The following is a 56,051-nucleotide window of genomic DNA, read 5'->3' as shown; positions in this document are numbered from 1 at the left end:
ACGTCCCCCTTCACCGCCGATCAGGGTGATTTGGACGCCGCTGACATCGCCCAGGCGGGGATCGGTTAACAGGTCTTCGGAGCGACTGCCGTCGGCCGGCGTCCAGGCGTTGACGCCCAGCGCGCCCAGTTTGGCGGCCGTGGTCCGGCCAATGGCCGCGACCCTGGGCGGCCAGCGAATCGGCTGCGGCAAATCGGCAAAAGGTGCCACGGCATTGACGCTGGTGAACACCCACAGCGCGGCGTCAGCGTGCGCCGCGATGGCCTGCGACAAGGCCTCGTCGCGGAGCATCGTCTCGATACGCAGCATCGGCAGCGCGACCGGGTCGGCGCCGTCGCGCGCCAGCGCCGCCATCAGGCTGTCGCCCTGGCCCGCCGGGCGGGTATTGATGATGCGCCGGCCCTTCAGCGGCGAGTCGTCGGCCTTACTCATGCGCGGTCTCGTGTGCGAGTCGCAGCCGGGCGGCGGCCAGCGCGTCGCGATAGGCATCGCGCGCGGCGTTGGCGGGACAGTGCTGCGCCGCCTCGGCACGGGCCTCGACGATCATCAGCCGAACCTGCTGGTCGGTGTAGCGAAACTCGTGACCGCGAGGCGACAGCCCGTATACCGCCGTGGCCATCCGCAACGTCTGGATGCGTGAGCCGGCGCGGTCGCATTGACGGGCAAACAGGTCGACCCACTCGGCGGGCACCGTCAAACCCTTGTCGGCGGCCGGCGCGACCACCCGCGTTGCCAGCAGTTCGCGCGTCAGTCGCTGGCCGTCGGCCACGCGCGTGTCGTCGTAGTGCACCTGTCCGGCCTGGTCCACCCATTTGTAGACGGCCGACGCAACCGCAGCCGGCGTGATGCCCATTGCGGCGAGCACCAGCACAAGCCAGCGCACCGTCATGGGGTGACTGCGGCATCGCCACAGGCCCGGCTCACGCGCATCTCGGCGCGGGCCAGCAGTTGCTCGCGTTGCGCGCCATCCATCGTTCGCTCCACGCCCAGGCTGTCGGTTTCAACAATCTGGTTAGCCCCCCGGTAGGCGTCGTACTGCGCCTGCGCCTGCTCGCAACTTTGCTCGGTGGGCGGCAGCTCGGTGACCGGCAGTTCGGTCGGGTCAACGGCTGACGCCGCGCCCGCAGGCGCGTCGGCGCCGCGGCGCGGCACCGCTTCAGCGCTGCGCGGCGCGGTCGTGGCATCGCCGTAATGGACGCGGCCCTGCGCATCCACCCAACGGTAAATCGCCGCATCCGCCGAGACCGCCGACAGCGGCAGCACGCACAACAGCATCAGCGCCCCGCAGCGGCGCCCGCCCAGCCCGAAACCCATGACCGAAATCGACATGCCTTGAGGATAGCCGTTCACCGACCTCGGCGGAAATTGAGCGGCGCGCAAGAGGCCCGCGTCGACCGTGTGATGTGGGCCGCTCATGCCCCTGGCACTGGCCCACGGCAACAGGGCGCGCACCCTAAACTGCGGCCATGATCCGTTTCCTTCTGCTGGTCGTCGTGCTCGCGCTGGCGTGGACGGGGTGGCTGCACCACCGTGCGACGCAGGCGGTTGCACAACAGGTCACTGCATTGCGGCCGTATGCGCTGCTGCGCCATCAGACGCTGCGCGCCTGGCCTGGGCAGCCGGTCACCCTGCAAGGCGTCACGCTGGAGCCGGTCGGCGGCTGGCGTGATGGCCTCGGTCTGCCGGTGGGCTACCGGCTGAGCGCGCAAAGGCTGTATTTGGGCGATGCCGATGCCGCCACAGGCGAGCGCCGAATTGTCATGGATGGTTTGCAGATCCCGGTCGACGGCCTCCCGGCTACGCTGGACCAGATGCTGCGGCGCGCCGGGATCACGCAGCTCGACGGCGCGCTGACGATACAGGCGAGACCCCCGCTGGACGGGCTGCCATGGCAATGGGGGCTTGACTGGCAGGTGCTGGACGGGCTGGCCGTCGAGCTGACCGCGCGCTTTCATGCCGGGCCTGAATTTCCAGCATTCACGCTGGCCGGGATGACCTTGGTCGACGCCACGCTGGCGGTCTATGACAGCGGGGTGTTGTCGCGCCTGCAGCAGGGCGCGGCGCTGGCCGCGCGGCGTCCGGTGGACACTTGGGCCGACACCACGCTGGAGCAATTGCAGGCCATGGCCGGTGACAGCGGGTGGGCGCTGCCGACCGAACTGACCCCGACGCTGCACACGCTGATGCGCGTGCCACAGTCGTTTATCGTCGCGGTGGAACCGCCGGCGCCGGTACGGCTCGACCCAATCAACCTCTATGCGCCTGGCGACCGCTGGGCACTGCTCGGCGTCAGCGCAGGGCTTTCGCCCCAGCCCGACGCGTCACGTTAAACGGCTTCGATACCGGCCTCACCGGTACGGATGCGGATGGTCTGCTCCAGGTCGTAAACAAATACCTTGCCGTCGCCGATCTGGCCGGTGCGCGCCGCCTTGCTGATGGCCTCAATGGCCGGGTCGAGCTGGTCGGGCGCCAGCGCCACTTCAAGTTTGATTTTGGGCAGCAGGTCCACGACATATTCCGCACCACGGTAAAGCTCGGTGTGACCCTTCTGCCGACCGAAACCCCGCACCTCGGTCACCGTCATCCCCTGCACGCCCAGGTCGGCAAGCGCCTCACGGACAGCGTCAAGTTTGAACGGCTTAATGATGGCGACGAGCATTTTCACGGGACGCGCTCCAACTCAAAAAAAGAGAAGCGGCAGTGTAGCGCTGACCGCGCCACTGCCGCTGACCGGGTCCTGCAGACGCAAAAAAGGGCGGGTCTTTCGACCCGCCCCAATTCCACCCGCCGGAGGAGAACCGGCGGTGTGTTGCCATGACGCGTGTGTGAAAACCTCAGCCCTGTTTGAACTCGGGATAGGCTTCCATGCCGCATTCAGCAAGGTCGATACCCTCGTGTTCTTCTTCCTCGGAGACCCGCAAGCCGATGATGGCCTTGATGATCAAGCCGATGACGATGGTCAAACCGAAGGTCCAGGCGAAGATCGCGGCAATGCCCACCAACTGACCGGTCGCCGTGGCGCCGTCGTTGGACAGCAGCACTGCGAGCACGCCCCAGATACCGACCGTGCCGTGCACCGAGATGGCACCGACCGGGTCATCGAGCTTCAGCTTGTCGAGGGCCAGGATCGAGAAGAACACCAGCACGCCACCGGCCGCGCCGATCAGAGTCGCCAGACCCGACGACGGTGACAGCGGATCTGCGGTGATTGCCACCAGACCGGCCAAGGCGCCGTTGATCGCCATGGTCAAGTCAGCCTTGCCGAAGCGCAGCTTCGCCATGATCAACGCAGCCAGCAAACCGCCGCTGGCAGCCATGTTGGTGTTGACGAACACCTTGGCGACGTTGTTGGCCGAATCGACGCTGGCGACTGCCAGCTCCGAACCGCCGTTGAAGCCGAACCAGCCCATCCACAGGATGAACATGCCCAGCGCGGCGAGCGGCAGGTTCGCACCCGGAATCGGATGAACCTTGCCATCGGCTGCGTACTTGCCCTTGCGGGGTCCGATCAGAATCACCAGTGCCAGTGCCGCAGCCGCACCGCAGAGGTGCACGATGCCCGAACCCGCGTAGTCGGAGTAGCCGAAGGTTTCACCCAAGAAACCGCCGCCCCAGCTCCACATGCCCTGGATCGGGTAGATGAAGCCGGTCATCACCACCGCGAAGGCGAGGAAGGAAAACAGCTTCATACGCTCGGCGACCGCACCCGAGACGATGGACATGGCGGTGGCCACGAACACCACCTGGAAGAAGAAGTCCGACAGCCCAGAGTAATAAGGCGCGTCTTCACCACCGGCGTTGACCACGTCGGCGGCGTTGTCTTCCATCGACAGCATGAAATCGAACCCGGGCAGATACATTCCGGCTTCGGTGTACATGAAGTTGTAGCCGATCAACAGATACATGACGCAGGCGGTCGCAAACAGCGCGACGTTCTTGGTCAGAATTTCAACAGTGTTCTTGGAACGGACCAGCCCGGCCTCCAGCATCGAGAAGCCCGCCGCCATCCACATCACGAACGCGCCGGCCACCAGGAAGTAAAAGGTGTCGAGTGCGTAAGCCAGTTCGGCCGTGGAAATACCGGCGGCCGCTTCAGCCACCTCCGTCATGACCTCTGCTTCCTGCGCAGAGACTCCGAAGGCGGCCCCCGCCCCAGCGGCCAGCATCAGCCATTTGAATACAGAACGATTCATCGTGTTCTCTCCTTGGATATCAAAGTGCGTCGTCGCCGGTTTCGCCGGTACGAATGCGAATGGCCTGCTCGATGGCGGTGACGAAAATCTTGCCGTCGCCGATCTTCCCGGTGTGCGCCGCCTTGGTGATGGCGTCGATGGCGGTTTCCACCTTGTCGTCATCAACGCCGACTTCCACCTTGACCTTCGGCAGAAAATCAACGACGTACTCCGCCCCGCGATACAGCTCTGTGTGTCCCTTTTGCCGACCAAAACCTTTCACTTCGGTAACCGTAATCCCGGCGACCCCGATGTCCGAGAGCGCTTCACGCACCTCGTCCAGCTTGAAAGGCTTGATGATGGCTGCGATCAATTTCATCGAAATCACTCCTGGTAGCGATGTTGTTGGTTGAGATCCAGGCAGCCTGTTCCCGGATTCCGCAGGGTGACAAGCAGGGACCGTGCCAAACGGCCGAAAACCGTGATCCAGCGCACAGCACCCGGCCCGCGCTAAACTTTGCAAATGCTCGACCCTCGCTCTCTGGATGCGCTTGCTGACCGCCTCGCCCAGGCCTTGCCGCCGGGCATGAGCCAATTGCGGCGTGAATTGCAGGACAACTTCCGCGTCATGCTCGGCGCCCACCTCGACAAGCTCGACCTGGTCACCCGCGAACGCTTTGACGTGCAAGCCGAGCTGCTGGCCCGTACCCAGGCCCGCCTGAAAGCGCTGGAAGCCCGACTCTCTGCGCTGGAACAGCACGCGCCGCAGCGGCGCTAACCGCCGCTCATGAGTCTTGCCACCGTCCGGGCCCGCGCGCAGAACGGCTTGGTGGCAGAAGAAGTGCGGGTCGAAGTGCATCTGGGCAATGGCCTGCCGGCGCTGAACATCGTCGGCCTGCCCGAGGCGGCGGTTCGCGAAGCCAAAGACCGGGTGCGTGCGGCGCTGACCGTCAGCGGTTTCAGCTTTCCGCAGCAGCGCATCACCATCAACCTGGCCCCCGCCGACCTGCCCAAGCACGGCGGGCGTTTCGACTTGCCCATGGCGCTGGGCATTCTGCTGGCGCAGCAGGCCCTGCCGGCCGGCTGCCTTGACGACTTCGAAGTGCTGGGCGAATTGTCGCTGTCGGGTGAAATTCGCGCCGTGCAGGGCGCACTCCCCGCCGCCCTGCAGACCACCCGACACCGGCGCGGCCTGGTTCTGCCCGCGGAAAACCTCGCGGAGGCCCAGCTTTGCCGAGCGGCACGCTTGCACCCGATGCACCATTTAAGTGCACTGGTCGCGGCGCTCCATCAGGGTGCATTGCCGTGTGAACCGGCCCCACCCCCATCGCCACCCGCGGCTGCGCGTGACCAGCCCGACCTTGCCGACGTGCGCGGCCAGCATCAGGCCAAACGTGCGCTGGAAATTGCTGCAGCCGGCGGGCATTCGATGCGACTGGTTGGCCCGCCCGGCGCCGGCAAATCCATGCTTGCCGCAAGGCTTCCGGGGCTGTTGCCGCCGCTGAGCGAGGCCGAGGCGCTGGAGGTCGCCAGCATCCGCTCCATCAGCCACGAAGGCTTTGACGCCAGCCTATGGGGGCTGCGGCCTTACCGGTCACCGCACCACACCGCGTCCGGCGTGGCGTTGGTGGGCGGTGGCGCGCAGCCGCGCCCCGGGGAAATCACCCTGGCGCATCACGGCGTGCTGTTTCTCGACGAACTTCCGGAGTTTCCGCGTGCCGTCCTCGACGTACTGCGTGAGCCGCTGGAATCCGGCCACATCGACATTGCCCGCGCGGCGCGGCAGACGCGCTTTCCGGCGAGGTTTCAACTGATTGCAGCAATGAACCCCTGCCCTTGCGGGCATCTCGGTGACCCCAAAGGACAGTGTCGCTGCACGCCCGACCAGGTGAGCCGCTACCAGGGTCGGTTGTCGGGCCCGTTTCTGGATCGCATTGACCTGCACGTTGGCGTGCCGAGGGTCGATGAAAGCGCCTTGCTGGGGCCGGGTCGTGACGCCGGGGCCGAGCGCACCGAAATGGTGCGCGCCCGGGTCATGGACGCCCGCACCCGGCAGATTGCGCGACAACACAAACCCAACGCCGCGTTGCACGCCGGTGAACTGGACACCCACGCCGCCCTCGACGCGGCCGGTCAAACCCTACTGCAGCAGGCCATGACCCGCCTTGGTCTGAGCGCCCGTGGGCTGCACCGGGTGATCAGGGTGGCGCGCACCATTGCCGACCTCGCGGGCGAGACGCACGTCACGACACCGCATCTCGCCGAAGCGCTGCGCTACCGCGCCCCCTGAGCCTGAAAGCCCAACAAAAAAGCCGCCCGAAGGCGGCTTTGCGTAGCAACTGCAGACCAGTGAATCGTTACAGATCGAAGCCGTAGCTGCCGCTGATGACCAACTTCGGATCGTCATCGTCGATATCGGTGGCAACCAGACCAAAGCCCATGCCGAACCCGTTTTCTAGCGCAGCAGATACGCCGATGTTGTATTCGATGTAGCCATCGCCATCGGGGGTGAACGCTTCGTTCCCTTCACCATCATGTAATGCAACCATCGCGTCAAAAGACATCAATTCCGACAGCGGCAGGCTCAGAGCACCCGAGATGCCATAGGCGCCGTCAGCATCAGTCCCATCAGGATTCACTGCACCGAAGTAATCACCAAACGCCACGTAAGCGCCCAGGGTAAACGGGCCGAAGCCGAGGCTTCCGTATGTTTCGATGGTGTTGAGTGACGGGTCCTGAGGGCCCGGCTCATCTTCTTCGGCATACCAGTAGTAAATCGCACCGATGTCGTAGGAAACGCTTCCAGCCTCACCGCCAAAACCGGCGTAAACATCGACTTCTGCACCGCTACCGGTGGCACTGGCGAAGTTGATCGTTGAGGCCCACGTGCCGACGTAAAAGCCGGAGTCTGCTGCGTAATCGAGACCACCCTGAACGGCTGCGCCATTGCTCTGCGCGAAGCCGCGGAACATGTATTCCGACACCACGCCCACATTCCCCGAAAGCTGTGCCAAGGCAGAGCCCGAAAACGTTGCGGTGCTCACCGCTGCAGCCACAGCCAAATGCTTGAAATTCATCAATTACTCTCCTGAAACGTCTTGAGGTTGTTCCCGTCGATCTTGTGATGCGCGGGTCCCGGTTGAAGAAAAGCAATCTGCGTGCCAACTGAAAGCGAGCGAAGTCTGTCACAAAAATATGTCACAAAAAAGCCGGGCGCTGCCCGGCTTTTGGATGCGCCGCTTGGGCGGCTTAGAACAGCTCGGCGAGGCTGAACTGGTAGTTGATGCCCAACACCAACTCACCCACTGACGGGCCGTCGGCCACGGCAAAGCCATTGGCGAGGATCGCGTCTTCGTCGCGGTCGGAGTAACGTGCGGCGGCGTAGGCCTCCAACCCGGCGAACACGTCGTAGAACACCCCGAGTGACAGGCTCTGGCCTTCAAACGGCACGTTTTCGACATAGCCCAGCGATGCGGCCAGCCGGGTTCGGTCATTAAGGCTCAAGGTGCCGCTCAAAAAGTAATAGTCGCGATCGGGCGCGCCTTCAATCTCCAGTGGCTCCCAAGAGGCGCCCAGGCCCCACACCTCAGTCGCGTATCCGCCGTAAACGCGGGTTGCCTTGGTTGCGTTGGGCAATCCGGCGTTGAAGTTGGCGCTGGGCGTGCCGTTCACCGTAGAACGGATATCGAGATACTGCACCCCGAACAGAATGCCGTCGGCCGCGTACTCAACGCCCACGCCGAAATCTTCCTGCCCGCCATCGCCGCCATCATCGTCGCCAAAAATGATGGCCGCGTTGCCGGTCAGATTGGCAATGGTGGGCGACTTGTACGCCACCTGATCGGCGACCAGTCCCTGGTCCACCGTGTCGGAGGTCAGTGCCGAAAGGCCAAAGCCCGGCCCCAGCACCGGCGCACCGGCATTGCCGAACGGCGTGCCGGTGATGGTCCCCACACCGGTGTTGTAGAACGGGTCCAGCTGTTGCCCGGCCCGCTTGTAAGCGGTTTCGAGCTGCCCCAATGCCAGGCTGCCGAACGGCGAGCCGACGCTCAGGTAAGCCTGCCGGGTGTCGTCGCTACCGTTGGTGGTGTTACCGGCGTCGATGCCCAACTCGTAAACACCGGTGACGCTGATGTCGCCTTCGGCGCCGCTCAGCGCAACGCCCAGGTGGCTGTTGTTGCTGCTGAACTCGGTGTCATCGGCGCCGTCTTGAACATCGGAATGCCCCACCGAGTAGCGCAGGTCGCCATAGAGGCGGGCCCCGACTTCAACGGCCACCGCCTGCATCGAGAACATCGCCAAAACACTGCCTGCCGCGATGAATCGCGTTGAACGCATCATTGATTCTCCTGGGAATGTGAAGGTGCTAAAGCGCCGACCCGGCTCGGCTCGGCGCCTGCTGCATTGCAGCGAGAAAAGACACAACGGATTCTTGCACCGAATGGATGAGCGCAACGACTGACAGATGCACGTCCGTCGCCCGGTTGGGGATCACGCGGCACAAGTCGCACCAACTCGGTGCATCAGTGACCCTATATCACCGTCGTTCGCAGGGCCTCGATCCGCTGTGCATCAAGATCACGTGCACTTGATCGGTGCATCACCCGTGCATCGCCCACAAAAAAGGCGCCTGAGCAGCGCCTTGTTTGCGGCGACGACCGGGTCAGATCGACACGTCAGCGTCTTCCAGCAACGCTTTGACGGCGTCACGCACTTCGTCGTCGCTGAGGCTGGAATCTCCGCCGCGCGCCGGCATCGCGTTGTAGCCCTCGATGGAGTGCTTGACCAGGGTGTCGAGGCCCTTCTCGTCGAAGCGTTGCGCCCAGGCGGCGTTGTCGCCAGACTTTGGCGCATCGAGCACGCCGGCGTTGTGGCAGGCGCCGCAAACGCGCTCGACCACCTGGGCGCCGGTGTAGGGCTCACGTGAAGTCTCGGTCTCTGCGCTGGCCTGCACCAGCATCTCGGGGTCGGTGACCACTTTGCCGATCGGCGCGAGACGCTCTTTCATCAGTGCCGTCTGACCTTCATCGTCGCGAATGTCGCCGCTGGCAAACAGGCCGGCCGCAACGATACAAATCACAAAAATGACGCCCAGCCCGCCCATCACCTTGCTGAAGTTGGCCATGAAGATCTTGTCTGGGTTCTGACCGTCTTGAGGTTTGTTGCCCACCGGCTGCTCCAACACTGATTTGAGGAATACGGGGGCGAGAGTTTACCCGAGCCGGTGGCTCGCGCCCACTGATTTGCGCGCGAACGCTTCTAGGCCCGACCGAATGCCTGCCGCCAATCGGCCAATCGCTGCGTACGGGCGGCGGCGAGGGCATCCGAAATCGCCGGGCCGCGCAGGCCGTCGGTCATGACATCACGCGCCTGCACGGCCTCGGCTTGGGCACGTGCGGCCTGCCAGAACGCCGTGTGGGCCCGGCGTCGGACCCCCTGCGCCAGCACCGCATCGACCGCGAGCACCCGATCAAACAGCGTCGAGCGGCGAAACGCGGACATACCTTCCAGCCGCCGCAGTAGCGCATCGGGCGCGAGGGCCTCGCCGTGGTGAAGGTCGTCAGCAGACGCCACGAACGTGGCCACCAGGGTGCTGATGTCGTTGGGCACCCGTAGTTGCTGACAAACCGCGTCCCACTTCACTGGAGTCAATTGGGCCGCCGCCGGCGCCATCCATGCCGCGGCCCGCACCACCGGGTCGGCGTGGTCAGCCGTGGCCTGATCCACCGCCGCCAGCGACAAGGGCAACGCCGTCGTCGACAGCCAGCCGAACCAGTCGGCCAAGCCGCCGACGGCGTCCAGCGTGGTGAAAAAAACACTGGGGGCCGGGCTCTCATTGATGGCACGCACGGTCTCCTGCCAGACCCGCTCGGCGGACAACTCACGCAGCGCGCCCGTTGCCACCAGTTGCCGGCACAGCGCCAATGTTTCATCGGCGACGCGAAACCCAAGGGGCGCAAAGCGCGCCGCAAACCGCGCCAACCGCAGCACCCGCAGCGGGTCTTCGCTGAAGGCCGGCGACACGTGTCGCAACCAGCGATTTTCGATGTCACGCGCGCCGCCATGAGGGTCGATCAGGGCGCCCGATTCGTCCTCGGCAATGGCATTGACAGTGAGGTCGCGACGAATCAGGTCGTCCTCTAGCGTGACCTCGGGCGACGCGTGCACCACAAAGCCCTGATGCCCCGCCCCGCTCTTGCGTTCAGTGCGCGCCAGCGCATGCTCTTCCTTGGTCTGCGGGTGCAGGAACACCGGAAAGTCGCGCCCGACCTGGGTAAACCCCGCCGCACGCATCTGCTCCGGGGTACTGCCGACCACCACCCAATCGCGCTCGTGCGGGGTCAGGCCAAGCAGGCCATCGCGCACCGCACCACCAACCAGGTAGCGTTTCACCGTGCGCCGGGCCGCACCACCGGGCGCATCGCCACGCCCGCGCGCTGCGCCTCACCGCTGCCCAACCACGCATACACGGCCTGGTGCCAGAGCAGCTTGCCGATGTAGTTGCGGGTTTCGTTGTAGGGCACGTTTTCCATCCAAATGTCGGCGTCCTTTGGCGTGTCGGGCAGCCAGCGATCCACCGCCCCGGCGCCGGCGTTGTAGGACGCAATCGCCGGCATCCATTGGCCGTCAAAGCGCTTGAAACGCTCGGCCAGATAGCGCGAACCCAGGGCGACGTTACGCGCCGGCTGGTACAGCGCCTCGACATCGGGACGCGGCAGGTCGTGACGCTGGGCGACACCGCGTGCGGTGGGCAGCAGCAACTGCATCAGACCGTAAGCGTTGGCGTGCGAGCGGGCGCGCGGCTCGTAAAGGCTCTCCTGACGGATCAGACCGTAGATTAGCGGCGCCGGCAGGCCGCTGTCGGCGGCGGCGCGCGCCACCAGCGCGTCGTAGGGTCGCGGATAGAGGCGCACGAAGTCGTCAAAAATACGTGCCGCAGTGGATGAGGCCACGCCGTTCACCCACCAGCCCTGGGCAAACGCGAACTGTGAGAGTTGGTCATAGGTCGGCATGTCGCGACCGGCGAAAAAGGCGAACCATTCGAGGTTGAAGCGCGGCCGCAGGTCCAGCGCGTGCAGCTCGCGCATCCGCGCGATGGCCGGGTCCTGGTCGAACGCCGTCTGCACCGCGGGGTTAGGCGGCGCGCCTGGCTGCGGCTGCGGCAGCATCGCCACATCAAGGCGCTCGGCGGCAAGCAGTGCATAGACATTGTTGGCCGTCAGCAAGCGCTGGTAATCACCGCGTGCGGCCGCCAAGCCCTGTAATTTTTCGGTGACTCGCGCCCGCCAGTAGCGCCAGCGCGGCTCGGCGGCGAGTGCGTCGGGAAACACCGCCAGCCAGCGATCAGCCTGCTCGAACGCGCCGGCCCAAAGCGCCGCGCGCACCCGCCACTCATGCACACGGTCGTCGTCCGAGCCAAACCCGGCACGACGGAACGCGTCGAGCGCCGCCTCATCGCGCCGCCACGAGAGACGCAGGCCCACGGCATTCCAGACCGCGGCACGCTGGCCGTCGCTGAGTCCGTCCAGTTCGGCGAGGCGCGGCGCCATGCGCTGCGCAGCGTTGATGTCGGCGGCCGCCCAACGGTTCCAGCCGCTGATCAGGTCGTCCCACGGCAGTGGCGACGGGGGCGCGTCGAGCAGCGCGGGTATCGCGCTGGCCGGCGCCGAGCGCAAGGCCAGGCGCTGCGCATATGGGTCGCGCCGTTGGTCCGGCAACTGCCGGAGCAGGAAGCGCGACAGACCGAACTCGTTGCCCGCCAAAGCCAGTTCGAAGCGCTCGATCACCAGTGCGTCTGGACGTCCGCCCCGGGCCTGCAGCCATTCGAACGGCCGGTCACAGGCGTCGGGCATCGAGCGCCCGGTCTTGAACGCCGCCTGGATCTGCGGCACCAGCACGGCCGGGTCCTGCCCGGTTTCGAGGCCGGCGCGCAGCCGTTGGCATTGCAGGTCGGTGAAACTCACGTCGGCCGGCACCTCGGCCCAAACCTGCGCCCAGGCCTGCCGCCGCACCAGGCTGCGCCACCACTCGCGCGCCAGATCACGGTTCTCGACATGTTGCGGGTGCGCAGCCCGGAACGCCGGCCACGCCTGATCGGCTTCTGGGTTGTTGCGAGCGATCAGCCGACGCACCGCAGCCGCGTCCAGATACGGCGCGAGGCTGTAACGCTGCAGGGCCTCGGAGCGCGGCGGGTTCTCGCCCTTTTCGATCGCCGCCAGCACCTCGATGAATTCTTCACGCAGCGAATCCGGGTTCGCCATCGCCAGCGCGGGCAGGCAGGTGCCCAGGCCCAACAGGGCCGGCAGGGTCCACCGGGTCATGGACTTTATTCGGGTCATCGCAGCGTCCAACTCCACATCAATCTGGCGTTTCAGTAGTCTACGGGCCCGTTTCCCGGCCCGTGCCGCCCCCCAGGACGTTTCATGCGATTGATCACATGTTTATCGACCTGCTGATCTTCGCCGCCACTGGGGTGGTGGCGGGCGTGATGGCCGGCCTGTTCGGCGTCGGCGGTGGCCTGACCATCGTGCCGATTCTCGCCGTGGTGATGCCCCGGCTCGGGGTGCCCACCGAGGTCGTCATGCAGGTGGCCATCGGCACTTCGTTGGGCGTGATCGGTTTTACCAGCCTGTCGTCGGCCCGCGCCCACCAGCGGCGGGGCAGCGTCAACTGGCGCGTGCTGTCGAGTCTGGCGCCGGGCCTGATGCTGGGCGCCGTGATTGGCGCACAGGTCGCCGACCTGCTGAGCGGCGCGGCCTTGCGCAATATTGTCGGCTTCGGCGCGCTGGCGATTGCCGCGCAGATGGCGCTGGTCACGCCCAAGCCGGTGGCCGCCGATGCCAAGCCGCCATCACGCGCCGAGCTGGGCATTGCCGGCACCGTCATCGGCGCGGCGGCGGCGTTGATCGGCATCGGCGGCGGTTCGCTGAACGTGCCCTACCTCAACCTGCGTGGTGTGCCGATTCACCAGGCGGTCGGCACCTCGGCCGCGGCCGGCATTCCCATTGCCTGGGCCGGGGCGCTGGGCTTTGTCTGGGCCGGCTGGGGCACGGTCGGCGTGCCGGCGCCGGCACTGGGCTATCTGTCGCTGCCGGCGCTGGCGGGCATCGGTGTGTTCAGCGTGCTCACCGCACCCATCGGCGTCCGCTTGGCGCATGCCGCCTCGCCGCAAACGCTGAAACGCGCCTTCGCGCTGCTGCTGGTCGGCATCGGCCTGTATCTGCTTCTGGGGCAACACTGACCGGATGTGACGCAAGCCTTTGCGTCGAAAGGCTCAGGTCATCTACGCCCCTCGCCGTCGGTTGCGGCCGCTGCTAGCATCCTGAAAACCTGAAGGGACGCGACATGACCGGGGCATTTCAAGGTGCGACATTGGGGGGCATCGGGATCGCGACTTGCGCTCTGTTGCTGTCAGGCTGCGCCACGTCCGCCGACCGCAGCGGTGCGGGTATTCCGTCACCGTTTTACAGCCAGGGCATCGGGCAGGTGTCACCGGTATCGCAAAGCTTTCCGGTGACCGACTCAACGTCGACCTACGGCGGTCAGCCACGCCCCCGTTTCGCCAACGAAATTCCGCCGCCGGCGGCCATCCCGCCAGGATTTCGCAAGCCCACCGCCGCCAGTGCCGAAGAGCAGCGCACCGCCGAGCGCTTGGCACGCGAGCATCGCAGCGCACCGCAGCAATGGCAGCTTCCCGCGCAGCAGCGTGATGCGAGGCCAGCGGCCGCGCCAGTGCAGCAGCCGATGGTGATGCCAGCCAGCAACGCGCCGGTGTTCAGCACCACCGTCCAGGATTCGGGCATGGCGCCCGGCGCCTATGAGCAGGGCATTCCGCCGATGCCGCAAGCGTCGCCCGGCGACTGCTACGCGCTGGTCCGCAGGCCCGAGCAGTACCGCAACGTGCAGCAGACCTACGTGGTCCGTCCGGCCAGCGAGCAAGTGCAGGTGGTGCCAGCCCGCTATCAGACCCTGAATGAATCGGTGGTCACGCAGGAGGGCTACGAACGCCTTGAGGTGGTGCCGCCCACCTTCCGCACCGTGACCGAACAGGTTGAGGTGCGCCCGCCGACAACGCGCTACGTGACCACCGAGCCGCAGTACGACACGGTCACCGAGCGTGTGCTCGAACGCCCCGCACGCCAGGTTTGGAGGCCAGGCCGAGGGCCGCTGGAGCGTATCGACCACGCCACCGGCCAGATCTTCTGCCTGGTTGAAGAACCGGCTGTTTACAAGAGCATCACGCGGCGCGTGCAGACCCGCCCGGCGGAGTCGCGCGAGGTGCAGGTGCCGGGCGAATACCGCAGCATCACCCGCCGGATCGTTGACCAGCCCGCCCAGGTGCGCCGCGTCAGCGTGCCGGCCCAGGTGTCCAACATGCAGGTGCAGCGCATGGTCGAGCCCGCGCGCGTCAACCGTGTTCCGGTGCCCGAGCAACTGGCCACGGTCACGGTGCGCGAACTGACCCACCCGTCGTCACTCGAATGGCGCTCGGTGATCTGCGAGACCAACATGACGCCCGGCCTGTTGCAGCGCGTGCAGCAGGCGCTCAAGTCGCAGGGCTTCGACCCGGGTCCGATTGACGGCATCCTCGGGCGCCGCACACTCAGCGCCCTGAATGATTTCCAGCGGTCGCGCGGCCTGCCGGTCGACAGTTACCTGAATGTCGAGTCGGTCCAGGCCCTTGGGGTCCGCAACACGATTTGAGTCATTGAATCGGCTCGTACACGCGTGCTGCCGATTCAATAGGCGTCGAAGGCGTTGCGAATACGCTCGACGCGGGCGCGGTTGAGCCCCAGGTCGCTGGGACGCTTGCCAGCAAAAAAACTTGTTGAACATTTGGGGGGCTCCTCTCGCACGATCACGCCAGCGCGACGGTTCAGCGGCCACCATGGTGTCAATCAACCCGTGTCGGCCGGGGCGAGAGGTCTTTCAGTTGCCCTGCTGCGGCGCGTCCGGTAAGAACCGCACACCCTGAATACGGCAGGCCAGCAGCGTGTCACGCAGCAGGGTGATGGCCTTGAAACGCGGGAAGGTTCGCCGCCACACCAGCGCGATCTGACGCTCCGGCGCCGGTGGCTTGAACGGGCGGGCCACCAGCCCGCCGTCGTCCGGTCGGTTCTTCACCGAGGCTTCGGGCAGCACGGTGATGCCCAGCCCGCTGACCACCATGTGGCGAATGGTTTCCAGCGAGCTGCCGGTCTGCGGTCGCGGGCCCTGGGCGTCGGGCTCGACACATTTCGGACAGGCCTCGATCACCTGGTCGCGAAAACAATGCCCCGGCCCCAGCAGCAGCAGCGGGTGATGCGCGAGTTGCGCGGCCGGGATCTCGATCTTGTCGGCCAGCGCATGATCGGGCGGCATCATCACCACAAACGATTCGTCGTACACCGGCCACGCACTGAGGCCGTTGAGGTCGATGGGCAGCGCCAGCAGCGCGACGTCAATTTCGTTGTCGCGCAGTTGGTCGAGCAGGATGCCGGTGTAGTTTTCCTCGATCACCAACGGCATGTTGGGTGCCGCCTTGCGCAGCGCCGGCACCAGCTGCGGCAGCATGTAAGGGCCGACGGTGTAGATCGCGCCGATGCGCAGCGCGCCCGAGAGCTCGTCGCCGCCTTCCTTGGCGATGTCTTCGACGCGCCGCGCCTCGGCCAACACGCGTCGCGCCTGCTCAATGATGCGCGCACCCACCGGCGTTGGTCGGGCTTCGCCACGGTTGCGTTCGAACAGAATCACGCCGAACTCGTCTTCCAGCTTTTTCAGCGCCACCGACAGGGTGGGCTGGCTGACGAACGAGCGCTCGGCGGCACGCCCAAAGTGGCGCTCTTTGTCGAGGTTTACCAGATAGCGGAGTTCGGTCAGGGTCACGGGGCAGAACGTGGCAGAAACGCCTCTGGAGTATGCCTCAGCACCAGTCGCGCGGCTGCAGATAATGCGTCAGCAGTTCGGCCTCGGGCGTCCCGGCAGCGGGCTGCGCGTCGTAGGCCCACTGCACCTCGGGCGGCATTGACATCAGGATCGACTCGGTGCGCCCGCCCGATTGAAGGCCAAACAGCGTGCCGCGGTCCCACACCAGATTGAACTCGACGTAACGGCCACGCCGCTGCAACTGCCAGCGTCGCTCGCGTTCACCGAAGGGCAGATCTTTGCGCCGCGCAACGATGGGTGCGTAGGCGGCCCAAAACGCCTCGCCGACCCGTTGGGTCAAGGCAAAAGCCGGGTCGTCACCGCCTTCGGTCCAGTCGTCAAAAAACAGACCACCGATGCCGCGCGGTTCATCACGATGACGAATGTAGAAATACTCATCGCACTGTCGCTTGAAGCGCGGGTAAAGCCCTTCACCCACCGCCTCGCGAGCGGCACCGTGCCAGCCGCGCGCGTCTTCTTCAAAGCCGTAGTAGGGCGTGAGGTCAAAGCCGCCGCCAAACCAGCGCACTGCCGGCAGGCCGTCGCCACCGACATTGAGCATGCGTACGTTGCAATGTGTGGTGGGCACAAAGGGGTTGCGCGGGTGCAATACCACCGACACGCCCATGGCCTGAAACGGTCGCCCGGCGAGCTCGGGACGCGATGCCGTGGCCGACGGCGGCAGCGCCGCGCCGCGCACCACCGAGCGGGCCACGCCACCGCGCTCAAACACCTGCCCGGCTTCGAGTACGCGGGTATCGCCCTCGCCCTGCAGACGGGCTTCAGCCGGCTTCTGCCAGGCATCGGACTGGAATCGCGCGGTTGGCTCGAACTGCTCGGCACCCGTGCAGATGTCCTGCTGCAGTCGCCGCAGCCAGGTGTCGACACGGGTCACGAAAGGGTCAGGGGACTGGGTCATCACGCGGTATTCAGGGGGCAAAGGCGGCGGTTCACTGCCGCAGATAATGCCCGGTCGCGGCCTCGCGGATCGAGGTGGGGCGATCCGACCCGCCCAAGGCGCCCGGCACCACCAACATGTCGGCAAAGCGCAACTGCACCTGCGTGCGACTCATGGCCGGGGGCTGGCCACTGCGGTTGGCGCTGGTCGAGACCAGCGGGCCGACCCAGGCTTCGCAGAGGTCGCGCACCACCGGATGCGCCGACACCCGCACCGCCAGCGTATCGCGCTCGCCGGTCAACCACGGCGAAGCGTCGGGTCCGGCGGGAAACACCCAGGTATTGGGCCCCGGCCAGCTCAGCCGCGCGCGGCGATAGGCGGCCCGCGACGGGATCACGATCAGCCCGTCGAGTTGATCGATGTGGCTGGCCACCACGATCAGACCCTTGGCCGGATCGCGCCGCTTTAGCGCCAGCAACTGCCGCAGCGCGGCGTCGCTGAACGGGTCGCAACCCAGCCCCCACACCGCTTCGGTGGGATAGGCCAGCACCCCACCGGCTGCCAGGGTCTGGCGTACTGCACGCCGCAACGCTGCCGCGAGCATCAGGCGGTCGCGGGTTTGGGCGGCTTCTTGGCAGCGGGCTTTTTCGCCGCCGGTTTTTTGGTGGCCTTTTTCGCCGCAGGCTTCTTGGCGGCAGCCTTGGTCTTCGGCTTGGCATCGGCCTTGGGCTTGGCGCTCGTCGACTTGGCCTTGCCCTTGGCGCCCTTCTTGCCCGACTTCTTCGCCGCAGCGGCCTCGGCCAGATAAGCCTCGCACTCGAACACCGACAGGCTCTCGGGGTCTTTGCTGCGGGGAATCGGTGACTTGCGCGCACCGTCGGTGATGTACGGCCCAAAGCGGCCTTTGATGATGCGGATCCCCGTGTCGCCAAACTTGACGATGGTCGCCGCCTCAAGCGCCGCAATTTTCTGCTCGATCAACTCGAGCGCGCGCGGCAGGTCGACGGTGTAGGGGTCGTCGTCCTTCTTCAGCGAGACGAACTGGCTGCCGTAACGCACGTAAGGGCCGAAGCGGCCAATATTGACCGCCACTTCATCGCCGTTGTCGAGGTTGCCGAGCATGCGCGGCAACTCGAACAACGCCAACGCGGCGTCGAGGGTGATGGTGTCGATGCGCTGGTTGGCACGCAGGCTGGCGAAGCGCGGCTTGTCGGCGTCGTCCTTGGTGCCGATCTGCACAAATGGTCCGAAACGGCCGAGCCGCGCCGACACCGGCTTGCCGCTCTCGGGGTCCACGCCGATCACCCGCGCTTCAGACACTTCCTCGCGCTTGAGCTCCATCTTCTCGTCAACCTGCGGCTTGAACTGCTGCCAAAAGCTGGCCAGCAGCGGTTGCCACTGCTTCTCGCCGCGCGACACGGCATCGAGGTCGTCTTCGAGGTTGGCGGTGAACTGGTAGTCGACGTAGCGGGTGAAGTGATCGGTGAGAAACTTGTTGACGATCATGCCGACATCGGTGGGCGTGAACGCCTTGCCGTCCAGGCGCACGTAATCACGCGCCTGCAGGGTGCTGATGATGCTCGCGTAGGTGGAGGGCCGGCCGATGTCGTAGGCCTCCAGGGTCTTGACCAGGCTGGCCTCGGTGAAGCGCGGCGGCGGTTCGGTGAAGTGCTGGTCGGCGTTGATGTCGGTGAGCGTGACGCGCTCGCCGGTTTCCAGCGGCGGCAGGCGCTTTTCGTCATCTTCAGCCTCTTCGCCCACATCCAGCGACACGTTGTACACCGCCAGGTAACCGGGCTCGACCAGCACCGAGCCGTTGGCGCGGAAGGCGTTCTTGTCGTCGACCCGCAGTTCGGCGGTGACGGTGTCGAACACCGCCTGGGTCATCTGCGAGGCCATGGTGCGCTTCCAGATCAGCTCATAGAGCTTGAGCTGGTCGGGGCCGAGAAACTTTGCCACCGACTTTGGCGTGCGCATCGCCGAGGTGGGGCGCACGGCCTCGTGCGCTTCCTGCGCGTTCTTCGATTTGGTCTTGAAATAGCGCGCCTCGGGTGGGCAGGCGCTGTTGCCATATTCCTTGACGATGACCTGACGAATCTCACCCAAGGCGTCCTGCGACAGGCTCAGCGAGTCGGTACGCATGTAGGTGATCAGACCCATCGTTTCGCCGCCCAGGTCCATGCCTTCATAAAGCTGCTGGGCTGTGCGCATGGTGCGGGTGGAGGTGAAACCGAGCTTGCGGTTGGCCTCCTGCTGCAGGGTCGAGGTGGTGAACGGCGGCGACGGGTTGCGGCGCCGCTGCTTCTTGTCGACCGTGCCGACCGTGAGCTGACCCGCCGCAGAGGCCAGCAGGCGCTCGCGGGCGGCCGTGGCCGCAGGCCCTTCGGTGACGGTGAACTGCTCGACTTTCTGACCGTCGAGTTCGACCAACTTGGCCGTGAACGCACTGCCGCCTTTGTCGGCGGCCGCCAGTAGCGTCCAGTACTCGCGCGGGATGAAGGCCTTGATCTCTTCTTCACGCTCACAAATCAGTCGCAACGCCGGGCTTTGCACACGACCGGCTGACAGGCCTGGCGCGATCTTGCGCCACAGCAGCGGCGACAGATTGAAGCCGACCAGATAATCCAGTGCCCGCCGCGCCTGCTGGGCGTTGACCAGATCGGTGGCGACCTGGCGCGGCTTGGCCACGGCTTCGCGCACTGCACGTTCGGTGATTTCGTGGAACACGACGCGCTCGACCGTCTTGTTCTTCATGGCGTTGCGTTCGGTCAGCAACTCCAGCAAATGCCAGGAAATGGCCTCCCCTTCGCGGTCAGGGTCGGTCGCCAGAATCAGGCCGTCGGCATTGCGCAGCGCACTCTGTATGGCGCGCACGTGCTTCTCGTTGCGCTCGATGGGCTGGTACTTCATGGCGAAGGCATTGGTCACGTCGACGGCGCCGTCCTTGGGCACCAGATCACGCACGTGGCCGTATGAGGCCAGCACTTCGTAATCGTTGCCAAGGTACTTCTTGATCGTCTTGGCCTTGGCAGGCGACTCGACGACGACAAGGTATTTACTCATTCAGAGCGGGTCCATGGATAAATGGCGCTGACAGGCAGAGCCCGCAGAAAAGGGGCCGCTTATATCGGGACATTGCGCCTGCTGTAAAGCCGGGCGCCTGGAAAAGGTCGCGCGTCAGTGGAGAAACTCGCCCGCGTAATAGACCATCTCTTCGACATGGGCGAAGGCCTCCTCGGCCTGCTCATCGCTCATCAGCACGAGCAGACAGACCCATTTGGCACGCTCCAGATCGATGTCTTCGACCAGCGCCATCAGCCGATCAATAATCCATTCGCGATGGGTCGGCGACAAAATGCCCAATTGCTCCAGATAGAGCAGAAACCCGCGACAGTCGGTGGGGATACGCTGAATCTCTTCGCGGGTGTAAATCCGCAATGCCGCACTCGGCCCGAACACCATCGGCAACTGCCGGGTTTGGGTCAAACCGTCGAGCCAGCGGAAGGCGTTGCCCACTTCCTCGACCTCAAACCCGGCGGCCACCAGCTCCTCTTGCAAGGTCTCGTGATTGGCCTGGTCAACGAATTCGACCGTCTGGTAGTTCTCGAACAGGTACATCAGCACATCAAGGACGGTTTCTTTCATGGCGCTCTCCTTGGGGCTGAACACGCTAGGGCTGCACGGGGACTGATGAAGCAATTTCTGTGCAAAGTATAGGGCGTGATGGCCGCGCGCCGGGGTGAATGCGTGTCACCCGCCGCGGACCGCGCGATAACGACCATCGCCGCCTTGCACCACCCGGCCCGCCAATTCCAGCGTCAGCAACTGTGCCGACAGACCGGCCACGGAGTCTGTGCCGCGCGCCAGCAGGGTGTCGAAGTCCAGCGCTTCATCACCCAGTTCGGCGAGCAGCGCGGTGGCTTCGGGCGTCAGAACGTCGGTCGCCGTCTTCACGTCTGGCGCGCCCTCGCGCAAGCGGCCAACGAGCTGCGGTGCGAGTTCTTCAAGAATGTCGTCGACCGACTCGACCAGCTTGGCGCCCTGGCGGATCAGCGCATGGCAGCCCCGCGCCTGCGGGTTGTGAATGGAGCCGGGGATGGCGAACACCTCGCGACCCTGCTCCATGGCGAAACGCGCAGTGATCAGCGAGCCGCTTTCGCGCGCCGCCTCGACGACCAGTACCCCCAGGGACAAGGCACTGATGATGCGATTGCGCCGCGGGAAGAAGCCCTGCTGTGGCGCAGTGCCGATGGGAAGCTCCGAGACCAGCACGCCCTCGGCGGCAATCTGTCGCGCCAGGGCCTGATGCCGCGCCGGGTACACGCGATCCAGCCCGGTCGCACACACCGCCACCGTGCCGCCCTTGCCGGCCAGCGCTCCCTCGTGCGCGGCACCGTCGATACCCAGCGCCAGGCCGCTGGTGATGGTGATGCCGCAGCCGACCAGTGCCTCGGCAAATGACCGGGCGTTGAGCGCCCCCTGCGGCGTCGCCGACCGGCTGCCGACGATGGCCAGTTGCGGCACGGCCAGCCAGTCGGGGTCGCCCTGTACGAACAGCAGCAGTGGCGCGCCGGGCGTCTGTCGCAAGCGCTCGGGATAGCGCGGGTCGTCAATCAGCAGAATATGTCGGTCCGCTGCTGCAGCCAGCCACGCCAGATCGGGTTCGATCAACGCCGGGGCGGCGTGGCGCAGTGCGTCGATGCGCGCCTGACTCAACCCCACGTCACGCAAGACGCCGGGGCGGGCATTGACGATGGCCTCGACAGAGCCGAGCTGCGCCAGCAACTTGGCCACCGTGACCGGGCCCATACCCGGCGTTCGCAACAGCCTCAGCGCCGCGTTTTGCGCCGCGACCGCGTCGGTCACCGGGCGCTGGCGACCGGGTTGACCACCGCGTCCAGACTGCCGATGGGTCGGGTGGCTTCCAGCACCAGCCCAAACGACAGGCGCGCATCGGTACGGAACAGCATCAGGGTGCCGACCGGCTGCTCGGGCAGGGTCACGGTCCCCTGTGCGTGCGGGTCGTTGACCACCCGGCTGCGCTGCTTGATCGTCAGCAGGTGCCCCGGCGCAAGACCGGCATCAAAGCCGCGATTGATCGCCACCACCTGAAACTGCGTCGCCTGCAACCGCTCTTCGGCGATCCACACCACCCGGCCATCGACCTCGACCTCGGGCGCGCGCGGCACGAACCGGGCCTCAAACAAGGTGTCTTCGATGGGCACCAGCCGATCGCCGACGCGCGCTTCCATTTCGGAGCGGGTCAGGCGCCCGAGGCTGGCGGTGGCGTCGATCTCGCGCACTTCCAGGCCACCGACCGGCGTCGCCGCATAACCGAGAACTTCGCGCGAATCGGGTTCGGTGATCGGGCGGTCCGGTCGCACCACTGCCCAGCGGTAATCGCCGTTGGCAGGCAAATTCTTGATGAACACCGGGCTGCCGCTGCCGGCGATCAGCTGGTCATCGCCGAAGGCCAGGATGTAGGGCGCTCGCTCCAGTTCGTCCGCACCGACCAGGCGCGGGTTGCGAAGAAAATCCTGAATCGCCTCAAGCGGAATCGCCGGGATCGCCTCATCCAGCGCGCTCTCGCGCACCTGCGGCCCCAGACGCAGCACGCGCATCCCCGGCGCAGCATCGCGCACCACCTGTTGGCGGCCGTCAACGACGCGCAGATTCAACACGTCGCCGGGGTAAATCAGGTGCGGGTTGGCCACCTGATCGTTACCAAACCACACTTCGGGCCACTGCCAGGGCTGGGTGAGAAAGCGATTGGCGATGCCCCACAGCGTGTCGCCCGGTTGCACCACGTACTGCAGCGGGGCCGATTCGCGAAAGGTCACTGGCGTCGGCGCGGCCGGTGCGCTCGCCGCTGAGGTGGACGATGGTGCCTGCGGCGCCTGCGATTGCGAAATCGGCACAGGCGCCGACTCGGTGCGCGTGGTCTGCGGCGGCGCGGCGGTGACGCAGGCCCCGAGGCCGGTCGCGACGCCCACAATCAGCAAGGTCCGGGCAAGGGTGCCGGTATACTGCGACATCGTCATTACTCCCCGGAGTCGATTATCGATTCTGGCATGAATCCCTGATGTGGCAAAGGCTTAAGCCAACATGTCACAGCCGTTTCGTAGGAGCGCCCATGGCCATCCAACCCATCTTGCACCACCCCGACCCGCGACTGCGCATCAAGGCCAAACCGGTCGTCACCTTTGATGCCGCCTTACAGCGGCTCATCGACGATATGTTCGACACGATGTACGACGCACCCGGCATCGGCCTGGCCGCCAACCAGATTGGCGTGGACCTGCGCATCGCCGTCATGGACCTTGGCGACGGCGATGCCAAACCCATGGTCATCATCAACCCTGAAGTGACCGACACCAGCGACCGGCAGATGATGGAAGAGGGCTGCCTGTCAGTGCCTGGCGCACTCGACAAGGTCGAACGCTTCAACCGACTTCACCTCAAGGCGCTGGATCGCGACGGCCAGCCGTTCGAGCTTGAGGCAGAAGGCTTGATGGCCCAGGCCATCCAGCACGAGATCGACCACCTCGACGGCAAGCTTTACATCGACTATCTCAGCAGCCTCAAGCGCGAGCGCATCCTCAAGAAGCTGAAAAAAGCCGAGAAGCTGGCGGGATGAGAATGGCGTTTGCTGGCACCCCGGCGTTTTCGGTCGCCGCGCTCGATGCCCTGCACAACGCCGGGCACGACATTGCCGCCGTGTTTACCCAGCCCGACCGCCCGGCTGGGCGCGGCCGCAAGCTCAGTGACTCACCGGTGGCCGCACGTGCTGCGGCGCTGGGCCTGCCCGTCCACAAACCCGAGCGCTTTCGCGCCGACGCGCAGACGCTGCTGCGCGACGCCAACGTCGAGGTCATGGTGGTGGTGGCCTACGGGCTGATCCTGCCGCAGGCCGCGCTTGAGATTCCGGCGCGCGGCTGTCTGAACATTCACGCCTCGCTGCTGCCGCGCTGGCGGGGCGCGGCGCCGATTCAGCGCGCCATCGAGGCCGGCGATGCCGAGACCGGCATCTGCATCATGCAAATGGATGCCGGTCTCGACACCGGCCCGGTGGGGCTGACACGGCGCCTGCCCATCACTGACGAGACCACCGGCGCAACGCTGCATGACGCCCTGGCAACGTTGGGCGCCAGCGCCATCGTCGACGCCCTGGCCGACATGGCACGCGGCGACTGGCAGCCCGAACCACAACCCGAGGCCGGTGCCTGCTACGCCGCCAAGTTGAGCAAGGACGAGGCGCGTCTCGACTTCAGCCAGCCCGCTGCGGTGCTGGCGCGGCGCGTCCGCGCCTTCAACCCGGTGCCGGTGTGCTGGGCGCTGCACGGCGACGCACGCCTGCGCATCTGGGAGGCCGTGGCCGAACCCGGCATGCACGATGCACCTGCCGGCACCGTGCTGTCGGCCGATACGCACGGCGTTCGCGTCGCCACCGGCCATGGCGTGTTGCAACTGCAGACCTGGCAATGGCCTGGCGGCACGCCGGTGCACGCCGGGCAGCGCGCGCGCGCACCCGAGGGCACGCTGGCATGAGCAGCAAGGACAAAATCGCTGACGGCCCGGTTCTGCCGCCCAAGCCCGATTTGCCCGACTGCTGCGCTGGCGGTTGCGCCACCTGCGTGTTGATGGATTACGCCGATGAGATGGCGGCATGGCGCGCCGAGTGCGCCCGCATCACCGCCGAGTTCGACGCCCGCAAGGCCACGGAAAACCCTCGCTGAGTCCTGTCACAGCCGCGTCATGAAGCGCTGGAACACTCCCGCGCTTTCCACACCGGAATGATTTCCTTCAGGTCGAATAAACCGAGCGCATCACCGCGCAGCGCTTCCCGAACAACTTCAATGCCAACAACGACGAGAACGATCCGGAAGGCCGCAGCGACAACAAGGGCCCCGAGCCGGAAGGCGTGGCCGTCGGCACGCTCGCCGGACGCACCTTTGCCTTCATCGGCCTGGAGCGCATCGGCGGCATCATGGTCTACGACATCACCCATCCGCAGTCGGCGGAGTTCGTTCAGTACGTGACCAACCGCGACTTCAGCAAGGACCCGGAAACCGACCCCAGTGTCGGTGACCTGGCGCCGGAAGGCCTGGCTTTCGTCAGTGCGGAAGACAGCCCCAACGGCATGCCACTGCTGGTGGTCGGCAACGAGGTCAGTGGCTCGACCTCGATCTACGAGATTGATGTCATCGAAATCAGCAACGACTGATTGCACGAGGTGTTCCAAGGCCCCGCTCGCGGGGCCTTTTTTTTATGTCTGGTATAAGTGCGGTGAATGTGCAGAATCTGCACGATGTGCAGGATATTTGGGGCATTGGCGCCGCTCCCGCCCAGCCCAGCACGAACGAAATAGCCCAGAACGTGCAAATATTGCACATAATGGGATGTTTGTGTATCATATGGTCACTATCAGCACATAGCGAGCAATATGAGCGCAGGCAATTCCGCACTGATCAAAGATTTGGCGCCCGAAGGGGGCGTCGAACTCTTTGCGCGGTTTCCGCCTGAGGCGCGCACCTATGCAAAAAATCTCGTCCAAGAGTGGCAGGACCACCTGACTCACCTTGAGCGTTTTAAGTCAACGACGGTCCAAGGCTACATGGGCAACCTCTCTCGGTTGCTGCGATCCTCGGGCGTGCTGCCTTGGGAGTTGCGGAGAAAGCATGTTGTCGGTTGCCTGAAACAGTCGAAGGGGCCTGACGGCATGCCCGCGTCCGCTCAAACGGTATCGTCATACTGTTCTGCGTGGCGCAGCTTCCAGTCGTTCATGCTCGACCAAGATCGCGTCAATCAGATCGTCGCAACTTTTGGCGTGAGGCCGGATACGTTCCTCGACAGGGAAAACGGCATCTCGGTCAAGCGGGTCAAGTCGAACTGGGTGCCCTCGCAGTGGGCGCTGACGACGGATCACATCGACAAAATCGAAGCCTGGTTCATCGACAAAATCAGGGAAGCAAAGCGCAACCACTCCAAGGCTCTGCTGCCGTTGCTCAGGGATCGCGTGATGTTCCACCTTTGCATCCACTTTAGCCTCCGGATTTCCGAGCTTGTCACGCTGGAACTTGAGCAGTTCCGAGCCAGCCATCATGAGAGGTTGGCGCATTTTGGCGATTTTGGAACGCTCACGGTTACCGGTAAGAATGACGTTACCGGCACAATCCCGATGCGGGAACCGCTGATCCACAACCTTCTGATTACTTATCTGAAGAAGGTTCGCCCAAGCCTATTGGCTCGTGCAAAATTAAAGCCGGATGCGCCGACGGTAGTCACATTCAACGACCGCACTTTGCTCGTTAGTCAGCTTGTGTTCGTGACGGAGCGCGGGGGGCTTGTCAAGCCCAACACTTTCCGAGACCGACTCAAGCAGATTTGCCGTGAGGTCATGCTTCCCAAGAAGATTACGCCGCACACCTTGCGTCACACCGGCTGCACTTTGATGGCGCCAATTTATTCCCCTGAAGTCGCACAGCGGTACATGCGACACAGACATCTCCCAACAACAATGCATTACTACCATTCCGAACCACTCAACGCAGGCAACCACCTCAGCCCGATCTACGGATTGACGCTGCCTGGGGACGAGGACGACTTTGATGAAGAGGGCATGCCGTGAAAATTAAACTGAAAAACAATCTCCGAGTCTTGATGGAGAGTCGTGGTGTTACCGCATGGAATGTGTTGTCCGAACGGCTTGCGAAGAATCAAGGCTTTGAGATGAATCGCACATCAATTAGCCGCCATGGCAACAAGGCAAACCCCGCTTATCCGCTTGATTTTATTGAAGCGATTTGTAACGAGCTTCAGTGTTTGCCGGATGCGCTTTTCCACATCGACATTGAAGATGCGGAAGAGCGGTTTTTGGAAGACGCTCAATCGAGGATCATGCCTTTCGAGTTTGGGCAGGTACGGCTTCGCAAGGTCCGAAGCGAAAGGACTCCCGACCCAGAAGAGAAGCAATCTCAAGTACGTGAGGCCAATCACGACGATTCCATGCTCGATGAGATGCTGGGTCCGAAAGTCACTCACCTCAGCAAGGCGAAACTGACCAAGAAGTAATGGTGAACGCCGCAAAAAAGCACTGCCATGTTTGTGACTCTCCGGTCCAGCGCTCGGGAGGGAGTAAAAGTTCCAAGCCGATTCACTGCCTCCTGCCAGGAGTACAGCGCAGCGGCACATGCTTGCTTGACCTTGATCCCACCATTGGTAACTTGATGGTGCGCTCGCTCACCTCTGGAAAATGTGGGAGGGGAGCGCCAAAGGAGATTGTTGAGGAGCGCAGGGCGCTACTAAAGTCTGTTTGGCCGAGCTTGTTAGAGGGCGGAGTTGCACTTCAGAAGTTCCTGATTTCATTGGGCCAAGATAAACGACATCAGCTTATGGCCTGCGCGGTGCCTGAACTCAGAATACTTCTGACAGCGGCGACCGGGGGGCTTGATGTCAATGGTTCTCCGCCACAGGCGGCAGTCGTGGTTCCAGAGAATCTTCCCGAAGACCTAGAAAATGGTCTGCGTGGCTTTTTGGATGCGCTGACGCGGCGGTTGGATACGCTCGTTGAGAACGGCCACCAGCGCCACCGCAGGTATCTCGTGCGTGCGATGGCAGAGCCTATCCGGCTTGCATCATTCTTGGCCGCCCAGGGCGACACACGCTGGACCGCAGCAACAAGCAGTCTAATGGTGAGGTTTGCTCGACAGTATCCCCGGCACGACCCGGTGAAGTTAGCCCCGTTTCTGGCGTTCATCCGAAGTGAAGACAGGTTCCGGAAGCGAGTGGCGCTGAAGCCCAAAAAGAAAGCGGTAAAGTTTTTGCGGTCGGCTCGTTTGCCCGACGTGTACCAGCCTGATCAGTTGCAGCAGAAACTCAACGACGCAAAGGCGAGACTGAAGCCTGAGGAGTTCCTGCTTTACTGGATGGTTGCTCGCCTCGGAATGACGGCCCGAGCCGCAGTAGGGATATGTCTGGACCAACTTCACGTCACCCCCGAGGGCGCGCTCGTGATTCGTCCCGCCGAGGGCTGGGTGAGGGTCCCGAAATCGGTCGCTCCAACGCTTAGGCGATATGCAATTTCCGCTGCACCTGGCTGGCCGTTCGACCATGTGGAAAAGGGCAGCGGGATACCGTTTCTGTCGCCGATCTCAACGGACGCTAGGCTTTCCTCGGAGATATGTCAGGGTGAGTCGAAAAAGCTTCGTCTGTCCGCTGCTTTTGCTGCCATCAAGGCTGGATATCACGACCGTTCAACACTGAAAGCACACATGGGCATCTCCTTGCCCATCCTTGAGCGGCTGGAGTTCCTGATGGCCGCAGACCTTCACATGGTCGTTGACCCCGACATTGTGGAGGCCCGCAACGCCGTCATCCGTGGTGAACGAGATGCCTGATCGCCCGTGGTTTGTGTACTTGCTGTTGTGTCGTTCGGGTCGCGTCTACACCGGGGTCACGCCCGATCTGGCAAAGCGAATGAAGGCGCACAACACAGGGCGAGGCGCGATGTTTACCCGACTCAATCAGCCAGAGGAGCTACTTGCCGCGAAGCCTTTTCCGTCGAAGGGGGCCGCGCTGTCGATGGAGATTCAGGTCAAAAAGCTCAGCAAATCGCAGAAGCTATTTCTTGCATCAAGTTGGGCCGATCAGAACACGGTCCACCAAAGCCCCGAGATTCTTGCGGCGCTCCAGTAGCGCGGCATAGGTCGCAAACTGGTCGGGCAGGATTACGTTGCCAATGGTGTCGTCGTAGGTGGTCGCTGACTCCAAGGCCCATTCGGGAAGCGACATGATTCGCTCCACCATCTGACCACACAACCTGCCCGTGACTAGAGACTGGAAGGGGTGGGATTTTGGAGTGTTGGCGTCGGTTATCTTCTCTAGTGACCGCTCAATGCTCGGCGCGCAGGACAACAGCGATGATCCGTGATCTAGGGCGAAAATTACCCCTCGATCAGGAGCTTTCAGGTCGGCTTTGAAGTTGAAATCTCGATCAAGATTACATATCCAAAGATCGAAAACAGCGATGTACGCTGTCTCGACCGGATACTTTTCGCAGAGTTGCTTTGTGGCGCGGGGGTGCTGTAAATGCTTGAACATCCCCGGTGGCATCTCAAAGTCTTCGTCCTCTTCCATCGGGTCGAGGTCGGCAGTGAAGTCATAGACATCAAGTCCGACCTCATGCGCCTTGAGTGAAGCGAACTGCATCGGTGTATCTGGTTCTGATGGGTTCCTGCCCACGACACCGGCCACTACGGGAATCCCCAGGAAAGCCGCCAAACGATTGGCAACCAACTCTGAGTAGACCTGCGCGGGGGATTCGTCATGATCCCCCTTAATGATCGCCGACAGCCGCCCGTTCTTCGCCCCCGTGGTGCTTAGAGGGTGATCTTCGAGCGGCCCTTGGATTTCATAACAAAGTGTGGGCATTAGGCTGAGCTATGGCCGCTCAAACGCCCAAGCATCTGCAAGTGTCTCCGCTTGTCGAATCACCAGTTCAATCGCCGCTTCCTCCTGATCGGGCGGGTACTTGTGACGGCGCAGGAGGACCTTGATCATCGCAATCATTCTGGCCCGTGCCTGTTTGCGATTCTGCCAGTCAATCGTTGCTGATTTCCGAAGCTTGTCGGTCAATTCCTGCGCCATGGCTCGGATAGTTGGATGCCCCATTTCGCGGATGGCCGATTCGTTCTTGGCGAGGGCTTGGTAGAAGGCCCACTCCTCCTCACTCATACCATCCGGTGGTCCCGCCTCTGCAAGCTGTTTGGCAAGGGCGATCATCTCCTCGATAATCTGCACCGAGGTAAGGCCACGCCTGCTGTAGCCTAAAATCGCTTTTTCTAGTGTCCTTTAACAAAAGTTCACTTTATTATTGATTCGATCAGAGAGGCGGGCGATAGCCGAGATGATTTCATCGGCGGATTTGCGCCATACGAAGGGTTTGGGGTCCTGGTTGTAGGTTTTGAGGTAGTGGCGGATGGATCGCTCAAGGTCGTTGGTACTGGTGTGGGCGTTACGTTTGATCCACCGCTGTGACAACAGCGAGAAAAAGCGTTCTACCAGATTGAGCCAGGAAGCTGAGGTCGGGGTGAAGTGCAGGTGATAGCGCGGTCTGGCGGCAAACCAAGCGCGGACCGCTTCGGTTTTGTGCGTGCCGTAATTGTCGAGAATGAGATGAATATCGAGGTGCTTGGGCACCTCACGATCCAGTGCGCGCAGGAACGCCAGGAACTCCGCACTGCGATGCCGCCGGTGCAAGCGACCAATGACTTCGCCGGTGGCGATATCCAGCGCTGCGAACAAGGTCGTCGTGCCGTGTCGCACATAGTCGTGGGTCGTGGTTTCGGCAGACCCGAAACGCAACGGCAAGCCAGGTTGGGTACGGTTCAGGGCTTGAATCTGGCTTTTTTCATCAACGCACAACACCAAGGCACGATCTGGCGGATTCAGATACAGACCGACGATGTCGTGCACTTTGTCAACAAAGTGCGGATCGGTCGACAACTTGAAGGTTTCCAGCCGGTGCGGCTTGAGCCCAAAGGCGCGCCAGATGCGGCTGACTGCCATGGCATTGAGGGCAGTCTCTTCGGCCATCAAAGTCGTCGACCAGTGCGTCGCCTTGGCTGGACGGCTATGCAAAGTCTTCTCAATGACTTCCGACACTTTGTCGTCGTTAATCGTGCGCGGTCGACCCGTGCGCGGCGCATCGCTCAATCCCGCGATCCGGTACTGCTCAAAACGCCGCCGCCACTTCGACACGGTTTGCGTCGTCACCCCGCAGCGCTGTCCCACTTCGCGGCCCGACAATCCAAGGCTGCACCCCAGAATGATCTGCGCACGCTGCTTGTCCGCCGACGGCGTCTTGCGACGACGAGCCCACTGCTCCAACTCCGATTGCTCGGTGGGTGTCAGCTCCAGCCCAATGGGTTTGCGTCCCGTCATCTCCGCATCCTCCCTCAAGTCAGGGAAGATGGACAACGGTCACTCATAATCGTTCTATGAACTTTTGTTAAAGGACACTAGTTTGTCGGTGAACTCCTGACCCTGAATCGCGTTCTTCGCGCCACGGGCTTTGATCTCGTCGGCGAGCAGCCGTGCCAAGAGTTCTTTGGCGAGGTTCTTCGTTGGCATCTGGCGAATCTGGTCAAGAAACCGCTCGTCCAGCAAGCCGATGTTGGGCTTCTCCAGACCCAATGTGCCGAACACGTCGTTGACGCCATCAACGAGCACGCCTCGCGCAACCAACTGCCGCAGCGCAGCCTCACGCTCCAACTTTGAGGTGGTGCCTTCAGAGCGCGTCAGCTTGATGATTGAAACCCGCACCGCCTGGAAGAAGGCGATCTCATCACGAACGGTCATGGCCTCCTTGCGCGTACCTGCAAGGGCCTGTGCCTTGGTCATCTTGGCAACCTGATCCAGATAGCCCTTGGCGGCGAGGTTGCGGCCCTTGTCGTCTTTTTCGTCACTGAGCGAGAGGATGTGTTCGATGGCCTTGCCGAGCTTGGCGAGTGCAATCTTTGGATCGTCACAGCCGCTGTAGTCGAAGCCGTGGAAATACTCCTTGCGGATCACATCCAGGGTGTCTAGCAGGATGGTCAGCGCTTGACCTGACGTGTCCACCGGCTCTTTGTCGGACTTGGCGTCTCGCGTGTACTGCTTGATCGCCTTCTTGAGTTCTTCGCCGATGCCGATGTAATCGACCACCAGACCACCGGGCTTGTCCTTCCAGACCCGGTTGGTGCGCGCAATGGCCTGCATCAAGCCGTGGCCCTGCATGGGCTTGTCGATGTACAGCGTGTGGCAGGGCGGCGCGTCGGTGCCGGTCAGCCACATGTCGCGCACGATCACGATTTCCAGCGGGTCATCGCCCTTCTTGAATCGCTTCTCGATGAGCTTGCGGTCTTGCTTGTCGGTGTTGTGCAACTGGAAGGATTCGGGGTCTGACTTGCCGCTGGTCATGACGACCTTGACCTTGCCCTCGTTGAGATTGTCGCTATGCCAATCGGGCTTGATCTTGATGATCTCCTCGTAAAGCCGCACGGCTGCGGCGCGGGAGATGGCAACGACCATGGCTTTGCCGTCTACCTGCTCTTTGCGGTTGCCCCAGTGCGCCACCAGGTCTTGGGCCAGACGCTCGATCCGGCCATCCGCCATGGCGAGTGCTTCCAGCCGTGTGTGGCGGCTCGCTGCCTTGGATTGTTCCGATTCGTCCTCGTCTTCGATGGCATCCTGAAACTCTTCCTTCAGTGCCTGTCGTTCTGCCTCGTTGAAACTCAGCTCGATGATTCGGGACTCGTAGGACACCGGCACCACGGCGCCGTCTTCCTGCGCCGCGATCATGTCGTAGACATCAACGTAGCTGCCAAAAACGGCTTCCGTGTCACGGTCATCCATGCTGACCGGCGTGCCTGTCATGCCCAGGTAGATCGCATTGGGCAGCGAGTCCCGCATGTACTTGGCGAGGCCGTACTTGGTGACGCCCTTCTTCTCATCGATCTTGGCGGTGAAGCCGTACTGGGTGCGGTGCGCTTCGTCGGTGATGACGATGACGTTGGAACGCTCACACAGCACCGGCACCGTGTTCTGGCCCTTTTCGGGCGCGAACTTGTTGATGGTCGTGAAGAAGATGCCGCCTGCTTCCACAGCCGATAGCTTGTCCCGGAGGTCTTCGCGGTCCTCGGCCTGGACTGGCGTTGCCCGCAGGCTGCGACTGCACAACGCAAAGGTGTCGTAAAGCTGGCCGTCCAGATCGTTACGGTCGGTCACCACCACCACGGTGGGGTTCTCAAACTCTGGCCGCTCGCGCAAAGCCATCACGTAGAACACCGCGAGGAAGCTCTTGCCTGATCCTTGGGTAAACCAGATCACGCCGCCCTTGCCGTCCTTGCGATGCACCAGCGCATCCACAGCGCGATCCACGGCCTTGCGCACGCCCTGGTACTGGTGCCACTGCGCGACGACCTTGGTGGTTTCGCTTCCGCTTTCGCCGGAGAAAGCGACAAAGCCCCTCAAAAAGCTCAGGAGTGTCTTCGGGTGCAGGAGCCCCCGGCACATCACCTCAAGCTCCAAAGCGCCGCCTGGGGCCTTCTGGCCATCGGCGAGCAGCCTCCATGGGCCGTGTCGCTCAAAGTCAGCCGTCAGCGAGCCATAGCGCGCAACGGTGCCATCCGAGATGACATTCAGCAGGTTTGCGTAGAAGAGTTGGGGGATTTCCCGCTTGTAGGTTTGCAAGTCGGCATACGCCTTCTCGGTGTCGGCCTTCTCGTCAGCGGGGTTCTTCAGTTCCAGCACCACCAGCGGCAGGCCGTTGACGAAGAGCACCACATCGGGGCGACGCACTTTGGCGCCATGCACGGTGAACTGCTGTACCGCCAGCGCATCGTTGTTGCCGTTCCAATCGATCAGTTGCAGGCGCATCTGTTGAGGGGTGCCATCAGCGGCGGTGATGTCCACCGGCACGCCTTCTCGAATCCAGCCGTAGAAGTCCCGGTTCCCCTCGGTCAGCGACTGGGCAGCGAAGAACATCAATTTGACGATGGCATCGTCAATTGCGGCAGGCGAAGCAGTAGGGTTAAGCCGCTGAATGGCTGGCCGCAACCGTGCAACCAGGACCACCTCGGCGTACTTGCTGCGGGCCTCTTGGCTGCCGCCCGCCGACACGTCATCGCCGGTCAGGCACTCCCAGCCAGACTCGCTGAGCCATTCAAGGCAGGCGGATTCGAGGTGGTTTTCGTTCATGGCTTTCTGTGGGCAATGTTTTGCACGTAATTCTTTGCCCGGACAGACTTGCTGATCATGTCTGCACAAATATCAATCAGGTCTTTCAGGCTTGGGAGATTATGCTCCTCGTGCAACTTTGCATAGTGCACCTGATCATTAGCCAGCCATGCCGCACGTTTGGCACAGGCAACAAGATCCTCGTCGGGGATCCGACCGATAGAATTCTCAAGGTTCTCTTTGATTACGCTTGCGCGTATGTCGTCCGCGCTCTTCCAAATCACAAAGTCCTTGATCAGCACCTCGAAGCACTTCCGGTATCCGGCACCGGCAACTTCCAACAAGCCCCTCGCCTCGGCTTCGTGAGACTCGGACCAGATTTTTCCGAATCGACCAGATACCTGAAGTAAATTGGATTGCTGTGAATGTTCAACGCGAGATGAAGGGTGAACGTACAAACGCGCATCTATCACAGGTTTCTGCTCAGCATCCTTCGGCCATCCGAACAAGTACAAGCCATGGGAACGACGGCAGCATGTGCACGTGACGGTCGACCCTAGCGATCCTCTGGGACCAGTAATTGCCTGCCAAGTGACCGTGACGCCAACTATCGATCTGCCACAGTCTGGATTGGAGCATGTCGTATCGACATGAACGGGGTGTCCATGTGGGCGGCTACGCCCTTTAAGGGCTGTCACTTCAACTTCGATCATATCGTTGCCCTAGGGTAATGCCTTCACAGTAGGCCGAAGGACAGCATCCATTTTGGTCGCGGTCTTCACGAACCAATCTAGGTATTCCTGCCATCGGCTCTCGTCTGTCAAAGCCACATCGGGATACCACACTGCCACTCGGCAGGCCAAGGAATCGGGCAGTTCCTGCCAGTCCAATGCAAACCCCAAGTCGGCTTCGATCTTTTCTTTGTGCGGCGTCAAATTGGCATAGTGCTTTTTTGCGTGTTCGCCATCCATCCACAGCTCAACACCCAAACGGTCATCTCGTGTGTTCGCGGTGAAGTTCAGACGAAACCCAGACCGTCCGATGGTGTTATTCATCCAATGTCGGGGGCGCGGCTTCTGTGGCCGAATGTGCGGCGCATCCGTTGCCAACTTCTCAACCAGTGCGCTCCAGAAGCTCAATTGAAGCTGCTTTGTAGGCGAGGCCGTGGTCGCTGCCTTGGCTTGCTCGCGGCTGGTCTTGGTCCAGTTGTTGGGCTTCACCACCGCCTCGAACTTCGGGGCAAGGCGAGAATCACCGATGCGCCACAACTCCACCTCAACCGCGAAGAAGCTCAGATCATCCGTAGTGTTGTCGTTGAGGAATTGCAGCGCGGCGGCATGCTCGGCACGAAAGGATTCGGCGACCCAGATGACCTTTTTTGCGCCGACGCCAGCCGCATAAGCAATCAACTGCCCGAGATGGTTGTGATTGGTCTTCTCCAACTGGTTTTCGATGATCACCTGGTCATCACCGTCGGTGCAGAGCATGTCGAGCTTGAAGTCGCCAACCCGATGCTCGATGGAGACCAACTCCAACTCGCTCAGCGACAGCGCCTCGGCAAGCAGATTGAGGTTGTCAGGCTGTGACAGCCAGGGCGTGAAGTCGCTGGCCTCGTGCTTCCAAGCGGCCCGCAGCTGAACGCGCTCCAGCCTGCTCAATTTCGGCGACATGTCAGACCACCTCCAACGCTTCTTGTGCCTCTTCGATCCGCAGCTTGCCGGAGATGAGGCGAGGTAGTAGTGCATCCCTTATTGAGGGCGGATTCAAATCTGAAGTGCAACACCTTGGTTTCAGTGGATGAGTGATGAGTGCTGCGTGGATTTCAGGAGTAATTCTCGATAGACCACGAGCGGTGATCGTACGCCCAAGCCCTTTCGGGGTCTGCCGTTGATCTGATCGGCGATGGCATCGAGTTGTTCTTGGCTGTGGACCGAGAGGTCGGTGCCTTTGGGCAGGTACTGCCGTACCAAGCCGTTCATGTTTTCGTTGGAGCCGCGCTGCCAGGGGCTGTGCGGGTCACAGAAGTACACCGCGATGCCTGTGCGTTTGCTCAACTCCTTGTGCATAGCCATCTCCCGGCCCTGGTCATAGGTCATGCTCTGGCGCATTGGTGCGGCGATGCTCAACAGCTTGTCGGTGAAGGCTTGCATCACGTTGGCGGCGCTGGCTGGCTTGAAGTCGGGCAACTTGACCAGCATCACCAGACGGCTGGTGCGCTCGACCAGGGTGCCCACGGCGCTGGCGTTGGCCGCACCTTTGATGAGGTCACCTTCCCAGTGACCGGGAAACTGCCGGTCTTCGATCTCCGGTGGGCGCAGATGGATGCTGAGCATGTCCGGGATTTGTCCGCGCCGGTCCTGGCCTTTGCTGCGTGGCACGCGCTTGTTGTGCGCGTGTCGCAAGGTCGCGATCAGCTCGCGCTTGAGCTCGCCCACGGGCTGGGCGTAGATGCAGTTGTAAATGGTCTCGTGTGACACGCGGTGCTCATGGCCTTTGGGGTACACCGCTGCCAGTGTCAGGGCAATCTGCTCGGGTGACCACCGCAGGTCCAGAAAATGACGGACGATCCCGAACAGGAGGCCTTCACAGTGCAGCTTGTGTGGAGGGCGGTTCAGCCTGCGCCGCCGCTGGACAAAAGCTCGCGCTGCGGCACTGCCATAGCCCGCTGGCGATCGATTGCGAGACAGCTCCCGGCTGATGGTGCTGGGCGAACGAGACAACACTCGCGACATCGCACGCACACTGAATTTCTGGTGGACCAAACTGGCCAGCGTCACGCGCTCTTCAGGCTGGAGTTGCTGGTAACGCTTCGGTGAAATGCTCTGCATGCGCGAACCTTACTCGGTAGCAGGTGTTGCACTTCAGGTTTGAATCCGCCGAGGATAAGGACATGGACTCCTCGTCGATGATGGTCATCGAATCCAGAATTGGACTCAATATGCTGTCAACGGCCCCATAGACATCTACAGGGGCTACAACCACCGAGCAATTTGCTAGCTGGTCCTTGCTGAGGCTACTGAAGACAACGCCTTCTCCGCTCGCGCGTTGAAGGTCAGAAGTGATTGATTTCACCCACGGATAAGTAACCCCGATGCCAGCAAATCTGCTTCGTATTGCACAGAGGCCACGTCCTATCCCGCACTTTTCTTTCGCGATGTTGCAGTCTCCGACTGGCGCCCTGACGCTGAACAGGACATCCTTGGCATCTGCTGTCCGGCGAGGATTGGGCGAATAAATTCGAACGGATGGGAATACTGAATTGAAGTCAGCGCTGCCCTGAAAGAAAGGCAATCCATCCATTTTTTCGTTCAGCTCTGAGCCCGGTGGACTTTGGCCCATAGAGAAGTGGAAAGCTTCGGCGAAGGTCTGCACCTTCCACCCCCTCGGAATCAACCCCAACTCCGACTCCTCAAACTCACTCGGGAACAGCGCCGCCGTCTCGGCATCCATCCCCTCCGGCTCGCGGCCTTCCATCTTGGCCCGCACCGGGTCGAAGTCGATGAACCAGGATTTGAAGAGGGCTTGAGCGATGGCTTCTAGGGTGGCGTTGGTTTGGCGAATGAGGCGCAACTGGTCATCGATAGCTTCTCCGATATCTGCAATTCGCTCCTGTTCCTCAATTGGTGGAACAGCCACAGGAAATGAACGAAGTGTGTCGGAATTTAGTCGCCCGGTACCATGACCTGCCGAGTCCACCTGATCATGCAATCTATCGTGATTACCCACTAGAAGGTACGGCAAAAATCGACCTGAGAGTCCACGCTTCGGCAGAACAGCCTTCACATCCTGATTGAACGTTGCAGCAGTGCCCAATCGACAGATCGGCACCCGCTTATGCAAAGTCATTCCTCGTGATAAGAGCAGGACTGTCCCCGCTGGGACTAACCGCGAGGCAGCAGCAACGCCAGCCTCAGTAAGGTGATCTTCGGAATCTTCGATCCAGAATTCGCCCATATCTTTCGCCGAAACCCATGGAGTTGGGCCGCCCCAATACGCCGCGTTCAACTTTGAAGGAGTATTTCCCGAAATAAACGTTACGAAGTCTCCAAGGGGCCGCAATTCAGACGACATACCCCATCCCCCCCAGCTGCTCCCGAATCACCGCATCTAGTTCCGCCCCCTTCGCCATCTGCTCCGACAGTTGCGCGGTCAGCCGCTGCATCTTCTCCGCGAACACCTCGTCGTCGTCATCTTCGGTGACCGCACCCACGTAGCGTCCAGGTGTAAGCACGAAGCCATGCTTCTCCACGTCGGCCATGGAAGCGCTGAAGCAGAAGCCGGGTTCGTCGGTGTAATCGCCGCCGTCGCTGAACTCGGTGCCACGCCAGCGGTGATAGGTCTGCCCGATACGTTTCAGATCATCGTCTGTGAATTCAACCTGGGTGCGTGAGACGCGACCGTTCGCAGCCTTGCGGGCGTCGATGAACAGAATCTGCTTTTGCCGGTCGGTGCTGCCATTGATGCCGGGGGTCTTGTCCCGCGAGAGGAGCCAAACACACACCGGAATCTGGGTGTTGCTGAACAACTGGCCCGGTAGGGCAATCATGGCCTCGACCACATCGCCCAGCACCATGCTCTTGCGAATCTCACCCTCACCGGACTGCTGCGAACTCATGCTGCCGTTGGCAAGCACGATGCCCGCACGGCCACGGCTTGAGAGGCGGGCCAGCATGTGTTGCAACCATGCGTAGTTGGCGTTTCCCTTGGGCGGAATGCCATGTGCCCACCGGGGGTCTTCGCCCAGCTTGTCGCCGCCCCAGTCGGAGATGTTGAACGGCGGGTTGGCGAGGATGTAATCCGCCCTCAGGTTCTTGTGTTGATCGGCCGTGAAGGTGGAGCCGTAGGTCTCGCCCAGGTTGCCTTCGAGTCCGTGGACCGCGAGGTTCATGAAACACAGGCGGCGGGTCTGGGCCATCAACTCCTGCCCATAGACGGCCAGATCGCCAGCCTTTCCAGTCTGCCGCTGGTGGGCGTCCTTGAACTTCAACGACTGCACAAACATGCCGCCCGAGCCGCAGGCGGGGTCATAAATCTTGCCTTTGAAGGGCGCGAGGATTTCGACCAGCAGGTTGACCACGTTCTTTGGGGTGTAGAACTCCCCGGCGCGGGCGCCCTCGTTCAGCGCGAACTTACCCAGGAAGTATTCATACACCTCGCCAAACACGTCGCGGCTACCGTGCTTGGTGGGGTCAAACTTCAACTGAGCCACCTGGCCCATGAGTTCACCCAGCTTGCCTTCGCCCAAAGCGAGGCGGGAGAACTCCCGATACAGCACCCCTTGCAGGGAAGGGTTCTCCTGCTCTATGAGGCCCATGGCGCTGTCCAGCACCTGAGGCAGGTTGCCCAGCGATGCACCTTTCAACAGCGACGAGAATCGGGCGTTGGGCGGCACCCAGAACACGTTGTCTGAATCGTAGAAGCTGCGGTCGTCAATGAAGATGGCCTCGCTTTCTTTGCGAATCTCCTCGTCATCAATGAACAACTCAGAGTTCGGATCAGCAAGCCGCTTGCGAATCACATCGCCCTGCGCCTCGAACATGTCCGAGACGTACTTCAGGAACACCAGCCCCAGCACGGGGTACTTGTACTCGGCAGCAGACACCGACCCGCGCAGCTTGTTGGCGGTGTCCCAGAGAGTCTTCTTGAATTCTTCGTTGGTCATTTATTTTTGAATTCCGTACTGCTTCTTGAGTGCTTCCAACCGACGTTCATCGCGCTCACTGAATCCACCGCTACCGAACAGTGGCTCATCATCGGCCCCATCGAGGCGCTCAACAGTCACAGTGAGAATTGCGTCGTCGGGCACCTCGGTGCCCCACGCGCTGAACTGATTTGGCGCGAGGCTCCACTTCGCCTCCTCACCGGGTTCGAGTCCACCTCGGATGGAGTAATTGAAGTCTTCGGATATCCAGGGCACCGAGCGACCGGGGCTGGCAACAACGCCTTTGAAAAAAGCACGGGCGACTGCTGAGTCCGTGCCGTTGACAACGGTCATCTCGATGACGGGCTCCTTCCCGGAGTACTGGCGTTCACGGATGTAGAAACGCGAGCGCTTGACCTCGAAACCCTTGAGCTTCTCTTTCGCAGCGATTGCGGCGGCTTGCTTTTGCAGAAGCTCAGTGATCTCGGCAAGGGCCTGCTCGCGCTCCTTGCGTTCACGTTCGGCCTTTGCTCGCCCCGCCTCAGCAATCACTTGCTCTGCTGTGAGGCCGTTAAGCTGCGCCATCGTGTTCGAGGCAATTTGTTCTGGATCGACGGAGCCTGAGAGGATTGAGGCGAAATCAAGAGAGCTGAAAGCGAGCACAGTCAAGGCTTCGTCGAATGCCGCTCGACGTTCCGGAGGCAGCGATTCTCGCGCCTTTTGAGCGCTCTGTTGAAGTGACTGCTCAGTGGTCGCATCGATCTTTGGCGCTGGTTTACAGCCCGCTGTCGCCGCTGCTGCTAGCAGCAAAACAGCCAGCGTCGTTGCTGCTTGGCATCCTTTAACGATCATCAATTTGTCTCCCCTTACTTGTGTTCGATCCGCAGTGATATCAGCCACACGTCTCATTTGGTGAGACGGGCATATCCGAAAACCCAAAGCGAGCCAGTGCGGCGCTCAGCGTCGGGCGTGAAACCTTGAAGTGCTCTGCCACCTCGCCCTTGGTCACCAGGGGGTCTCTGAGCATCGCTGCGGCCTTCCTCGCATCAGCCTGAGTCAGCTTCGGCTTCCGACCACCCTTGCGCCCCCTGGCGCGTGCAGCGGCCAACCCAGCGTTGGTGCGCTCCCGGATGATGCTGCGCTCGAACTCCGCGAGGCTGGCGAAGATGTGAAAAATCAGCTTGCCGCCCGAGGTGGTTGTGTCGATGGCCTCAGTTAAAGATCGAAAGACCACACCACGGTCCTGCAACCCGGTAATAGTCTCTACAAGGTCCTTGAGGGAGCGTCCGAGTCGATCCAGCCGCCAGACAACCAGAGTGTCGCCCGCACGCAGCGTGCGGAGGCACTGCGTCAGCTCAGGTCGGTCGCGAACAACGCCGGAGATGCGTTCCTCAAAGATTTGTTCACAGCCCGCAGCACGCAGCGCATCAAGCTGAAGCTCGGGGCGTTGGTCAGCGGTTGAGACGCGGGCGTATCCAATTAGCAAGAAAACGTGCCTTTGGGGTATGTAGATTTTTTACAGGATTGTTTTCAAGAAAACAAGTAGGAATCGGCAGTTCTGAGGCACTTCGGACCTATTGCAAGAAAACGGTGGTTTTCTGCTCCTTGCGGCGCAGCAACGCCACCGCGCAAGGGGGCACAGTAGGGCTACTGGGGAGGAGTGTGCGGGCATCGTCGGCACCGAGTTGCAAGCCAGAGAGGTTGCCCAACGAACCTGCGAGAGAGTGCGGCGCTCGGGAGAAGTCCTGCGGCAGCGCAACTTGACAGCATCGCAGAATTCAGCGATGGTCCGCCCATGAACCGATACCCCGGCGGCAAGGGCCTCTCGTTCCGGCGCATTATCAATCTGCTGCCGCCTCATGAGACCTTCATCGAAACCCACCTGGGCGCAGGCGCAGTCCTTCGCAACAAGCGTCCGTCCGGCCGCGACATTGGCGTGGAAATCGACGGTGCCGTGGTGGCCCGCTGGCAGGCAGCCTTCGGTGATCGGTATGAGGTCAGGCAGGACTGCGCGCACCGCTTTCTGAGCGAGTACCGCTTCACCGGAAACGAGCTGGTCTACTGCGACCCCCCCTACCTGCTCTCGACCCGCCGTGGCGGCCGACTCTACCGGCACGAGTACGAGTTGCAAGACCACGCGGCGCTACTCGACATCTTGACAAGCCTCCCCTGTCGGATTTTGCTTTCAGGGTACCCGAACGACCTTTATGATGATCGCCTTGGCGGGTGGAACACCTCAACGTTCCGAGCCAAAACGCAGGCCGGAACGGCGACCGAGAAGCTGTGGTTCAACTATGAGCCGCCGTTAAGCCTCCACGACACGTCGTATATAGGAGACACTTTTCGGGAGCGGGAACAGGTGAAACGGAGACTGGGAACGCTAAAGCGCAAGATTGTCGGCCTCCATGATAGGGAACGCCACGCGCTCTTACAGTGGGCCATCGCCGCGTTCGACCCACCTATTTGCACCTTGAGCGATCCGTCGCCCGCTTCCGCGCAGGCATTCGAATGACAACGCCACTTGAAACGCAGGTCCGGGTTCAGCTTCGCAGCCTGATGGGGTTCGACTTTCAAAATGCGATCGTTCTGCTGCTTTACCTCGTCCATGACACGCAGGGTTTTCAGGACCTCCGAAAAGTACGCGACGGTGGCTGCGATGGCTTGATCGAATCCGAGAAGCGGGCTATCGCTTGCTACGGCCCAGACGAGGCAAAGCTCAAAAAGCTGAAAACCAAAGTGGAGTCCGACTACGCTGCATACGCTGCGAAATGGCGAACTCAGTACCCACAGTGGCGCGTGTACATCAATCGCGATCCGTCGGCCGAAGAGACCTTACTTGTACAGGGTCTCCACACGGATGGTCAGTTGTGGGGCGTCATGCGGGTAATGGAAGCGGCGTCGAATCTTCCTTGGCATAAGCGCGTTCGGTTTTATCGATCATTGAAAATCGACGAAGATTTGATCGGCAGGGATTTCCTGCGTCCGATCATCGACGATCTCATGGCCGAACGTGTCGAAGGTGATGTCGGCGAATATCGCAAACGGGCACCAGACATCGAACGAAAAATCAGGGCGAACTACAGCCCCGCAGAGGTCGAACTTGAACTGAAAAGCAACGAGCTAACGTTTGAGCAACAAGCAGCGGCGATGGCTCTCCTCACTGCTTGCAGCGAAACCGACCTGAACCGAATCAAGGCAACCGTCGTTGAGCACTACAAGCAGACCCCTGCTGGGGCCACCTTCGGAGAGCGCATCGACGCTTTGGTTCAACGCTACCGCCAGCGGTACAACGCCGGAGACGACGATGGACTGACACTTTGCATCCGGGGCTTCGTACTCTGGCTTTTTGCTCAGTGCCTGCTTGGCGCAGAGCCATCGGAGGCATGAATGGCGCTTCTGCACCCAGAAAGCGATCTGACGATGAGCCTCGTTACCCTTGGAGCGGACATCTTGCGCCAACTTCATCGCCAGAAAGTCCCGGTCATCGTGGATGACCTTCTGGAGGGCCATCTGCGCGGTGATCGCCGCCGTACCCCTGCAAATTTCTTTGCTGCTCTCGACCTTCTGTACAGCGTTGGCTCGGTCGAGCGGGAAGGCTACCGAATCCGGCTCATGACGGAGGTCTCGCAGCCGGGACTTTTCGACCAGATAGCGTCGGAGGGCAACAATGCTTAAGCGCCTCTGGTCACCAACTGGGCTCCTGCGTCAGTCCGTGGAATTCCATGCGGGGCTGAACCTCATCGTGGGCCGATACTCAGGCAACAAAGAAGAGCGCGGAATCAACGGTATCGGCAAATCGTCCGCTGTCCGTTTGATCGACTACTTGCTGGTATCCGACACAGCCGAGCGCCGCTTCGCGGACGCGAAATATGATTTCCTGCGCGAGGAAAAGCACGAAATCTGTCTTGATCTCGAAGTCAGCGGGGTGTCCGTGCGCTTGCGTCGCGAATTCGCGGACGGTCAACACATCTTCATGCAGCGCGGGCATGAAGACGAATACGGTTACCGCAAAGACGAGGCAAAGCAAATTCTTGGAACCTTGTTCTTCCCATCCAGCGAAGAACGTCAATTGCCGGGCAATCGCTATCGGTCCTTGATGCCGTTCTTCATCAAGGACGACCTCAACAATCTGAAGCGCTACGATCCGGTCGGATTTCTGACGCACGGTGGTGCCAACAAGCGTGAACTGACGACGCTGAATCTGTTTCTGCTCGGGCTGCCTAATCAGCCACTGATCGTTCTGAGCGAAAAGCGAGACCGTCTCGAAGAGAAGCGGAAGCAGCGCGAAGCCATTGTGCAACAGGTGGAAAAATTCACCGGCAAGTCTTTGGGTGAACTCCGAACCGACCTTGCGACACGCGAGAAAGAAGTCGCCGCGCTCGAAGCATCATTGAAGGATTTCAATCTTCTCGACGATTTCAAGAAAGTATCGTCGGTGATTGCCGAACTCGACATCAAAATCAGCACGTTGCGTCAGCAGGTGGATCGAGCAGACCGACAGGTCGCAAAACTCCGCCATTTCACCAGCACCACGAGGGAAATCGACGTGGAGGATGTGGCTGAGCAATACCTCCTCGTATCGCGTGCGTTGGGCAGCGCGGTCAAGCGCCAGTTGGACGAGGTAATCGCGTTCCGTGAATCCCTCGCGGCCGAGCGCCTTCGGTTTCACGGCAAACGGATGAGAGAGCTTGATGAAGCGAGAAAAGGGGCGCTTGGCGAACTCACAGACTTAGAGGCCCAACGCGCCGGCCTCCTTCGTACAGTCGAAGGCGCAGGCGCAACGACCTCGCTTCGGGAAGCGTTCGAGCGCTTTGCTGAGCGCAAAGTACAAGTTGAACGTGTGGCTCAGGGCGTGGCAGATGTGTCGGACATGGACCGTCAGTTGACCGACTTGGGATTTGATGTGGACACCGCACGTCGTGATGCAGTCCAAGCGATCAATGGGGTCGAGACATTGATTCGCTCGATTCGCGAACTGTTTGTTGAGATCGTCGAGAAGGCGATCAGCCTCACGACAGACGGAGAGCGTGAAGGTGCGTATCTGGACATCGCAGCCAAACCCTCCGGATCACGTAATCAGTCGCCAGTCAGCATCGAGGTACACATTCCTCGCGCTGATGCGCTAGGGCATGCGCGACTGCGGCTTGTCGCCTACGATCTGACCGTATTCTTCCACGCGGTTGACATGCGCTTGCCCTTGCCACGTTTCCTTGTTCATGACGGTGCGTTCCACGGCATCTCAAGAAGGACTGTCGTCAGGGCGCTGAACTACATCTATGGGCGTAGCCAGCAGGACACGACCTTTCAGTACATCGCCACGTTCAACGAGGACGAACTGGCGGTTACGGCCGACGAACAGATTAGAGATGGAACATTCGACTTCGATCTAAACGATGTAACTGTCCTCACGCTCGGAGATTCCGAGAGCGAGATGTTGTTCCGGAAGGCGTTCGCTTAAGGAGCCACTGATCAAAGAGGTGGGATTCGACGGCTGGCACACCAACTGGGGCAATTGGATGGATCGTCACCTACCCATCTGACAGAGCAAATCGCCAGCTTTATGCCGGACGCGATGGAAGTGCCACGAGGCGTCCTGTGGATAGACCTGCTCTCGCGGCACTCCCAGTTTCCGCTCCCTTCGTTCGCTCCCGGCCTGCGGCCAGCTACCGCCAGCAGAGGGCTCCTTGCTGCCAGAGTGCCGCCGTGGGATGCTTGGCAAGCATGAAGACCTCGCCACCACTACGGCTCTTGAAGGTCTCCGGAGGTGGTGTGCGACCAACCCTTCCGGCTATTCCGCACCTTTCCTCAACCTATTCCGGACATATCCGGTTGTGGGCGCGGCTTACCATTGCCGCCTATGGCCTACACCAGCACCCCGGCGCGATCGCGCGCCATCGCCGTTGAAACCCTGGTGGCGGTACACGCCGGCCGCAGTCTCGACGATGCCCTGCCCCACGACGCGGACCCTTTTGCGCGCGCGCTGACCTACGGCGTGTTGCGCCATCGGCGACGGCTGGAGGCGCAGCTTGAGCCGCTGATGCAGCGTCCACCCCAGCCCGGCACGCCGCTGCAGGCGCTGTTGCTGTGCGGCCTGTATCAACTGCTGGAAATGGACACGGCCGACCACGCGGCCCTGAACGAAACCGTCAATGCCTGCGCACTGCTCGACCTGTCGGGCGTGCGCGGGCTCATCAACGCGGTGCTGCGCCGCGTGCAGCGCGAACGCCAGGCGGTCATCGACGCGGTACCCGCCGACCCCGGCGTGCGCCATTCCTACCCGCCGTGGCTGGTGCGCGCCATCGAGGCCGACTGGGGGGCAAACAGCGATGCCGTGCTGGCCGCCGGCAACGTCCAGGGGCCGATGACCCTGCGCGTCAACCGCCGCCAACAGACGCTTGAAGCCGCATTGGCAGCGCTCGCCGCCGCCGGCCATCCGGCACGCCCAGTGCCGGGCCTGCCCGATGCGCTGCGGCTCGAACAACCGTGCGACGTACGGCAACTGCCGGGCTTCGACACCGGCGCGCTGTCGGTACAGGACGCCTCGGCGCAGTTGGCCGTCGAACTGCTCGACCTGATGCCCGGTCAGCGCGTGCTCGACGCCTGCGCGGCGCCCGGCGGCAAGACCGCGCACGCCCTGGAACGGGCCGACGTCAGCGTCGTCGCCCTCGACCACGACCCGGCGCGCCTCGGCAAGATGCAGCACGGCCTGCGGCGCCTGGGCCTGCACGCCGAATTACTGTTGAGCGACGCTGCCGACGTGCGCCGCTGGTCCGACGGCAAAGGCTTCGACCGCATCCTCATCGATGCTCCCTGCTCGGGCACCGGCGTGATTCGCCGCCACCCCGACATCAAGTGGCTGCGCCGCGACACCGACCTGAAAGCCTTTGGCGACACCCAGGCGCGGTTACTGCGTCGGCTGTGGCCGCTGCTCAAGCCTGACGGCGTGCTGGTCTACGCCACCTGCTCGATCCTGCGGGCCGAAGGCGACGACATTGTCCGGGCCTTTTTGATGGAAACACCCGATGGTCGCCCTGCCGCCATCGCCAGCCCGGTGGGTCACGCCGAACGCTGCGGTCTGCGCATCGCGCCGGGCGACGATCACGACGGTTTTTACTACGCAAAACTGGTGAAAAAGGGCAGTCAGCGAACAGTCAAGAAGCCGCGTTAGACTCGCCCACGCGCACCAGCGTGGTGCATGTTGCGTCCGACCATTGGAGAAGGGGAATCAAATGAAAAAGTTCATCGCATTGGCAGCATTCACAGCCCTGCCGTTTGCAGCCAACGCCGAGCTGTTGGCATCGGTTGAAGGCTACGCTTCGTTCAGCGAATTTGATGCTGGCGGGGCCAAAGAAGACAGCGACGGCTTTGGCTTGCGCGGCCGCGTCAATCTGCCAGGCACCGGCCTGTTTGCCCGCGCCGAGTACCTGGATGAAGAACTCGACAATGGTGAGGACTACGAAGAAACCCGCCTTGGCGGCGGCATGAGCTTTGGCGTCACACCCTTGCTCGACCTGACTGGCGAAATCCAGTACCTCGACTTCGACCTGGCCGGCACCGATCAGGACGGCTACGGCGCCTTCGTCGGTCTCGAAACCAACCTGCCGTTGGTCAGCGTTTACGGTCGCGCCGGGCTGGGCTGGCTCGACGACGCCGACATGACCGAGCTGCTGTTGGGCGCGCGCGTCGGCCTTGGCCTGATCGGTATGTTCGCCGAGTACCGGATGCTGACGCTGGAGCCGGACGCCGGCGGCGACGTCGACAACGACGGCTTCAGAGTCGGCGTTCGCGTCGCTTTCTGAGGCGCCTTGCGGAAACACCAAGGGAGGCTTAAGGCCTCCCTTTTTTGTGCACGTCTGTCATCAATCCGTCATCGCACTGTCATGGTTTGGTGATGCGCCCGACCTAGCCTTGCGCGCAGATCCATCGGAGAGATGATCATGCGAATTGCCTATGGCGTGATGGGCTACGGTCGCGGCCATGCGATGCGCACCCTGAGCGTGCTGCCATCGTTGACCGCCGAACACGAAGTGACCGTGTTTGCCGGTGGCGATGCCTTCGACGTGTTGGCACCGCTTTACCCCACGGTGCGCATCCCCACCATCGGTTACCGCTACAACAAGGCCGGCGGCCACTCGGTGACACGCACGGTCGGTGAAAACGTTGCGCCGATGGCCGATCTGCTGTTTGGCGGGCACGGCACCGAGCAGGTTGAACGCGAGTTCCGCAGCCGCGACATCCAGTTGGTGATCAGTGACTCCGAGGCCTGGACCCACCGTATCGCACAGAAGCTCAAACTGCCGCGCATCAGCTTTGATCACGTGGGCATCATCGCCTACTGCAAGCCGCACTTTCCGCCTGACCTGTGGCTGTCGGGCATGCGCGATGCGATGGGCTATCGGCAACTGATGGGCATCCCCGAGCGCATCCTCATCGCCAGCTTTTACCCGGCCGAAGGCGCCTATCCCGGCGTCAAGGTGGTGGGGCCGATGCTGCGTGACGAGGTGAAGCGCCTCAAGCCGACCGATGGCGATTTTCTGCTGTGCTATTTCAACAAGGGCGAGCACCAGTACCGCGCCCACATCGACCGCGCGCTGCGGCTGCTCGACTGTCCGGTGGTGATTTACGGCACTCCGCATCGTGGCACCGTCGACAACCTCGACTTTCGCGCGCCCTCCAACGAGTGGTTTCTGCGCGACCTCGCCAGTTGCAAAGCAGTGCTGTCGACCGCCGGCAACCAGTTGATCGGCGAGGCGATGCACTTTGGCAAACCGTTCCTTGCCGCGCCGGAAGATGCCTTCGAGCAACGACTCAATGCCCACATGATTGAGCGGATGGGCATCGGCATGCGCGCCGACCTGAAGCGCCTGACCCCATCGGACGTGGACCGCTTTCTGACCCATCACGCCCAGTACCGCAGCCACATGCGCGACCACGCCGGTGACGGTCGCGCCGAAGCCACCGCCACCCTGCACCGCTACATCGCCGAGCTGGGCGCAGCGCGCCAGCCCACCCCGCGCGCACGACGTCCGCTGGGTCTGAAGCCCCGTCCGGCGACCTGACCGCCTGCCGCAGGTGTTGCGGCAGGCGGTCCGCATTCAGGGCCGGATCTCCTCAGCGGCTTACGCTCACCATGGGAGAACGTGGGCGAACTGCTTGGTCCTTTCCGATATGGGCTATTTTTAGGGCGCCCAAGCGCGCATTCGCGACGCCTTCAAGCCCGACCCGGAGCTGCTGCCAACATGATGCATCTGAAGTCTTGCCTGCCCCTGCTACTGCTGGCGACCGCCGGCCTTGCTGCCTGCGACCAGGCGCCGCCGACACGCGCACCGGACCAGCGGTCAGAGATTCCGCCGCCACCGCCGCACTCGGGCGTGATTGAAGCCCACTTTGACCGCGACGTTGCGCCGGGCGAAGACTTTTACCGTTACGTCAACGGCACCTGGCTGGCCGAAAACGAGATTCCCGCGGATCGCTCCAGCTACGGCGCCTTCACGGTGTTGGCCGACCGCGCCGAGTTACAGATTCGTGCGCTGCTCGAGCGCCTGGCCAAGGTTGACAAGCATGACGACCCGGAAGCGCAGCAACTGGCGTCGTTCTATCGCAGCTTCATGGACGACAAGATGGCCGAGGTCAAAGGCCTGAAGCCGGTGCGGGATCTGCTGAACGAGATTGACGCACTGGAGTCGGTCGATGCGCTGCCCAAATTCCTCGGCCAGTGGGCGGCCAAAGGCCTGCCGCAGCCGCTGTCGTTCTGGGTCGGGCAGGATGCACGCGACGCCACGAAGTACATTGCCTACCTGCATCAGGGCGGGCAGATCGGCTTGCCCGACCGCAGTTTTTATCTCGATGAAGGCGAGCGCTTTGACACCATCCGCGCCGCCTATGTCGACTATCTGGCCGACATGCTCAGCCGCATCGTTCCCATCGAGGATGATAACGACGGCAAGAAGTCCCGAAAGGCCGCCGAGGCCGTCATGGCCCTCGAAACCCGCCTTGCCGAGGCACACTGGACGCGCGTCGAGTCCCGTGACCGCGAGCGCACCTACAACCGTTTCAGCCTTGACGACACCAACTCACTCACCGACGACTTCGACCTGCGTGCCGCGCTCACCGCGGCCGGATTGGACGGCAGTGACGCGCTGATCGTCATGCAGCCGGAGGCGATCACCGAGCTCGCGGCCGCGCTGGGCGACACCGAATGGGACACCGTGCAGCACTACCTCGTACTGGGTGTGATGCGCGAGTTCGCTCCGGCGTTGTCGGCCGACCTAGTCGAAGCGCACTTCGATTTTTACGCGCGCACCCTGCGCGGCGTCAGCGAAAACCGGCCACGCTGGAAGCGTGCCGTGTCGGCGGTCGAGTCATCGCTAGGCGAGGCCCTGGGCAAGCGTTACGTCGAAGAGCACTTCCCTCCCGAGGCCAAGGCGCGCATGGAACGTCTGGTCGATTACCTCACGCAGGCCTACGCCAAAAGCATTGCCGAACTGGAGTGGATGGGCGAAGACACGCGCAAGAAAGCGCTGGAAAAGCTCGGCAAGTTCAACACCAAAATCGGCTACCCCGACCAGTGGCGCGACTACTCGGCGCTGCAGGTGCAAGAGGGTGATCTGGTCGGCAACCTGCGCCGCGCGGCAGCCTTCGAGGCCGAGCGCCAGCGCGGCAAGATCGGCCAGCCGGTGGATCGCGACGAGTGGTTCATGACGCCGCAAACCGTCAACGCCTACTACAACCCGACGATGAACGAGATCGTGTTTCCGGCTGCCATTCTGCAGCCGCCGTTCTTTGACCTGGACGCCGAAGACGCCATCAACTTCGGCGCCATTGGTTCGGTCATCGGCCACGAGATTGGTCACGGCTTCGACGACCAGGGCTCCAAATATGACGGCGACGGCAACCTCAAGAACTGGTGGACCGAAGAAGACCGCAATGCCTTCGACGCGCTCACCGCACGTCTGGTCGAGCAGTACAACGACTACTGCCCGTTGGACGGTCATTGCGTGAACGGCGCGTTGTCGCTGGGTGAAAACATCGGCGACCTCGGCGGCCTGTCGATTGCCCGCAAAGCCTATTTGCTGTCGGCCGGCGAGCTGCCGCCGCCGATCATCGACGGCTGGACTGCCGAACAAAGACTGTTCATTGGCTGGGCCCAGGTGTGGGCGCGCAACTTCCGCGAAGAAGAAATGATCACCCGCCTGAAAACCGGGCCACACGCGCCGGACGAGTTCCGCACCAATGGCATCGTCCGCAACATCGACGCGTGGTACGACGCCTTCGACATCGACGAGACCGCGCCGCTCTATCTCGCACCCGAGGCACGGGTGAGCATCTGGTAGCGCTCAGTCAACCAGTGGCGCGTCGCTGCGCGGTCGCCAGCGGCGCGCCGCGATGTCGACCCGGTCATTGCGAAACACGTGTCCTTCGGCCACCAGCATTGACCGCTGTTCGACATGCGCCGGGCTCACCTTCGGCAGACCCAACATGCCGTCGTTGCGCAACACGCGATGCCAGCCCTTGTGCTGCGCCAAACCCTCGGAAAGCAACCGCCCGACCCAGCGCGCGCGACCGGGAAACCCGGCCTCAAAAGCCACCTGTCCGTAACTGGCGACGCAGCCAGGGGGAATGGCGGCAATCACCTTGAGCACCTCGCGGCGCGCGGCGGCGTTGTCGAATGCGTGACCCCGGTCGCGCGCCATGCCCTGCCGCCTGCTGCGCCTACTGGAAGCGACCGCCGGTAATCAAACCGCTGTCGTCCAACTCGGCAAAGAAGCGGCTGTTGTCAAAGCGCAGCTCCTTGGTGGTGATGTCACCGGGCATCACCAGTTGCACGTCGGGATAGCGCGAGCGGAACTGGTCTGGCGTGGGCCGCAGGTCGATGAAGGCGGCGAAACCTTCCATGTCGGTGACATGGCCCGGCTGCGATGTTGTGCTCATCTGTTCGACCTCATCGACTTCAGTCGTCGCCCACGGCCATTGGCCGTTGGCACACGCACCCAACGACAGGGCCGCAGCCAACAACGCGACGCGGGTGACGCTTGGAAAATTGATCGGGTTCATGACTGTGCGGTCTCTCCAGCCTGTGGCGCCTGCATTTTTGCGGGCAGTTCGATGCGCTTGGCGGAATAGCCGCGCGCCTCGGCCCAGTCACGCAGGGCGTAGCCGGTGCCGGCCGGCCAGTAGTGAAGGTTGTCGAACGGCACGTGTTTCCAGTCGGCCAGTTCTTCGTTGAGCCGCACCGTGCCGGTGGCGGGCACGTGATAGGCGATGATCAACTGGTTCATGCGGTGAAACTCGTAAAGCCCGACAAAATGCGCGCCCTGCGGCGTCAGGCCCAGCTCTTCCTCGACCTCGCGCTGCACGCCATCCTCAGGCGTTTCGCCGCGCTCCAGAAAGCCGGTGATCAGCGCGTAAAACGATGCCGGCCACGCCACGTTGCGCGCCAGAATGATCTGCCCTTGGTGCTCGACGATGGCCGCCACCACCGGCGTCGGGTTGTCCCAGTGCACGAAGCCGCAGCGCCGGTCCGGGCAGGCCAGCCGGTCGCGGTCGCCCTGAAACGACAGCTCAAGGGGGGTGGCGCATTGCGGGCAGAAGCGAAACGGTTGGGACATGGGGCGGCTGCAGGTCGGGTCGGGTCAAGGCTCAAGCATACCGCCGCCGCCAGCGACGCCAGACAAATCCGTAGATCACGACGTTGATCAGCACCAGCGCCAACGCGAGTCCGAACTGGTGCGTCGGCGTCAGACCGGCCGGGTAAATCAGCGACACCAGGTAGTGATCAATGAAGCCACCGTCATACCCCGCCTGCCCGGCGCGGTCGCGAAAGTAATTCTCCAGCGGGGTCAGCGGACAGATGCCGTGGCTGAGTTCAATCCAGATGCCCCAGCCCAGCGCCGGCAGATGCGCCCACAGCATCCAGCGCCGCCACAGCACCGCCAGTCCGCCCAGCACCGCCCACACGATGAAGGCGAGGTGGATAACCAGCACGGCGTCGGCGGCGAGGCGGATGATCATTTGCCGATACAAAACCCGGCAAAAATTCGCCCCAGCAGATCTTCCTGGGTAAAACGCCCGGTGATTTCGCCCAGCGCATCGTGGGAGAGGCGCAGTTCTTCGGCCGCCAGCTCGGCGAAGGCTTGTTGGCCCAGGTGATCGCGTGCGCGGGCCAGGTGTTCGGCTGCGCGGCGCAAGGCATCGACATGCCGGGTGCGGGCGGTGAATAAGGGCTCCTCGGAGCCGGTGAGCCCGGCGTGTCGATGCAGCGCGGTGACCAGCTCGGGAATGCCCTGCCCGGACTTGGCAGCCAAGCCCAGGGTTGGCAGCGCTGCGTCGGCTCGCCAGCCCGGCTCGCCGCCGCTCAGATCCACCTTGTTGGCCAAGCGCCAGCAGGGGCGGTCATCTCCCAGGCGGGCCAGCAGCGCGGCATCGTCCGCACTCATGCCCTGTCGGTCGTCGAACAGAAACCACACGAGGTCGGCGCTTTCGATGGCCTTCCAGGCACGGCGGATGCCCTCGGCCTCAATGGCATCGTCAGTGTCGCGCAGGCCGGCGGTGTCGATCAGGGTGACCGGCAGGCCATCGAGGGTGAGGTGTTCACGCAGCACATCACGGGTGGTGCCGGGCACCTCGGTGACGATGGCCGCATCAACCCCGGCCAACTGGTTGAGCAGGGTCGACTTGCCGACATTGGGCGCGCCGCTGAGCACCACCCTGAGTCCCTGTTGCAGCACCCGGCCGCGCTGGGCGTCGGCCAGCAACTGGACGAGCGCATGGTCGAGCGCCGCAAGACGATCGTGCAGCCCGGCGTCAGCCAACCAGTCGATGTCTTCATCGGAGAAATCGAGCGCCCCTTCGACGAACACGCGCGCCGCGACCAGGCCTTCAGCCAGCGTTGTGATGCGTGTGGAGAAGCGCCCTTCCAGCGACTGGAACGCAGCCTTCGCGGCGCGCGCCGACCCGGCATCGACCAGATCAATGATGGCTTCGGCCTGCGCCAGATCGAGCTTGCCGTTGACAAAAGCGCGCTCCGAGAACTCACCGGGCCGGGCAACGCGGGCACCGAGGACGCAGGCCGCGCGCAGCAGGCCATCGAGTGCGGCGGCGCTGCCGTGGCCCTGCAGTTCGACCACATCCTCGCCGGTGAACGAGGCGGGCGCCGTGAAGCACAGCACCAAGCCCCGGTCGAGCGCCTCGCCATCGGCATCGCGAAAAGTGCGCAGCGCCGCCGTGCGCGGCGACGGCAATTCGCCGGTCAGTGCGGCAGCGATCTCGAATGCTGCCGGTCCGGACAACCGCAGCACACCCACGCCGCCCCGCCCCGGCGCGGTGGCCACCGCAGCGATGGTGTCACCGGGCGGGCGGCGGCGCGGGTTCATTCACCTACCGTCGTATGGCGGCCTTGGCCGCGTCTTCACGTTCCAGCTTGCGGACGATGAACCACTGCTGGGTGATGCCGATGAGGTTGGAGGTCAACCAGTACAGCACCAGGCCGGACTGGAAGAAGGTGAAGAACGCCGCCAGCATGATCGGCATCACCATCATGATTTTTTGCTGGGTCGGGTCCATCATCTGTTGGCCAGACAACTTCTGCTGCGCCCACATCGAGATACCGAAGAGCACCGGCAAGACAAACCAGGGGTCGGGCAGCGCGAGATCCTGAATCCAGAAGATGAAGGGCGCCTGGCGCAGTTCGACCGACTCCAGCAGCACCCAGTACAAGGCGATGAACACTGGGAACTGCAGCAGCAGCGGCCAACAGCCGGCCAGCGGGTTGAAGCCCTCTTTCTTGTAGAGATCCATCATCGCCTTCTGCAGCGCTTCACGGTTGTCGCTGTAGCGCTCGCGAATGTCGGCGATGCGCGGCGCGAACTTCTTCATCTTCGCCATCGACCGGTACTGCGCTTCCGAGAGCTTGTACATCGCGCCCTTGACCAGCAGCGTCAGCAGAATGATGGCGAAGCCCCAGTTGCCGGTCAGCGAGTGAAACTTGTTGAGCACCCAGAACAGCGGGCCCGAAATCGGCGTGAGAATCCCGTAGTCGATGGTCAAGGCCATGCCAGGCGCCACATCGGGGAGGCGGTCCTGCAACTTGGGTCCGGCGAAGAACGGAGTGACGAACACCTGCTGTTCGCCCGGCGCAACGCTCTGGCTGGCGCCCACGTATTGGGCAAAGTAACCCTGATCGGTGGCCGGGCGCGCCGCAAAGGTCGCCACGGCGTCTTCGTCGTTGAGGATGGCGGTGACGAAATAGTGCTGCAGAAACCCGATCCAGCCGCCGGTCTGCTGCGTTTCGAAAGCGTCATCGGCAATGTTGTCGAGCTTGATCTTCTCGAAGCGATAACCGTCGCCGTCTTCACGCTGTTCGTAAAACGCCGTGCCGGTGAAGGTCATGGCGAACTTGGGCTCGCCGCCGGTCAAGAACGCCGTACGCTGAAAGCGCGCGTAAGGGCTCAGCGCCAATGCCGCCGACCCGGTGTTGGTCACCTCATGACGAATTTCGGCGCGATAGCTGTCGCGTTCAAACCGATAGATCTTGCGCACCTCGGCGCCGTCGACGGTGGCGGTCAGCACCAGCTCGACGGCGTCTTCGCCCTCGGCGAGGCGCACGCTGGGGATCTCGGTGCGAAACTCGGTCAGGTGCGTGACCAAGGCCGACTCGGTGCCGACCAAGCCGCTTTGCAGAACGAACAACCGCCCCATGCGGTCGTCGAGTAGCGACAGGTCTACATCGGGTTGCTCGGCCGACTCGCCGTACCCCTTGAGCTCCAGGCGTCGCAACTGGCCGCCTTGCAGTGCGACTTCGGCGCGAACAAGGTCCGTCTCGATCACGGCGCGCGCGCTGGGATCGGCCTCGGCTGCGGATTCTTGCGCTGGCGCGGCCGCCGGAACGGCCTCAGGCAGGTCGATATCGTTCGGCGTATCCCCCGTGGACTCACCGGCATCCGCCGGCTGCGCCACCGGTACATCGTCGGGGCTGGCGGGGGGAAGCGGTGGCGTGTCGTTCTGCGCAACGCCGTTGCCGTTGCCGTTGCCATTGGCGTTGCCGTAATCCGCTTGCCACGCCTGATACATAAAAAAGCCCACCACAGCCAGCAGGGCGATCAGGATGAAACGACGGTTTTCCATTCGATCTGGGTTACTTGTTTGATGCGAGGCGACTGGCCTCGTCAGGATGGGATGACCCGCAAGAACAAGCGCGCGGCGGCACCGGGTCCAGCCCACCTTCTCGCAGCGGGTGGCAACGCAGGATGCGCTTGAACGCCATCCACCCGCCCGAAAACGGGCCGTGCAGCGTGATGGCCTCAACGGCGTACTGCGAGCAGGTCGGATAATACCGGCAGCGCGGCGGCAACAGCGGGCTGATGGCGTGGCGATAGACCTGAATCAGGCCCAGCATGACGGCCGAAAGTCCCGCTTTGAGCGCCCCGATCATGCCTTGAGCCGCGACCAGAGCTGCTCGAAGCTCTCGCGGATGCGCTCGGGCGGCAGCTTGCCAACATCGGCGCGGGCCAACACCACCACGTCGACGGCCGTCAGGCCACTCGCGTGCAAGCGGAAGCTGTCGCGCGCCCACCGCTTGACCTGGTTGCGGTCGACGGCGCGCTTGAGCGACTTCTTGGCGATGGCAAGCCCCAGGCGGGGATGGGTTTCAGCGTTGTTGCGGACCACGGCGGTCACGCCGGGAAAGCTGAAACGACGCCCGTCGGCAAACACCGATTTGAAA

56 protein-coding genes and 2 pseudogenes (2 of these 58 only partly in view) are annotated in these 56,051 nt (G+C 62.7%); 21 read left to right on the top strand and 37 right to left on the bottom strand.

The features are described 5' to 3' along the window. The 3 genes in view from U741_RS0106055 to U741_RS0106045 are tightly spaced (each overlapping or abutting the next) and all read right to left on the bottom strand, a layout consistent with a single transcriptional unit that may run on beyond the window. Positions 1-432, bottom strand: partial view of a uroporphyrinogen-III C-methyltransferase gene (locus tag U741_RS0106055; protein ID WP_029889588.1) — the beginning only. 1,428 nt of this gene lie to the left of the window's left edge; 432 of the gene's 1,860 nt are visible here — the first part of the coding sequence; the start codon lies at positions 430-432; its stop codon lies off the left edge, out of view. Next, complete coding sequence (locus U741_RS0106050) at positions 425-889, bottom strand: DUF4124 domain-containing protein (protein WP_029889587.1); 465 nt, start codon at positions 887-889, stop codon at positions 425-427. The genes U741_RS0106055 and U741_RS0106050 overlap by 8 nt, the downstream gene beginning before the upstream one ends. Beyond that, positions 886-1,329 carry a DUF4124 domain-containing protein gene (locus tag U741_RS0106045; protein WP_029889586.1) on the bottom strand — a complete coding sequence of 148 codons (444 nt, stop codon included), beginning with the start codon at positions 1,327-1,329 and terminating at the stop codon, positions 886-888. The genes U741_RS0106050 and U741_RS0106045 overlap by 4 nt, the downstream gene beginning before the upstream one ends. Before the next feature lie 137 nt (positions 1,330-1,466). On the opposite strand from U741_RS0106045, the gene U741_RS0106040 reads away from it, so the two are divergent. Then, complete coding sequence (locus tag U741_RS0106040; RefSeq protein ID WP_029889585.1) at positions 1,467-2,330, top strand: aq_1923 C-terminal domain; 864 nt, start codon at positions 1,467-1,469, stop codon at positions 2,328-2,330. Here the strand turns inward: U741_RS0106040 and U741_RS0106035 are convergent. The 3 genes from U741_RS0106035 to glnK form a co-directional block, all read right to left on the bottom strand. After that, positions 2,327-2,665: a P-II family nitrogen regulator gene (locus tag U741_RS0106035; protein WP_029889584.1), complete on the bottom strand. Its 339-nt coding sequence runs from the start codon at positions 2,663-2,665 to the stop codon at positions 2,327-2,329. The two genes, U741_RS0106040 and U741_RS0106035, sit on opposite strands and share 4 nt — an antisense overlap. A gap of 169 nt (positions 2,666-2,834) precedes the next feature. Further along, positions 2,835-4,109, bottom strand: coding sequence for an ammonium transporter (locus U741_RS0106030; RefSeq protein ID WP_052378982.1), 1,275 nt, complete (start codon positions 4,107-4,109; stop codon positions 2,835-2,837). Between the two features lie 103 nt (positions 4,110-4,212). Then, entirely contained in the window at positions 4,213-4,551 is a 339-nt protein-coding gene (gene glnK / locus U741_RS0106025; protein WP_029889582.1) for a P-II family nitrogen regulator, read from the bottom strand. 144 nt (positions 4,552-4,695) lie between these two features. On the opposite strand from glnK, the gene U741_RS0106020 reads away from it, so the two are divergent. Both U741_RS0106020 and U741_RS0106015 read left to right on the top strand, forming a co-directional pair. Further along, a complete protein-coding gene (locus U741_RS0106020; protein WP_029889581.1) occupies positions 4,696-4,950 on the top strand; it encodes an accessory factor UbiK family protein in 255 nt (84 codons plus the stop codon). Positions 4,951-4,959: 9 nt separating this feature from the next. Then, the gene (locus U741_RS0106015; RefSeq protein ID WP_029889580.1) at positions 4,960-6,462 is read left to right on the top strand and encodes a YifB family Mg chelatase-like AAA ATPase; all 1,503 of its coding nucleotides are present in this window, start codon (positions 4,960-4,962) and stop codon (positions 6,460-6,462) included. Between the two features lie 67 nt (positions 6,463-6,529). On the opposite strand, the gene U741_RS0106010 is transcribed toward U741_RS0106015, so the two are convergent. From U741_RS0106010 to U741_RS0105990, 5 genes are all read right to left on the bottom strand, one after another. Next, a complete protein-coding gene (locus U741_RS0106010) occupies positions 6,530-7,249 on the bottom strand; it encodes a TorF family putative porin (RefSeq protein ID WP_029889579.1) in 720 nt (239 codons plus the stop codon). A 172-nt stretch (positions 7,250-7,421) separates the two neighbouring features. Further along, on the bottom strand, positions 7,422-8,513 hold the full coding sequence (locus U741_RS0106005) for a porin (protein ID WP_084154688.1): 1,092 nt from the start codon (positions 8,511-8,513) through the stop codon (positions 7,422-7,424). A 322-nt stretch (positions 8,514-8,835) separates the two neighbouring features. After that, positions 8,836-9,342: a c-type cytochrome gene (locus tag U741_RS0106000; protein WP_200872686.1), complete on the bottom strand. Its 507-nt coding sequence runs from the start codon at positions 9,340-9,342 to the stop codon at positions 8,836-8,838. An 89-nt stretch (positions 9,343-9,431) separates the two neighbouring features. Next, the gene (locus U741_RS17710; RefSeq protein WP_043110207.1) at positions 9,432-10,565 is read right to left on the bottom strand and encodes a CCA tRNA nucleotidyltransferase; all 1,134 of its coding nucleotides are present in this window, start codon (positions 10,563-10,565) and stop codon (positions 9,432-9,434) included. Then, entirely contained in the window at positions 10,562-12,493 is a 1,932-nt protein-coding gene (locus tag U741_RS0105990; RefSeq protein WP_029889575.1) for a lytic transglycosylase domain-containing protein, read from the bottom strand. Before U741_RS0105990 ends, U741_RS17710 begins: the two co-directional genes overlap by 4 nt. 116 nt (positions 12,494-12,609) lie before the next feature. Here U741_RS0105990 and U741_RS0105985 point away from each other — a divergent pair, with 116 nt between their 5' ends. Together U741_RS0105985 and U741_RS0105980 are read left to right on the top strand one after the other, a co-directional pair. Beyond that, a complete protein-coding gene (locus U741_RS0105985; protein WP_029889574.1) occupies positions 12,610-13,413 on the top strand; it encodes a sulfite exporter TauE/SafE family protein in 804 nt (267 codons plus the stop codon). 104 nt (positions 13,414-13,517) lie between these two features. Beyond that, entirely contained in the window at positions 13,518-14,876 is a 1,359-nt protein-coding gene (locus U741_RS0105980; RefSeq protein ID WP_084154687.1) for a peptidoglycan-binding domain-containing protein, read from the top strand. Positions 14,877-15,101: 225 nt separating this feature from the next. Here U741_RS0105980 and U741_RS0105975 read toward each other — a convergent pair whose 3' ends face one another. From U741_RS0105975 to U741_RS0105945, 7 genes are all read right to left on the bottom strand, one after another. Beyond that, a complete protein-coding gene (locus tag U741_RS0105975; RefSeq protein WP_029889572.1) occupies positions 15,102-16,037 on the bottom strand; it encodes a hydrogen peroxide-inducible genes activator in 936 nt (311 codons plus the stop codon). Positions 16,038-16,074: 37 nt separating this feature from the next. After that, positions 16,075-16,995: an oxygen-dependent coproporphyrinogen oxidase gene (hemF, locus tag U741_RS0105970; protein ID WP_029889571.1), complete on the bottom strand. Its 921-nt coding sequence runs from the start codon at positions 16,993-16,995 to the stop codon at positions 16,075-16,077. 31 nt (positions 16,996-17,026) lie between these two features. After that, complete coding sequence (gene tsaC / locus U741_RS0105965; RefSeq protein ID WP_029889570.1) at positions 17,027-17,578, bottom strand: L-threonylcarbamoyladenylate synthase type 1 TsaC; 552 nt, start codon at positions 17,576-17,578, stop codon at positions 17,027-17,029. Then, entirely contained in the window at positions 17,578-20,037 is a 2,460-nt protein-coding gene (locus U741_RS0105960; protein ID WP_029889569.1) for a DNA topoisomerase I, read from the bottom strand. The genes tsaC and U741_RS0105960 overlap by 1 nt, the downstream gene beginning before the upstream one ends. 114 nt (positions 20,038-20,151) lie before the next feature. Continuing rightward, positions 20,152-20,619, bottom strand: a complete 468-nt coding sequence (locus tag U741_RS0105955) for a Smg family protein (protein ID WP_029889568.1) — start codon at positions 20,617-20,619, stop codon at positions 20,152-20,154. Positions 20,620-20,724: 105 nt separating this feature from the next. Continuing rightward, positions 20,725-21,840, bottom strand: coding sequence for a DNA-processing protein DprA (dprA, locus tag U741_RS0105950; protein WP_029889567.1), 1,116 nt, complete (start codon positions 21,838-21,840; stop codon positions 20,725-20,727). Next, positions 21,837-23,009, bottom strand: a complete 1,173-nt coding sequence (locus U741_RS0105945; protein WP_161776140.1) for a LysM peptidoglycan-binding domain-containing protein — start codon at positions 23,007-23,009, stop codon at positions 21,837-21,839. The genes dprA and U741_RS0105945 overlap by 4 nt, the downstream gene beginning before the upstream one ends. 98 nt (positions 23,010-23,107) lie before the next feature. On the opposite strand from U741_RS0105945, the gene def reads away from it, so the two are divergent. The 8 genes and pseudogenes from def to U741_RS19955 all read left to right on the top strand — a co-directional run bounded on the left by def (position 23,108) and on the right by U741_RS19955 (position 28,668). Beyond that, positions 23,108-23,611 carry a peptide deformylase gene (def, locus tag U741_RS0105935; protein WP_029889566.1) on the top strand — a complete coding sequence of 168 codons (504 nt, stop codon included), beginning with the start codon at positions 23,108-23,110 and terminating at the stop codon, positions 23,609-23,611. Next, entirely contained in the window at positions 23,608-24,522 is a 915-nt protein-coding gene (fmt, locus tag U741_RS0105930) for a methionyl-tRNA formyltransferase (protein WP_029889565.1), read from the top strand. The genes def and fmt overlap by 4 nt, the downstream gene beginning before the upstream one ends. Further along, the gene (locus U741_RS0105925; protein WP_029889564.1) at positions 24,519-24,710 is read left to right on the top strand and encodes an oxidoreductase-like domain-containing protein; all 192 of its coding nucleotides are present in this window, start codon (positions 24,519-24,521) and stop codon (positions 24,708-24,710) included. The genes fmt and U741_RS0105925 overlap by 4 nt, the downstream gene beginning before the upstream one ends. A gap of 83 nt (positions 24,711-24,793) precedes the next feature. Next, positions 24,794-25,198, top strand: a pseudogene (locus U741_RS0105920) (choice-of-anchor I domain-containing protein); the annotation flags it as partial. A 219-nt stretch (positions 25,199-25,417) separates the two neighbouring features. After that, the gene (locus U741_RS0105915) at positions 25,418-26,602 is read left to right on the top strand and encodes a tyrosine-type recombinase/integrase (RefSeq protein ID WP_029889562.1); all 1,185 of its coding nucleotides are present in this window, start codon (positions 25,418-25,420) and stop codon (positions 26,600-26,602) included. Continuing rightward, positions 26,599-27,045, top strand: a complete 447-nt coding sequence (locus U741_RS0105910; RefSeq protein ID WP_029889561.1) for a helix-turn-helix domain-containing protein — start codon at positions 26,599-26,601, stop codon at positions 27,043-27,045. The genes U741_RS0105915 and U741_RS0105910 overlap by 4 nt, the downstream gene beginning before the upstream one ends. A gap of 122 nt (positions 27,046-27,167) precedes the next feature. Then, on the top strand, positions 27,168-28,370 hold the full coding sequence (locus U741_RS0105905) for a hypothetical protein (protein ID WP_152551508.1): 1,203 nt from the start codon (positions 27,168-27,170) through the stop codon (positions 28,368-28,370). Beyond that, positions 28,363-28,668 (top strand): GIY-YIG nuclease family protein, encoded by a 306-nt coding sequence (locus tag U741_RS19955; RefSeq protein WP_084155037.1) that lies wholly within the window; start codon positions 28,363-28,365, stop codon positions 28,666-28,668. The genes U741_RS0105905 and U741_RS19955 overlap by 8 nt, the downstream gene beginning before the upstream one ends. On the opposite strand, the gene U741_RS0105900 is transcribed toward U741_RS19955, so the two are convergent. The 11 genes and pseudogenes from U741_RS0105900 to U741_RS0105850 form a co-directional block, all read right to left on the bottom strand. Continuing rightward, on the bottom strand, positions 28,606-29,403 hold the full coding sequence (locus U741_RS0105900; RefSeq protein ID WP_052378541.1) for a hypothetical protein: 798 nt from the start codon (positions 29,401-29,403) through the stop codon (positions 28,606-28,608). The two genes, U741_RS19955 and U741_RS0105900, sit on opposite strands and share 63 nt — an antisense overlap. A 9-nt stretch (positions 29,404-29,412) precedes the next feature. Further along, positions 29,413-29,808 (bottom strand): annotated as a pseudogene (locus U741_RS0105895) (type I restriction enzyme endonuclease domain-containing protein); the annotation flags it as partial. A gap of 15 nt (positions 29,809-29,823) precedes the next feature. Beyond that, on the bottom strand, positions 29,824-30,915 hold the full coding sequence (locus tag U741_RS0105890) for an IS630 family transposase (protein WP_029889557.1): 1,092 nt from the start codon (positions 30,913-30,915) through the stop codon (positions 29,824-29,826). Positions 30,916-30,969: 54 nt separating this feature from the next. Continuing rightward, positions 30,970-33,711 (bottom strand): type I restriction endonuclease subunit R, encoded by a 2,742-nt coding sequence (locus tag U741_RS0105885; protein ID WP_029889556.1) that lies wholly within the window; start codon positions 33,709-33,711, stop codon positions 30,970-30,972. Further along, positions 33,708-34,034 carry a hypothetical protein gene (locus U741_RS0105880; RefSeq protein ID WP_029889555.1) on the bottom strand — a complete coding sequence of 109 codons (327 nt, stop codon included), beginning with the start codon at positions 34,032-34,034 and terminating at the stop codon, positions 33,708-33,710. The genes U741_RS0105885 and U741_RS0105880 overlap by 4 nt, the downstream gene beginning before the upstream one ends. Before the next feature lie 378 nt (positions 34,035-34,412). Further along, positions 34,413-35,360, bottom strand: coding sequence for a DUF4268 domain-containing protein (locus U741_RS0105875; RefSeq protein WP_029889554.1), 948 nt, complete (start codon positions 35,358-35,360; stop codon positions 34,413-34,415). Between the two features lie 120 nt (positions 35,361-35,480). After that, complete coding sequence (locus tag U741_RS0105870; RefSeq protein WP_029889553.1) at positions 35,481-36,518, bottom strand: IS30 family transposase; 1,038 nt, start codon at positions 36,516-36,518, stop codon at positions 35,481-35,483. Then, positions 36,475-37,761: a restriction endonuclease subunit S gene (locus U741_RS18285; protein ID WP_084154684.1), complete on the bottom strand. Its 1,287-nt coding sequence runs from the start codon at positions 37,759-37,761 to the stop codon at positions 36,475-36,477. Before U741_RS18285 ends, U741_RS0105870 begins: the two co-directional genes overlap by 44 nt. After that, complete coding sequence (locus tag U741_RS0105860; RefSeq protein ID WP_029889551.1) at positions 37,751-39,352, bottom strand: type I restriction-modification system subunit M; 1,602 nt, start codon at positions 39,350-39,352, stop codon at positions 37,751-37,753. Before U741_RS0105860 ends, U741_RS18285 begins: the two co-directional genes overlap by 11 nt. Further along, positions 39,353-40,183 (bottom strand): DUF6694 family lipoprotein, encoded by an 831-nt coding sequence (locus tag U741_RS0105855; protein WP_084154683.1) that lies wholly within the window; start codon positions 40,181-40,183, stop codon positions 39,353-39,355. A 40-nt stretch (positions 40,184-40,223) separates the two neighbouring features. Then, positions 40,224-40,817: a recombinase family protein gene (locus U741_RS0105850; RefSeq protein WP_029889549.1), complete on the bottom strand. Its 594-nt coding sequence runs from the start codon at positions 40,815-40,817 to the stop codon at positions 40,224-40,226. A gap of 309 nt (positions 40,818-41,126) precedes the next feature. Here U741_RS0105850 and U741_RS0105845 point away from each other — a divergent pair, with 309 nt between their 5' ends. The 8 genes from U741_RS0105845 (at position 41,127) to U741_RS0105810 (ending at position 50,664) form a co-directional block, all read left to right on the top strand. Beyond that, positions 41,127-41,843, top strand: coding sequence for a DNA adenine methylase (locus U741_RS0105845; RefSeq protein WP_029889548.1), 717 nt, complete (start codon positions 41,127-41,129; stop codon positions 41,841-41,843). Next, positions 41,840-42,718, top strand: coding sequence for a hypothetical protein (locus U741_RS0105840; RefSeq protein WP_029889547.1), 879 nt, complete (start codon positions 41,840-41,842; stop codon positions 42,716-42,718). Before U741_RS0105845 ends, U741_RS0105840 begins: the two co-directional genes overlap by 4 nt. Continuing rightward, entirely contained in the window at positions 42,719-43,006 is a 288-nt protein-coding gene (locus U741_RS0105835) for a hypothetical protein (protein ID WP_029889546.1), read from the top strand. Further along, positions 42,999-44,789 carry a DUF2326 domain-containing protein gene (locus U741_RS0105830; RefSeq protein WP_084154682.1) on the top strand — a complete coding sequence of 597 codons (1,791 nt, stop codon included), beginning with the start codon at positions 42,999-43,001 and terminating at the stop codon, positions 44,787-44,789. The genes U741_RS0105835 and U741_RS0105830 overlap by 8 nt, the downstream gene beginning before the upstream one ends. A gap of 399 nt (positions 44,790-45,188) precedes the next feature. Next, the gene (gene rsmB, locus U741_RS0105825) at positions 45,189-46,499 is read left to right on the top strand and encodes a 16S rRNA (cytosine(967)-C(5))-methyltransferase RsmB (RefSeq protein ID WP_052378539.1); all 1,311 of its coding nucleotides are present in this window, start codon (positions 45,189-45,191) and stop codon (positions 46,497-46,499) included. A gap of 61 nt (positions 46,500-46,560) precedes the next feature. Beyond that, positions 46,561-47,130 (top strand): outer membrane beta-barrel protein, encoded by a 570-nt coding sequence (locus tag U741_RS0105820; protein ID WP_029889543.1) that lies wholly within the window; start codon positions 46,561-46,563, stop codon positions 47,128-47,130. Positions 47,131-47,268: 138 nt separating this feature from the next. Continuing rightward, on the top strand, positions 47,269-48,390 hold the full coding sequence (locus U741_RS0105815) for a glycosyltransferase family protein (RefSeq protein ID WP_029889542.1): 1,122 nt from the start codon (positions 47,269-47,271) through the stop codon (positions 48,388-48,390). Between the two features lie 180 nt (positions 48,391-48,570). Further along, positions 48,571-50,664: a M13 family metallopeptidase gene (locus tag U741_RS0105810; RefSeq protein WP_029889541.1), complete on the top strand. Its 2,094-nt coding sequence runs from the start codon at positions 48,571-48,573 to the stop codon at positions 50,662-50,664. A 3-nt stretch (positions 50,665-50,667) separates the two neighbouring features. Here U741_RS0105810 and U741_RS0105805 read toward each other — a convergent pair whose 3' ends face one another. The 8 genes in view from U741_RS0105805 to rnpA are tightly spaced (at most 31 nt apart) and all read right to left on the bottom strand, a layout consistent with a single transcriptional unit that may run on beyond the window. Beyond that, positions 50,668-51,024, bottom strand: coding sequence for an MGMT family protein (locus U741_RS0105805; RefSeq protein ID WP_052378538.1), 357 nt, complete (start codon positions 51,022-51,024; stop codon positions 50,668-50,670). A gap of 19 nt (positions 51,025-51,043) precedes the next feature. Next, positions 51,044-51,385: a hypothetical protein gene (locus tag U741_RS18280; protein WP_052378537.1), complete on the bottom strand. Its 342-nt coding sequence runs from the start codon at positions 51,383-51,385 to the stop codon at positions 51,044-51,046. Further along, positions 51,382-51,939 carry an NUDIX domain-containing protein gene (locus U741_RS0105795; protein ID WP_052378536.1) on the bottom strand — a complete coding sequence of 186 codons (558 nt, stop codon included), beginning with the start codon at positions 51,937-51,939 and terminating at the stop codon, positions 51,382-51,384. The genes U741_RS18280 and U741_RS0105795 overlap by 4 nt, the downstream gene beginning before the upstream one ends. A 31-nt stretch (positions 51,940-51,970) precedes the next feature. After that, positions 51,971-52,342: a DUF2784 domain-containing protein gene (locus U741_RS0105790; RefSeq protein ID WP_029889537.1), complete on the bottom strand. Its 372-nt coding sequence runs from the start codon at positions 52,340-52,342 to the stop codon at positions 51,971-51,973. Further along, a complete protein-coding gene (gene mnmE, locus U741_RS0105785; protein WP_029889536.1) occupies positions 52,339-53,703 on the bottom strand; it encodes a tRNA uridine-5-carboxymethylaminomethyl(34) synthesis GTPase MnmE in 1,365 nt (454 codons plus the stop codon). The genes U741_RS0105790 and mnmE overlap by 4 nt, the downstream gene beginning before the upstream one ends. A gap of 4 nt (positions 53,704-53,707) precedes the next feature. Then, a complete protein-coding gene (gene yidC, locus U741_RS0105780) occupies positions 53,708-55,453 on the bottom strand; it encodes a membrane protein insertase YidC (protein WP_029889535.1) in 1,746 nt (581 codons plus the stop codon). 10 nt (positions 55,454-55,463) lie between these two features. Beyond that, complete coding sequence (gene yidD, locus U741_RS0105775; RefSeq protein ID WP_084154681.1) at positions 55,464-55,760, bottom strand: membrane protein insertion efficiency factor YidD; 297 nt, start codon at positions 55,758-55,760, stop codon at positions 55,464-55,466. Beyond that, on the bottom strand, positions 55,757-56,051 hold the 3' portion of the coding sequence (rnpA, locus tag U741_RS0105770) for a ribonuclease P protein component (protein ID WP_029889534.1). The gene runs 44 nt beyond the window's last position; 295 of the gene's 339 nt are visible here — the last part of the coding sequence; the start codon falls outside the window, past its right edge; the stop codon is at positions 55,757-55,759. The genes yidD and rnpA overlap by 4 nt, the downstream gene beginning before the upstream one ends.

The sequence above is a fragment of the Polycyclovorans algicola TG408 genome (assembly GCF_000711245.1).
Lineage (GTDB): Bacteria > Pseudomonadota > Gammaproteobacteria > Nevskiales > Nevskiaceae > Polycyclovorans > Polycyclovorans algicola.
This window is presented reverse-complemented; position numbering and strand designations above follow the sequence as displayed.

Bases quoted from the DNA above. Each gene is read 5' to 3' on its own strand.
- U741_RS0105890 (WP_029889557.1), bottom strand. From the start codon at position 30,915: ATGACGGGACGCAAACCCATTGGGCTGGAGCTGACACCCACCGAGCAA.
- U741_RS0105820 (WP_029889543.1), top strand. From the start codon at position 46,561: ATGAAAAAGTTCATCGCATTGGCAGCATTCACAGCCCTGCCGTTTGCA.
- U741_RS0105810 (WP_029889541.1), top strand. From the start codon at position 48,571: ATGATGCATCTGAAGTCTTGCCTGCCCCTGCTACTGCTGGCGACCGCC.
- rsmB (WP_052378539.1), top strand. From the start codon at position 45,189: ATGGCCTACACCAGCACCCCGGCGCGATCGCGCGCCATCGCCGTTGAA.
- U741_RS0106040 (WP_029889585.1), top strand. From the start codon at position 1,467: ATGATCCGTTTCCTTCTGCTGGTCGTCGTGCTCGCGCTGGCGTGGACG.
- U741_RS19955 (WP_084155037.1), top strand. From the start codon at position 28,363: ATGCCTGATCGCCCGTGGTTTGTGTACTTGCTGTTGTGTCGTTCGGGT.
- glnK (WP_029889582.1), bottom strand. From the start codon at position 4,551: ATGAAATTGATCGCAGCCATCATCAAGCCTTTCAAGCTGGACGAGGTG.
- U741_RS0106045 (WP_029889586.1), bottom strand. From the start codon at position 1,329: ATGTCGATTTCGGTCATGGGTTTCGGGCTGGGCGGGCGCCGCTGCGGG.
- U741_RS0105790 (WP_029889537.1), bottom strand. From the start codon at position 52,342: ATGATCATCCGCCTCGCCGCCGACGCCGTGCTGGTTATCCACCTCGCC.
- def (WP_029889566.1), top strand. From the start codon at position 23,108: ATGGCCATCCAACCCATCTTGCACCACCCCGACCCGCGACTGCGCATC.
- U741_RS0105990 (WP_029889575.1), bottom strand. From the start codon at position 12,493: ATGACCCGGTGGACCCTGCCGGCCCTGTTGGGCCTGGGCACCTGCCTG.
- U741_RS0106030 (WP_052378982.1), bottom strand. From the start codon at position 4,109: ATGACGGAGGTGGCTGAAGCGGCCGCCGGTATTTCCACGGCCGAACTG.
- U741_RS0106005 (WP_084154688.1), bottom strand. From the start codon at position 8,513: ATGATGCGTTCAACGCGATTCATCGCGGCAGGCAGTGTTTTGGCGATG.
- hemF (WP_029889571.1), bottom strand. From the start codon at position 16,995: ATGACCCAGTCCCCTGACCCTTTCGTGACCCGTGTCGACACCTGGCTG.
- U741_RS0106020 (WP_029889581.1), top strand. From the start codon at position 4,696: ATGCTCGACCCTCGCTCTCTGGATGCGCTTGCTGACCGCCTCGCCCAG.
- U741_RS0105840 (WP_029889547.1), top strand. From the start codon at position 41,840: ATGACAACGCCACTTGAAACGCAGGTCCGGGTTCAGCTTCGCAGCCTG.
- U741_RS0105805 (WP_052378538.1), bottom strand. From the start codon at position 51,024: ATGGCGCGCGACCGGGGTCACGCATTCGACAACGCCGCCGCGCGCCGC.
- U741_RS0105925 (WP_029889564.1), top strand. From the start codon at position 24,519: ATGAGCAGCAAGGACAAAATCGCTGACGGCCCGGTTCTGCCGCCCAAG.
- U741_RS18285 (WP_084154684.1), bottom strand. From the start codon at position 37,761: ATGTCGTCTGAATTGCGGCCCCTTGGAGACTTCGTAACGTTTATTTCG.
- U741_RS0105830 (WP_084154682.1), top strand. From the start codon at position 42,999: ATGCTTAAGCGCCTCTGGTCACCAACTGGGCTCCTGCGTCAGTCCGTG.
- U741_RS0105875 (WP_029889554.1), bottom strand. From the start codon at position 35,360: ATGTCGCCGAAATTGAGCAGGCTGGAGCGCGTTCAGCTGCGGGCCGCT.
- U741_RS0105955 (WP_029889568.1), bottom strand. From the start codon at position 20,619: ATGAAAGAAACCGTCCTTGATGTGCTGATGTACCTGTTCGAGAACTAC.
- U741_RS0106050 (WP_029889587.1), bottom strand. From the start codon at position 889: ATGACGGTGCGCTGGCTTGTGCTGGTGCTCGCCGCAATGGGCATCACG.
- U741_RS0105845 (WP_029889548.1), top strand. From the start codon at position 41,127: ATGAACCGATACCCCGGCGGCAAGGGCCTCTCGTTCCGGCGCATTATC.
- U741_RS0105795 (WP_052378536.1), bottom strand. From the start codon at position 51,939: ATGTCCCAACCGTTTCGCTTCTGCCCGCAATGCGCCACCCCCCTTGAG.
- U741_RS0105855 (WP_084154683.1), bottom strand. From the start codon at position 40,183: ATGATCGTTAAAGGATGCCAAGCAGCAACGACGCTGGCTGTTTTGCTG.
- U741_RS0105985 (WP_029889574.1), top strand. From the start codon at position 12,610: ATGTTTATCGACCTGCTGATCTTCGCCGCCACTGGGGTGGTGGCGGGC.
- U741_RS18280 (WP_052378537.1), bottom strand. From the start codon at position 51,385: ATGAACCCGATCAATTTTCCAAGCGTCACCCGCGTCGCGTTGTTGGCT.
- U741_RS0106015 (WP_029889580.1), top strand. From the start codon at position 4,960: ATGAGTCTTGCCACCGTCCGGGCCCGCGCGCAGAACGGCTTGGTGGCA.
- U741_RS0105960 (WP_029889569.1), bottom strand. From the start codon at position 20,037: ATGAGTAAATACCTTGTCGTCGTCGAGTCGCCTGCCAAGGCCAAGACG.
- U741_RS0105900 (WP_052378541.1), bottom strand. From the start codon at position 29,403: ATGCCCACACTTTGTTATGAAATCCAAGGGCCGCTCGAAGATCACCCT.
- U741_RS0105945 (WP_161776140.1), bottom strand. From the start codon at position 23,009: ATGTCGCAGTATACCGGCACCCTTGCCCGGACCTTGCTGATTGTGGGC.
- U741_RS0105870 (WP_029889553.1), bottom strand. From the start codon at position 36,518: ATGCAGAGCATTTCACCGAAGCGTTACCAGCAACTCCAGCCTGAAGAG.
- U741_RS0105815 (WP_029889542.1), top strand. From the start codon at position 47,269: ATGCGAATTGCCTATGGCGTGATGGGCTACGGTCGCGGCCATGCGATG.
- yidD (WP_084154681.1), bottom strand. From the start codon at position 55,760: ATGATCGGGGCGCTCAAAGCGGGACTTTCGGCCGTCATGCTGGGCCTG.
- mnmE (WP_029889536.1), bottom strand. From the start codon at position 53,703: ATGAACCCGCGCCGCCGCCCGCCCGGTGACACCATCGCTGCGGTGGCC.
- yidC (WP_029889535.1), bottom strand. From the start codon at position 55,453: ATGGAAAACCGTCGTTTCATCCTGATCGCCCTGCTGGCTGTGGTGGGC.
- U741_RS0105885 (WP_029889556.1), bottom strand. From the start codon at position 33,711: ATGAACGAAAACCACCTCGAATCCGCCTGCCTTGAATGGCTCAGCGAG.
- fmt (WP_029889565.1), top strand. From the start codon at position 23,608: ATGAGAATGGCGTTTGCTGGCACCCCGGCGTTTTCGGTCGCCGCGCTC.
- U741_RS0105860 (WP_029889551.1), bottom strand. From the start codon at position 39,352: ATGACCAACGAAGAATTCAAGAAGACTCTCTGGGACACCGCCAACAAG.
- U741_RS0105835 (WP_029889546.1), top strand. From the start codon at position 42,719: ATGGCGCTTCTGCACCCAGAAAGCGATCTGACGATGAGCCTCGTTACC.
- tsaC (WP_029889570.1), bottom strand. From the start codon at position 17,578: ATGCTCGCGGCAGCGTTGCGGCGTGCAGTACGCCAGACCCTGGCAGCC.
- U741_RS0106010 (WP_029889579.1), bottom strand. From the start codon at position 7,249: ATGAATTTCAAGCATTTGGCTGTGGCTGCAGCGGTGAGCACCGCAACG.
- U741_RS0105980 (WP_084154687.1), top strand. From the start codon at position 13,518: ATGACCGGGGCATTTCAAGGTGCGACATTGGGGGGCATCGGGATCGCG.
- U741_RS0105915 (WP_029889562.1), top strand. From the start codon at position 25,418: ATGAGCGCAGGCAATTCCGCACTGATCAAAGATTTGGCGCCCGAAGGG.